This is a genomic window from Streptomyces sp. NPDC086519 (genome assembly GCF_040686075.1).
GTDB lineage: Bacteria > Actinomycetota > Actinomycetes > Streptomycetales > Streptomycetaceae > Streptomyces > Streptomyces shenzhenensis.
Map to the genome: position 1 here is coordinate 111,881 of NZ_JBFBJL010000017.1, position 56,361 is coordinate 168,241.

General features: G+C 72.0%; 48 protein-coding genes and 2 pseudogenes (2 of these 50 only partly in view). 26 read left to right on the forward strand and 24 right to left on the reverse strand.

Translation table 11 applies throughout. From position 1 onward, the window contains the following. The 4 genes from AB0P24_RS18295 to AB0P24_RS18310 all read left to right on the forward strand — a co-directional run. Positions 1-84, forward strand: the end of a protein-coding gene (locus AB0P24_RS18295) for a fumarylacetoacetate hydrolase family protein (protein WP_365795097.1). Its footprint begins 729 nt before the window's first position; the window shows 84 of its 813 coding nt (coding positions 730-813); its start codon lies off the left edge, out of view; its stop codon occupies positions 82-84. Continuing rightward, positions 81-1,025, forward strand: coding sequence for an acetaldehyde dehydrogenase (acetylating) (locus AB0P24_RS18300; RefSeq protein WP_365795099.1), 945 nt, complete (start codon positions 81-83; stop codon positions 1,023-1,025). Before AB0P24_RS18295 ends, AB0P24_RS18300 begins: the two co-directional genes overlap by 4 nt. Continuing rightward, the gene (gene dmpG / locus AB0P24_RS18305; RefSeq protein ID WP_365795102.1) at positions 1,022-2,044 is read left to right on the forward strand and encodes a 4-hydroxy-2-oxovalerate aldolase; all 1,023 of its coding nucleotides are present in this window, start codon (positions 1,022-1,024) and stop codon (positions 2,042-2,044) included. Before AB0P24_RS18300 ends, dmpG begins: the two co-directional genes overlap by 4 nt. Before the next feature lie 272 nt (positions 2,045-2,316). Beyond that, complete coding sequence (locus AB0P24_RS18310; protein ID WP_365795104.1) at positions 2,317-3,078, forward strand: IclR family transcriptional regulator; 762 nt, start codon at positions 2,317-2,319, stop codon at positions 3,076-3,078. A 13-nt stretch (positions 3,079-3,091) separates the two neighbouring features. On the opposite strand, the gene AB0P24_RS18315 is transcribed toward AB0P24_RS18310, so the two are convergent. The 4 genes and pseudogenes from AB0P24_RS18315 to AB0P24_RS18330 form a co-directional block, all read right to left on the reverse strand. Beyond that, a complete protein-coding gene (locus tag AB0P24_RS18315) occupies positions 3,092-3,685 on the reverse strand; it encodes an XRE family transcriptional regulator (protein WP_365795106.1) in 594 nt (197 codons plus the stop codon). Between the two features lie 523 nt (positions 3,686-4,208). Next, positions 4,209-5,774: a HAMP domain-containing sensor histidine kinase gene (locus AB0P24_RS18320; protein ID WP_365795108.1), complete on the reverse strand. Its 1,566-nt coding sequence runs from the start codon at positions 5,772-5,774 to the stop codon at positions 4,209-4,211. After that, positions 5,774-6,085 (reverse strand): annotated as a pseudogene (locus tag AB0P24_RS18325) (winged helix-turn-helix domain-containing protein); the annotation flags it as partial. The pseudogene AB0P24_RS18325 and the gene AB0P24_RS18320, both read right to left, overlap by 1 nt. A 156-nt stretch (positions 6,086-6,241) precedes the next feature. Next, complete coding sequence (locus tag AB0P24_RS18330) at positions 6,242-7,630, reverse strand: glycoside hydrolase family 43 protein (protein ID WP_365795110.1); 1,389 nt, start codon at positions 7,628-7,630, stop codon at positions 6,242-6,244. Between the two features lie 352 nt (positions 7,631-7,982). On the opposite strand from AB0P24_RS18330, the gene AB0P24_RS18335 reads away from it, so the two are divergent. Both AB0P24_RS18335 and AB0P24_RS18340 read left to right on the forward strand, forming a co-directional pair. After that, on the forward strand, positions 7,983-8,201 hold the full coding sequence (locus AB0P24_RS18335) for a hypothetical protein (RefSeq protein ID WP_206306337.1): 219 nt from the start codon (positions 7,983-7,985) through the stop codon (positions 8,199-8,201). Between the two features lie 134 nt (positions 8,202-8,335). Beyond that, the gene (locus AB0P24_RS18340) at positions 8,336-9,826 is read left to right on the forward strand and encodes an SPFH domain-containing protein (RefSeq protein ID WP_365795112.1); all 1,491 of its coding nucleotides are present in this window, start codon (positions 8,336-8,338) and stop codon (positions 9,824-9,826) included. A 93-nt stretch (positions 9,827-9,919) separates the two neighbouring features. Here the strand turns inward: AB0P24_RS18340 and AB0P24_RS18345 are convergent, their stop codons facing one another. Further along, a complete protein-coding gene (locus AB0P24_RS18345; protein ID WP_365795114.1) occupies positions 9,920-10,333 on the reverse strand; it encodes a MarR family winged helix-turn-helix transcriptional regulator in 414 nt (137 codons plus the stop codon). A 62-nt stretch (positions 10,334-10,395) separates the two neighbouring features. Between AB0P24_RS18345 and AB0P24_RS18350 the strand changes: the two genes are divergently transcribed. Further along, positions 10,396-11,196: an alpha/beta hydrolase gene (locus AB0P24_RS18350; RefSeq protein WP_365795116.1), complete on the forward strand. Its 801-nt coding sequence runs from the start codon at positions 10,396-10,398 to the stop codon at positions 11,194-11,196. Positions 11,197-11,215: 19 nt separating this feature from the next. Next, positions 11,216-11,665, forward strand: a complete 450-nt coding sequence (locus AB0P24_RS18355) for a type II toxin-antitoxin system PemK/MazF family toxin (RefSeq protein ID WP_365795118.1) — start codon at positions 11,216-11,218, stop codon at positions 11,663-11,665. A gap of 1 nt (position 11,666) precedes the next feature. On the opposite strand, the pseudogene AB0P24_RS18360 reads toward AB0P24_RS18355, so the two are convergent. After that, positions 11,667-12,471, reverse strand: a pseudogene (locus AB0P24_RS18360) (TIGR02452 family protein). Positions 12,472-12,749: 278 nt separating this feature from the next. Between AB0P24_RS18360 and egtA the strand changes: the two are divergent. Genes egtA through egtD form a run of 4 tightly spaced genes read left to right on the forward strand, consistent with a single transcriptional unit; the run spans position 12,750 to position 17,213 of the window. Then, positions 12,750-14,081, forward strand: a complete 1,332-nt coding sequence (gene egtA, locus AB0P24_RS18365; protein WP_365795120.1) for an ergothioneine biosynthesis glutamate--cysteine ligase EgtA — start codon at positions 12,750-12,752, stop codon at positions 14,079-14,081. Then, positions 14,078-15,403 (forward strand): ergothioneine biosynthesis protein EgtB, encoded by a 1,326-nt coding sequence (gene egtB / locus AB0P24_RS18370; protein WP_365795122.1) that lies wholly within the window; start codon positions 14,078-14,080, stop codon positions 15,401-15,403. Before egtA ends, egtB begins: the two co-directional genes overlap by 4 nt. After that, positions 15,403-16,254, forward strand: a complete 852-nt coding sequence (egtC, locus tag AB0P24_RS18375) for an ergothioneine biosynthesis protein EgtC (protein WP_365795124.1) — start codon at positions 15,403-15,405, stop codon at positions 16,252-16,254. The genes egtB and egtC overlap by 1 nt, the downstream gene beginning before the upstream one ends. Next, positions 16,251-17,213 (forward strand): L-histidine N(alpha)-methyltransferase, encoded by a 963-nt coding sequence (gene egtD, locus AB0P24_RS18380; RefSeq protein ID WP_365795126.1) that lies wholly within the window; start codon positions 16,251-16,253, stop codon positions 17,211-17,213. The genes egtC and egtD overlap by 4 nt, the downstream gene beginning before the upstream one ends. Positions 17,214-17,250: 37 nt before the next feature. Here egtD and AB0P24_RS18385 read toward each other — a convergent pair whose 3' ends face one another. Continuing rightward, positions 17,251-18,513 carry an extracellular solute-binding protein gene (locus AB0P24_RS18385; protein ID WP_365795128.1) on the reverse strand — a complete coding sequence of 421 codons (1,263 nt, stop codon included), beginning with the start codon at positions 18,511-18,513 and terminating at the stop codon, positions 17,251-17,253. 194 nt (positions 18,514-18,707) lie between these two features. On the opposite strand from AB0P24_RS18385, the gene AB0P24_RS18390 reads away from it, so the two are divergent. Continuing rightward, the gene (locus tag AB0P24_RS18390) at positions 18,708-18,923 is read left to right on the forward strand and encodes a dodecin (RefSeq protein ID WP_234532253.1); all 216 of its coding nucleotides are present in this window, start codon (positions 18,708-18,710) and stop codon (positions 18,921-18,923) included. A gap of 13 nt (positions 18,924-18,936) precedes the next feature. Here AB0P24_RS18390 and AB0P24_RS18395 read toward each other — a convergent pair whose 3' ends face one another. Beyond that, positions 18,937-19,428, reverse strand: coding sequence for a hypothetical protein (locus AB0P24_RS18395; protein ID WP_365795130.1), 492 nt, complete (start codon positions 19,426-19,428; stop codon positions 18,937-18,939). 116 nt (positions 19,429-19,544) lie between these two features. Between AB0P24_RS18395 and AB0P24_RS18400 the strand changes: the two genes are divergently transcribed. Continuing rightward, a complete protein-coding gene (locus AB0P24_RS18400; RefSeq protein ID WP_365795132.1) occupies positions 19,545-20,546 on the forward strand; it encodes an LLM class flavin-dependent oxidoreductase in 1,002 nt (333 codons plus the stop codon). Here AB0P24_RS18400 and AB0P24_RS18405 read toward each other — a convergent pair whose 3' ends face one another. Further along, complete coding sequence (locus AB0P24_RS18405) at positions 20,547-23,021, reverse strand: ATP-dependent Clp protease ATP-binding subunit (RefSeq protein WP_365795134.1); 2,475 nt, start codon at positions 23,019-23,021, stop codon at positions 20,547-20,549. 219 nt (positions 23,022-23,240) lie between these two features. On the opposite strand from AB0P24_RS18405, the gene AB0P24_RS18410 reads away from it, so the two are divergent. Continuing rightward, the gene (locus tag AB0P24_RS18410) at positions 23,241-23,432 is read left to right on the forward strand and encodes an antitoxin (protein ID WP_365795136.1); all 192 of its coding nucleotides are present in this window, start codon (positions 23,241-23,243) and stop codon (positions 23,430-23,432) included. 291 nt (positions 23,433-23,723) lie between these two features. Here the strand turns inward: AB0P24_RS18410 and AB0P24_RS18415 are convergent, their stop codons facing one another. The 5 genes from AB0P24_RS18415 to AB0P24_RS18435 all read right to left on the reverse strand — a co-directional run bounded on the left by AB0P24_RS18415 (position 23,724) and on the right by AB0P24_RS18435 (position 29,018). Further along, positions 23,724-24,587 carry a lysophospholipid acyltransferase family protein gene (locus AB0P24_RS18415; RefSeq protein WP_365795138.1) on the reverse strand — a complete coding sequence of 288 codons (864 nt, stop codon included), beginning with the start codon at positions 24,585-24,587 and terminating at the stop codon, positions 23,724-23,726. Then, positions 24,587-25,351, reverse strand: coding sequence for a GNAT family N-acyltransferase (locus AB0P24_RS18420; RefSeq protein ID WP_365795219.1), 765 nt, complete (start codon positions 25,349-25,351; stop codon positions 24,587-24,589). The genes AB0P24_RS18415 and AB0P24_RS18420 overlap by 1 nt, the downstream gene beginning before the upstream one ends. 298 nt (positions 25,352-25,649) lie before the next feature. Continuing rightward, the gene (locus tag AB0P24_RS18425) at positions 25,650-26,399 is read right to left on the reverse strand and encodes a succinate dehydrogenase/fumarate reductase iron-sulfur subunit (RefSeq protein WP_365795140.1); all 750 of its coding nucleotides are present in this window, start codon (positions 26,397-26,399) and stop codon (positions 25,650-25,652) included. After that, positions 26,396-28,345: a fumarate reductase/succinate dehydrogenase flavoprotein subunit gene (locus AB0P24_RS18430; protein WP_365795142.1), complete on the reverse strand. Its 1,950-nt coding sequence runs from the start codon at positions 28,343-28,345 to the stop codon at positions 26,396-26,398. Before AB0P24_RS18430 ends, AB0P24_RS18425 begins: the two co-directional genes overlap by 4 nt. Before the next feature lies 1 nt (position 28,346). Continuing rightward, positions 28,347-29,018 carry a succinate dehydrogenase gene (locus AB0P24_RS18435; protein ID WP_365795144.1) on the reverse strand — a complete coding sequence of 224 codons (672 nt, stop codon included), beginning with the start codon at positions 29,016-29,018 and terminating at the stop codon, positions 28,347-28,349. A gap of 119 nt (positions 29,019-29,137) precedes the next feature. Here AB0P24_RS18435 and AB0P24_RS18440 point away from each other — a divergent pair, with 119 nt between their 5' ends. Then, on the forward strand, positions 29,138-30,022 hold the full coding sequence (locus AB0P24_RS18440) for a LysR substrate-binding domain-containing protein (protein ID WP_365795146.1): 885 nt from the start codon (positions 29,138-29,140) through the stop codon (positions 30,020-30,022). Between the two features lie 384 nt (positions 30,023-30,406). On the opposite strand, the gene AB0P24_RS18445 is transcribed toward AB0P24_RS18440, so the two are convergent. The 3 genes from AB0P24_RS18445 to AB0P24_RS18455 all read right to left on the reverse strand — a co-directional run bounded on the left by AB0P24_RS18445 (position 30,407) and on the right by AB0P24_RS18455 (position 34,625). Further along, entirely contained in the window at positions 30,407-32,551 is a 2,145-nt protein-coding gene (locus AB0P24_RS18445; protein WP_365795148.1) for an EAL domain-containing protein, read from the reverse strand. Continuing rightward, positions 32,548-33,360 (reverse strand): SAM-dependent methyltransferase, encoded by an 813-nt coding sequence (locus AB0P24_RS18450; RefSeq protein ID WP_365795150.1) that lies wholly within the window; start codon positions 33,358-33,360, stop codon positions 32,548-32,550. The genes AB0P24_RS18445 and AB0P24_RS18450 overlap by 4 nt, the downstream gene beginning before the upstream one ends. A 296-nt stretch (positions 33,361-33,656) precedes the next feature. After that, positions 33,657-34,625 (reverse strand): SCO0930 family lipoprotein, encoded by a 969-nt coding sequence (locus tag AB0P24_RS18455; protein ID WP_365795152.1) that lies wholly within the window; start codon positions 34,623-34,625, stop codon positions 33,657-33,659. 268 nt (positions 34,626-34,893) lie between these two features. Between AB0P24_RS18455 and AB0P24_RS18460 the strand changes: the two genes are divergently transcribed. After that, positions 34,894-35,475, forward strand: coding sequence for a hypothetical protein (locus tag AB0P24_RS18460; protein WP_365795154.1), 582 nt, complete (start codon positions 34,894-34,896; stop codon positions 35,473-35,475). Between the two features lie 31 nt (positions 35,476-35,506). After that, positions 35,507-36,271: a DUF4239 domain-containing protein gene (locus tag AB0P24_RS18465; RefSeq protein WP_365795156.1), complete on the forward strand. Its 765-nt coding sequence runs from the start codon at positions 35,507-35,509 to the stop codon at positions 36,269-36,271. 290 nt (positions 36,272-36,561) lie between these two features. Here AB0P24_RS18465 and AB0P24_RS18470 read toward each other — a convergent pair whose 3' ends face one another. Beyond that, positions 36,562-37,440 carry a hypothetical protein gene (locus AB0P24_RS18470; protein WP_365795158.1) on the reverse strand — a complete coding sequence of 293 codons (879 nt, stop codon included), beginning with the start codon at positions 37,438-37,440 and terminating at the stop codon, positions 36,562-36,564. A gap of 335 nt (positions 37,441-37,775) precedes the next feature. On the opposite strand from AB0P24_RS18470, the gene AB0P24_RS18475 reads away from it, so the two are divergent. Next, positions 37,776-38,450, forward strand: a complete 675-nt coding sequence (locus tag AB0P24_RS18475; protein ID WP_365795160.1) for a class F sortase — start codon at positions 37,776-37,778, stop codon at positions 38,448-38,450. Positions 38,451-38,478: 28 nt separating this feature from the next. On the opposite strand, the gene AB0P24_RS18480 is transcribed toward AB0P24_RS18475, so the two are convergent. Together AB0P24_RS18480 and lysX are read right to left on the reverse strand one after the other, a co-directional pair. Continuing rightward, positions 38,479-39,312 (reverse strand): polysaccharide deacetylase family protein, encoded by an 834-nt coding sequence (locus AB0P24_RS18480; protein WP_365795162.1) that lies wholly within the window; start codon positions 39,310-39,312, stop codon positions 38,479-38,481. Between the two features lie 116 nt (positions 39,313-39,428). Further along, positions 39,429-42,701: a bifunctional lysylphosphatidylglycerol synthetase/lysine--tRNA ligase LysX gene (gene lysX / locus AB0P24_RS18485; RefSeq protein ID WP_365795164.1), complete on the reverse strand. Its 3,273-nt coding sequence runs from the start codon at positions 42,699-42,701 to the stop codon at positions 39,429-39,431. 483 nt (positions 42,702-43,184) lie between these two features. Here lysX and aceE point away from each other — a divergent pair, with 483 nt between their 5' ends. After that, positions 43,185-45,896: a pyruvate dehydrogenase (acetyl-transferring), homodimeric type gene (gene aceE / locus AB0P24_RS18490; protein WP_365795166.1), complete on the forward strand. Its 2,712-nt coding sequence runs from the start codon at positions 43,185-43,187 to the stop codon at positions 45,894-45,896. Between the two features lie 254 nt (positions 45,897-46,150). Further along, positions 46,151-46,669, forward strand: a complete 519-nt coding sequence (locus AB0P24_RS18495; protein ID WP_365795221.1) for a DUF4240 domain-containing protein — start codon at positions 46,151-46,153, stop codon at positions 46,667-46,669. Positions 46,670-46,691: 22 nt separating this feature from the next. On the opposite strand, the gene AB0P24_RS18500 is transcribed toward AB0P24_RS18495, so the two are convergent. Together AB0P24_RS18500 and AB0P24_RS18505 are read right to left on the reverse strand one after the other, a co-directional pair. Further along, the gene (locus AB0P24_RS18500; RefSeq protein WP_365795168.1) at positions 46,692-46,940 is read right to left on the reverse strand and encodes a hypothetical protein; all 249 of its coding nucleotides are present in this window, start codon (positions 46,938-46,940) and stop codon (positions 46,692-46,694) included. A gap of 72 nt (positions 46,941-47,012) precedes the next feature. Next, positions 47,013-47,936, reverse strand: coding sequence for a peptidoglycan recognition protein (locus AB0P24_RS18505; RefSeq protein WP_365795170.1), 924 nt, complete (start codon positions 47,934-47,936; stop codon positions 47,013-47,015). A gap of 189 nt (positions 47,937-48,125) precedes the next feature. Between AB0P24_RS18505 and AB0P24_RS18510 the strand changes: the two genes are divergently transcribed. Then, complete coding sequence (locus tag AB0P24_RS18510) at positions 48,126-49,310, forward strand: MarP family serine protease (RefSeq protein WP_365795172.1); 1,185 nt, start codon at positions 48,126-48,128, stop codon at positions 49,308-49,310. A gap of 3 nt (positions 49,311-49,313) precedes the next feature. Here the strand turns inward: AB0P24_RS18510 and AB0P24_RS18515 are convergent, their stop codons facing one another. Further along, positions 49,314-49,802 (reverse strand): GNAT family N-acetyltransferase, encoded by a 489-nt coding sequence (locus tag AB0P24_RS18515; RefSeq protein ID WP_365795174.1) that lies wholly within the window; start codon positions 49,800-49,802, stop codon positions 49,314-49,316. Positions 49,803-49,875: 73 nt separating this feature from the next. Between AB0P24_RS18515 and AB0P24_RS18520 the strand changes: the two genes are divergently transcribed. Further along, entirely contained in the window at positions 49,876-50,769 is an 894-nt protein-coding gene (locus tag AB0P24_RS18520) for a TIGR01777 family oxidoreductase (RefSeq protein WP_365795176.1), read from the forward strand. A gap of 160 nt (positions 50,770-50,929) precedes the next feature. Next, complete coding sequence (locus tag AB0P24_RS18525) at positions 50,930-52,288, forward strand: NAD(P)/FAD-dependent oxidoreductase (RefSeq protein WP_365795178.1); 1,359 nt, start codon at positions 50,930-50,932, stop codon at positions 52,286-52,288. A gap of 611 nt (positions 52,289-52,899) precedes the next feature. On the opposite strand, the gene AB0P24_RS18530 is transcribed toward AB0P24_RS18525, so the two are convergent. Further along, positions 52,900-54,372, reverse strand: coding sequence for a regulator (locus AB0P24_RS18530; protein ID WP_365795180.1), 1,473 nt, complete (start codon positions 54,370-54,372; stop codon positions 52,900-52,902). A 247-nt stretch (positions 54,373-54,619) separates the two neighbouring features. Between AB0P24_RS18530 and lipB the strand changes: the two genes are divergently transcribed. Both lipB and lipA read left to right on the forward strand, forming a co-directional pair. Further along, positions 54,620-55,423, forward strand: a complete 804-nt coding sequence (gene lipB, locus AB0P24_RS18535) for a lipoyl(octanoyl) transferase LipB (protein ID WP_365795182.1) — start codon at positions 54,620-54,622, stop codon at positions 55,421-55,423. A gap of 170 nt (positions 55,424-55,593) precedes the next feature. Beyond that, positions 55,594-56,361, forward strand: partial view of a lipoyl synthase gene (lipA, locus tag AB0P24_RS18540; RefSeq protein WP_365795184.1) — the 5' portion only. It continues 222 nt past the right edge of the window; 768 of the gene's 990 nt are visible here — the first part of the coding sequence; its start codon is at positions 55,594-55,596; the stop codon falls past the right edge of the window.

Here is a 56,361-nt window from a genome sequence, read left to right on the forward strand (position 1 = left end):
GTTTCCCCCGGAGAAACCGTTGTGGCGGAGATCTCCACGCTCGGCACGGTTTCCGCGACGTTCAGCGAGAAGGACGCGTCATGAAGAAGACCAAGGTCGCCGTGATCGGCTCCGGCAACATCGGCTCCGATCTGATGATCAAGGTCATCCGGCTCTCGGAGACGCTGGAGATGGCGGCGATGGTCGGCATCGACCCGGACTCCGACGGCCTCGCCCGCGCCCGCAGGCTCGGCATCCCCACCACCTCCGAGGGGGTGGCCGGCCTGGTCGCCCTGGACGGCTTCGGGGACATCGAGATCGTCTTCGACGCCACCTCGGCCAAGGCCCACATCGCCAACGCCGAGCGGCTGAAGCCGTTCGGCAAGACGCTCATCGACCTGACCCCGGCCGCGATCGGCCCGTTCGTGGTTCCACCGGTCAACCTGGACGACCACCTCGGCGCCGGCAACGTCAACATGGTCACCTGCGGCGGCCAGGCCACGATCCCGATCGTCCACGCCATAGCGCGGGTGACTCCCGTCGCGTACGGGGAGATCGTCGCGTCCATCGCCTCCAGGTCCGCGGGCCCCGGCACCCGAGCGAACATCGACGAGTTCACCGAGACCACCTCGGCCGCGATCGAGAAGGTCGGCGGTGCCGCCCGCGGCAAGGCGATCATCGTGCTCAATCCGGCCGAACCACCGCTGATCATGCGGGACACGGTGTTCTGCCTGATCGGCGACGCCGATCACGACGCCGTCCGGTCCTCCGTCGCCGGCATGGTGGCGGAGGTCGCCCAGTACGTCCCCGGCTACCGGCTCAAGCAGGACGTCCAGTTCACCCCCGTACCACCCGACGAGCCGGTGCACACCCTGCTGCCCGCCGACGCGCCCGAGGTGACCACCAGGGTGTCGGTCTTCCTGGAGGTGGAGGGCGCCGCCCACTACCTCCCGGCCTACGCCGGCAACCTCGACATCATGACCTCGGCCGCCCTTCGTACCGCCGAGCGCATCGCCGGACACGCACGACAGGGGGCCCGGGCATGACCAGAGAACTGTACGTCCAGGACGTCACGCTCCGGGACGGCATGCACGCCGTACGGCACCGCATCGAGCCCGCCGACGTCCGCCGCATCGTCGCCGCCCTCGACGCGGCCGGCGTCGACGCCATCGAGGTGGCACACGGCGACGGCCTGGCCGGCGGCTCACTGAACTACGGCCCCGGCAGCCACACCGACTGGGAGTGGATCGAGGCCGCCGCGTCGGTCCTCGAACGGGCCACGCTCACCACGCTGTTGCTGCCCGGCATCGGCACCATCGCCGAACTGAGGCACGCCTACGCGCTCGGTGTCCGGTCCATCCGCATCGCCACGCACTGCACCGAGGCCGACGTCGCCGCCCAGCACATCGGCACCGCCCGCGAACTCGGCATGGACGTCTCCGGCTTCCTGATGCTCAGTCACATGGCCCCGGCCGGGAAGCTGGCCGAGCAGGCCAAACTGATGGAGTCCTACGGCGCGCACTGCGTGTACGTCACCGACTCCGGCGGCCGCCTGACCATGGACGGCGTCCGCGAACGTGTCCGCGCCTACCGTGAGGTGCTGAACCCCGAGACGCAGATCGGCATCCACGCGCACCAGAACCTCTCGCTGGCCGTGGCGAACTCCGTCGTCGCCGTGGAGGAGGGCGTGACCCGGGTCGACGCGTCGCTGGCCGGGCACGGCGCGGGCGCGGGCAACTGCCCGATCGAGCCGTTCGTCGCGGTGGCCGATCTCCAGGGCTGGAAGCACGGCTGCGATCTGTTCGCCCTCCAGGACGCGGCGGACGATCTCGTGCGACCGCTACAGGACCGTCCCGTCCAGGTCGACCGCGAAACCCTCACCCTCGGGTACGCGGGTGTCTATTCCAGCTTCCTGCGGCACGCCGAAGCCGCGTCCCGGCAGTACGGCATCGACGTCCGCAGCATCCTGCTGGAGGTCGGCAGGCGGGGGCTGGTCGGCGGTCAGGAGGACATGATCGTGGACATCGCACTGGACCTGCTCCGGCCGGCGACCGCTGGAGCGTGACAGGCAGGGCATGGCCCTGGCCATCGGGGCGGGGAGACGAGGTCGGTCGTCTCCCCGCCCGTTTTCGTGGCCTGCGCGCGCCGAGGATCCCGTCGACTCGGGGTTTGCGTTTACATCGCCGTAGCAGTCATTTACATTGGACGTGTGTCCATCTGAATGGCCGCCTGGAATGCAACCCGGAGCCCGTTATGCCCGCGTCCTCACCACTCTCGGATCAAGCCCGCCCCCTGTCTCAGGGCGCTCCCACCGTCGCCTCCGAGCAGCAGACCGCGGTGGACAAGGCCCTCGTGCTGCTCAAGTCGCTCGCGGAACTGGACGGGGAGGTCGGCGTCAGTGAGCTGGCGCGGCGCTCCCAGCTGACCAAATCCACCGCCTTCCGGCTGCTGGGTATCCTCCACCGCAACGACCTGGTCGAACGCGTCGGCAGCAACTACCGGCTGGGCTCCCAGATCTTCGACATCGGCACCCGCGCGTACGGCCCGACTCCCCTGCTGCTGCGGGAGCTGCTGATGCCGTACCTCGCGGACCTGTACGAGCTGACCCACGAGACCGTGCACCTCGCCGTGCTGCACGGCACCGAGATCGTGTACGTCAGCAAGCTCCACGGTCACCGCGCAGCCCACTCGCCCTCCCACGTCGGCGCCCGGCTGCCCGCGTACTGCACGGGTGTGGGCAAGGCCCTGCTGGCCTTCGACCACGACGCGGCGGAGGCGGCCACCGCCCAGGGACTGCCGGCGCGCACCGAGCACACCCTCTCCGACCCCGACCGTTTCCGGGCAGCCCTGGGCCGCATCCGCCAGGACGGCATCGCCTACGACCACCAGGAGGCCGCCCCAGGCCTCACCTGCGTGGCCGTGCCGGTCATGGGCGCGACCGGCCGTCCCGTGGCCGCCCTCTCCATCGCGGGCGCCGACACCCGCTTCGATCCGGCCCGGTTCGCCCCGGCGCTGCGCCGGGTGGCCCACGAGGCCTCCCGGGCGGTCATCGCGGCCCGCACGCGGCAGCGGCGGCCCGCCGCCATGGCTCGTCCCTGACCTGTGCCGTCTCTCAGCGCCGGCCGTTGGCGTGGGTACGTGTGAGGTTCATCGCCCCGGTGCCGGGCTGCACACGCGGCACACTCACCACCACATGCAGGAGGCATTCGCCCTCAAGGGACTCGTAGACATGGGGACGGTCTCCCGGATAGCGCACGAAATCGCCGGCCGACAGCTCGACGGACGAGTCGAGCGGCCCCACCCGCACCCGGCCGCTGATCACGTACAGGTGCTCCAGCGTTCCCACCGGATGCGGCTCGGAGGGCTTCACCACGCCCTGCGGATCACGGCTGACGCGAACCAGATAGTTCTCGATGACACCTGAACCGTAGACGTGATCCAGCGAACGCGACTCATATCCCCCGTGCTCCTGCCAGACGACCTCATCCCGCCGCTGCACGGTCATGACCTGTTCCCGCTCAGCCACCAGCCTGGTGACCGGCACTCCGAGGGCGGCGGCGATGGCGAACAGGGTGTCCACGGTGGGATTGCCCGTCCCCTGTTCCAGATTGGACAGGGTCTGCTTCGACAGCCCGGCCTGCCGGGCCAGTTCGGTCAGGGACAGCCCTCGCTGGTCTCTGAGAATGCGCACGTTGCGCGCCACCACGGCATTTCCTGAGGTCACGCACCCATTTTAGGCCCCGGCAGCGGGACAGCGGCACGGCCCAAGAGCGTCCCGCCTCCCCAAGACCCGGGGCACACGAACCGGACGGCACGGCACCGCTCCCCCGTCCCGGCTCCCCTCCCCACGCGCCGGCCGCCGCTTGCCCTCGGCCCCTGGAGCCATGGGGACGCCGGACTTCCTCGTCGGCAAGGCGAACGTCGTCTTCCTGGGGCCGCCCGGCACCGGCAGGACGCACCCGGTCCTGCGGTCACTGCTTCCTCCGTCCACGGACAGCCGATGTGCCCGGCGGCGGCCAGCCCCACAGCCACGGCACGACCCGCGGCGCCTTGATCGCAGAGCGCCGTCCCTTCCGAGGTCGGTGATCTGGCCGGTGGTCAGGCCCCAGTCGGCGAGCGCGGTGTCGGTGTGCTCACCGGGCCGGGGCAAGGAGGGTGCGTCGCACAGCGTGAAGCCTCCGTGCCGCTGCCGACGTGGCCCTGCGTGGCCTCGACGCGGCACGCGACGCTCAGGAAGGCGATGTCTGGTGGTCAGGGTGGCTGGAGGTGCCGTGGTGCGATGGCGGGTTGGGAAGGATCAGACGGAAAGTGCAGCCCTCGCCTTCGGCGGCGTCGAGTTCGAGGCGGCCTCCATGGCCCTCGGCGATGGTGGCGGCGATCGCCAGGCCGAGGCCACTGCCACCGCGGCTACGGGAGCGGGCGGGATCGGCCCGATAGAAGCGGTCGAAGACGAGCGCGGCGTCGTGCGGAGCCAGCCCGGGGCCGTCGTCCTTGACCTCCAGAACGCTGATGGGGGTACCCGGAGGAAGGGCCGGTGAGGGGCTGCTACGTCCCGGGCGGTCGGTGCCGCCGGTGACGGCGTCGGCGCGTCCGCTCCCTACCCGCACGTGCACGGGAGTGCCCGGTGGCGTGTGAGTGCGGGCGTTGGAGAGGAGATTCTCCAGGATCTGCCGCAGCCGGTGTGTGTCGCCTGTCGTTTCCACGATGTCCAGGTCGGCGGTGCCGTGCGGGTCTGCCGCGGTGTGCAGGGGGCCGAGGTCGATCGGATGGGAGGGGTGGTGGAGGGCGGCGGAGCTCACCGCGTCGGCGGCCAGGGAGAGCAGGTCGACTCTCGCGCGGCGGTAGGACGGTTCCTTGTCCAGCAGGGCCAGCAGTTGCAGATCGTCGACCAGCAGGCCCATGCGCTGTGCGCTCTGCGCGATCTGCCGGTTGGCCTCGCGTTCTTGTTCCGCCGGGCGTCGTTCGGTACGCAGAGCGAGTTCGGCGTAGCCCTGAATGGTGGTCAGCGGGGTGCGCAGTTCGTGGCCGGCGTCGGCGACGAACCGCCGCAGCCGGGCCTCGGACGCCTCTCGTTCGTGCAAGGCTTGGTGCAGGCGGTCGAGCATGCTGTTGAGGACCCGGCCGAGCCGTCCGATCTCGGTGCGGGGGTCGGTGTCGGGCAGCCGCAGATCCAGCTGTCCGGCGGTGATGTGCTCTGCGGTGTGTTCGACGCGGGTCAGGGGCAGCAGGCCGAGGCGCACCACCCAGCGGCCGAGCGTGACGAGGGCGGCGATGGTGAGGGCCAGCAGCACGGCGTCGAGCCAGAGCATCTTGGTGGTGGCACCGTCCACCGTGTCCAGGGGAAGGGCGACAACGGCGTACATGCCGTTCGGGCCGGGGCTGAGCAGTACCCGCCAGTGGCCATCGCCCTGGACGGCGGGCACGGTGACGGGCCGGCCGTCCCGCAGCTCCAGGTCCTGTTCGGCGCCGGGGAGTTGTGGGCCGGCCTTGTCGCGCCCTCCGAGCCATGTGTCCATCAGGTGTCCGGAGCCGTCGTAGAAGTACAGCTGGAAGTCCGAGGGCAGAGTGCCGGAAGGCGGTGGATCGGGCAGAGTGCCGCGGAGGACGTCCGTGAACACCGGGGACGGTGGGTGGAAACCGGTGAGTTGCTCGTCCACCCGGTCCAGCAGCCATGACCTGAGCACCACGAAACCGATCAACTGGGCGACGAGGACCGCGGCGGTGGCCAGAGTCGTCACCCCGAGGACCAGGCGCAGGCGCAGAGACCGGGGAGGCCGCGGGGTGAGGTGTCCCATCACTCGCTCGGCCTTGTGTGTGCGCGGGGCAGCCGCAGGCTGTAACCGACGCCCCGCACGGTGTGGATGAGGGGTGGGTCGGTCTGGTCGATCTTCTTGCGGACGTAGCGGATGTAGGTTTCGACGATGCGGGCGTCGCCGGAGAAGTCGTAACCCCACACGTGCTCAAGGATCTGCATCCTGCTCACCACGCGGCCCGCGTTGGCCAGCAGGTAGGCAAGGAGTTTGAACTCGGTCGGGGACAGCGGTACGTACTGGCCTGCCCGGTGGACCTCGTGTGCCGCTTCGTCCAGTTCGAGGTCGGCGTAGCGCGCGGTCTCCATGGCGTACGGCTCGGCATCGGGGGCGGTGAGCAGCCGCCGAGGCGGATGAACGGCTCGCCGTTCATCCACCCGAGGTCGAGCAGGTACGTCTCCCTGACCGTGGTCCGACCGTGGTACTCGAACATCCCGTGATCGTTGTGAGAGTCAGGCCCAGGACGCCACCGGCACGAACGAACTGTCCTGCCGGAACAGGTCGGTGCCGTCCGAGATGTTCACGCGGAGTTGGTAGTTGTAGTGGCGCAGGTAGTAACCGGGGTAGTTGTACGACTCGAAGCGGACCGAGCCGGTGGCCGTGCCGGTGCGGGCGACGAAGGTGGCGTCCTCGGCGAATGCCGCCGTGCCGTCGTTCGCGTCGAAGCGGCCCCGGAAGTCGTAGTGGCGCAGGTAGTTGCCGGCGGCGTCGCGGAAGGAGTAGCCGCCCGCGTCGGCGAGGCCCGCGACCACCGTGAAGGTGGCCGCCTGCTTGTCGGCGGTGGCGCTGGAGCCGGTCACCACGGGGAGGTCGAGGAGAGAGGACGCCTCCTCCCAGTACCTCGTCGGGTAGTTGACGGACCGGAAGGAGCGGGTCGCGTTCTTCGTCAGGGACGCGCCGCCGGTCACCGTCTCCTTGATGACCGTGAAGTGGCGGGCCGTGCCGGAGAGGGTGGGCAGGGCCGTGGGGGCGGTCCAGGTGGCGAACGTGTCGTGGCTGTCGCTGTAGTAGTAGTTGCCGTCGCCGTAGCCGTCGAAGAAGATCCGCCAGCCGCCGTTGTCGAGTTGGATCACGGAGGGGCCCTCGCGGTAGCTGCCCCAGCCCGCCCAGTCGCCGGTCCTGGAGATCGTGTAGGGGCCCGTGAGGCTGGTGGCCGTGGCGTACTCGATGTACTTCGCCGTCTCGTTCTTCGTGAACGCGTGGTACGTCGAGCCGACCTTCACGATGTACGTGTCGATGTGGTTCGGGCCGATGCCGGAGAGGGCGGTCGGCGCTGTCCACGCCGTGAGGGCGGAGTCGGTCGCGGTCAGGACGTACGGGGTGAAGATCCACTCGTCGTCCGTCGTCGAGCAGGACACGATCACGTTGACGCCGGCGTCGCTGTCCACGAACCACTCCGGCGCCCAGGCGCGGGAGAGGTTGGTGATCGGGATCGTGTAGTCGTACAGGAACGTCCAGTTGACCCGGTCGGCGCTGCGGGCGAAGCCGATGGTGGTGCTCACGTCCTGCCAGGTGTGGGTGGTGTAGGTGATGTAGTAGTAGCCGTCCGTGTGCTTGAAGATGCTCGCGTCGCGGATGCGGTTGGCGGGCGGGGTGTAGGCCGAGGACTGCAGGAGCCGGAAGTCCGTGGCGTCGTCGGACTGGTAGACGTTCACCGTGCCGTCGTCGCTGTTGAGGAACGGCACGATGGTGTAGCGGGTGGCGTAGCCGCTCGCGGGGGCGGCGGCCTCGGCCGCGCCGAGCAGGCCGGGCAGTTCACCCAGGGCCAGGGCCGTCACGGGCAGGGCTGTCAGCGCGCGCAGCAGGGTGCGGCGGGACGGGGCGGGGGGACGTGTGGTCACGGCGGCTCTCCGGGGCTCGTGCAGACGCGGACACGGCAGTGCGTCCGGTATTTCGAACTGAGTTCGAGAAGTCGTGCAGAAAGTAGAAGTCGCGGCAGGTTCACGTCAATGGGTTGGGCGGGACCGGGGCCCGGCTGGACGCCCGCTGTGCGAAACCTGTCCCGCGCCGGCCCGCGGACTGCGAGCCGTTGTTCGTCTCCGTCGCCGCCCAGCCGGAGACCGAACCGCGCCGGCACGGACTGTGGCCGCCGCAGCCCGTGACCACGGACTTCGCGGCCGTACCGGGCGGAGTCCCCGGCCGCACCGGCACAGGCGGCTTTCCTCTCGCTTGACCTGCCCGTACCCTCTGGCCATGGACGATGCGTCGATGGTCGGGCTCATGGGGCGGGTCACCGGAACGGTCGGGCCCGGGCTCGTCGGCGAGGTGATCGTCCGGGTCCGCGGGGGTGCCGAGCACTTCCTCGCGTACGCCGCCGACGGCACCGGCCGGTTCGAGCGGGGCACAGTCGTGATGGTGGTCGAGTACCTGCCGCCACGGACGGTCTACGTCACGCCCGCGTACGACAGTTGAGCGAGCATAGCCCCAGGTGAGGGGGGTATGCGTCAAGATTGCAACAAGGAACCGCCTGCGTCTTCACCCGGGGCTCGCACGGGCGCACACTCCCTTCGTTCGGTGCCGAGAGGGCACCAGGCAAAGGGGGGCGTATGCCGATGATCGTCGGCGTCGTCGCGGGGGCGGCGGTTCTCGCCGTTCTCGTGTTGATCGGTGTGTTCAAGATGATGTGGCGGGTGGCCGAGCCGAACGAGGCGCTCATCATCTCCGGTTCGAAGCATCGGACCGAGGGTCTTGAGGAAGGCATGGGGTTCCGCATCGTCACGGGGCGCGGCACGCTGGTGCTGCCGGGCGTGCAGGCGGTGCGCAAGCTCTCCCTGGACCTGAACGAGACCGAGTTGTCGGTGGACTGCGTGACCCAGCAGGGCATTCCGCTGAAGGTGCGGGGCGTGGTCATCTTCAAGGTGGGCGACGACTTCGTGTCGATCGCCAACGCGGGCCGCCGTTTCCTGGACCAGCAGAAGATGATGTCCGAGCGGGTGCACAACGTGTTCGCGGGTCATCTGCGGTCCATCGTGGGCGGGTTGACGGTCGAGGACATGATCCGCGACCGGGACAAGCTCACCGGACAGACCCGGGCCGCCTGCGGCACGGAGATGGAGAAGCTGGGGCTCATCGTGGACTCCCTGCAGATCCACGAGATCGAGGACCCGACCGGGTACATCCAGAACCTGGCGATGCCGCACGCGGCCGCCGTCCAGCGGGACGCGCGGATCGCGCAGGCGGAGGCGAACCGTCTCGCCACGGAGGCGGAGCAGCAGTCGTTCGCCCGGATGGCGGAGGCCACCCGGGACAGCGAGATCCTCCAGGCCGGCTACCAGGCCGAGCGGGACAAGGCGGCGGCCCAGGCCCGTCAGGCCGGTCCGCTCGCCGACGCGGCCGCCCGGCAGGAGGTCGTGGTCCAGGAGACGCGGGTCGCCGAGCTGGAGGCGCACCGGCGCGAGCAGCAGCTCCAGGCGGACGTCCGCAAGCCGGCCGACGCCAAGGCCTACGAGAAGCGGACGCTGGCCGAGGCCGAGCGTGACGCGCGAATCTCGGCGGCCCAGGCCAAGGCGAAGGAGACGGAGCTGGCGGCCGCGGCCGAGGCGACCCGGGTCAAGGCGGCCGCGGGTGCCGACGCCGAGGCCACCAAGTCCCGGGGCGCGGCCGGCGCGGCGGCGACCCGGGCCACCGGTGAGGCCGAGGCGGCCGCCGCGCAGGCCAGGGGGCTGGCGGACGCCGAGGCGGTCAGAGCCAAGGGTCTCGCGGAGGCGGAGGCGATCAAGGCGCGCGCCGCGGCCCTCGCGGAGAACCAGGAGGCGGTGGTCGCCCAGCAACTCGCGGAGAACTGGCCGGAGATCGTCAAGGCCGGCGCCTCCGCCTTCGGCAACGTCGACAACATGGTGCTGCTCAACGGCGCCGACGGCATGGCCGAGTTGTTCGCCAAGGCGCTGACGATGGGCGGCACGGGGCTCGGTCTCGCCCGCCAGCTCCTTGCGTCGATGAATCAGAACGGGCAGACCCCGGCCGGGACTTCGCCGGTGCTCCACGGGGCGACGGGCGCGAAGTCGCAGAAGGTACCGGTGGAGCAGGACGGCGAGTAGCAGCCGAGGGCCGCCGCGGAACAACCGAGGAGACGAGCGAAGAACAAGCGAGGGACAGGGGTGCCCCCGGCCGTGCCGGGGGCATTCCCCTGGTCACTCCTGTGCGTTGAGCCGCCGAAGCAGCTCCAGCAGCGTCGCCCGTTCCGCCGCCGACAGCCCGGCGAAGCAGTCGGCGAGCACCTCGCCGGCCACGCCGTGCCCAGCCGCCAGCGTCCGCCGGCCGTCGGGGGTGAGGTGGTGCCGGATCCGTCGCCCGTGGCCCGGCTGCCGTTCCACCAGGCCCTGCGCGACCAGCCGGCCCACCAGCGTGCCGAAGGCCTGCTCGCTCTGGAAGGTGGCCGCGGCCAGCTCGCGCGCCGAGGCGCCCGGCAACCGGTCGATGGCACGCAGCGCGTCCCACTGCGCGAGGGTGGTGCCGACGGCCGCGAGCGCGCTGTCCATCGCCCGGTGCTGCCGGTACTGGGCCTGTTTCACCGCTCTTCCGAGAACTTGCAGGTCATCGTGCATGGCTCTACTGTAACCGATGACTAAGCTTGTTTATATAAACTTCCTTAGTTAGATTGGACGGCATGACGACGAACCGCATCGCTCACGTGTATCCCGACCTGCCCCTCTCCCTGACCGAGGCCGGTTCCGGCCGCCCGGTGCTCATCCTCCACGGCGGCGGTGGCCCCGCGACGGTCGCCGGACTCGCCGCCCGCCTGGCCGAGTCGGCGCACACCATCGCCCCGGTCCACCCCGGCTGGGACGGCACGCCGCGCCCCGAGTGGCTGACCAGCGTCGACGATCTCGCCGTCGCGTACCTCCACCTGCTCCAGGACAGCGAGCTGAGCGACGTCCTGGTCATCGGCTCCTCGCTCGGCGGCCAGCTCGCCGCCGAGATGGCCGTACGCGACACGGCGGGGCTGATCACCGGCCTGGTCCTGGTCAACGCGGTCGGCGCGGACATCGAGGGCGAGCCGGTCACGGACTTCTTCGCGCTGGACCCGCGCGCCGCGGCCGAGCACTCCTGGCACGACCCGGACCGCTTCTACGTCGACCCGGCCACCCTGACCGCCGCCGAACTCGCCCGCCGCCAGGCCAACATGGCGACCATGCGGCTGCTCACCGACGGCGGCCGGATGACCGACCCGAAGCTGCTGCCCCGGCTCGGGCGGGTGCGGCAGCCCGCGCTGCTGATCTGGGGCGAGAGCGACCGGATCGTCACGCCCGCGTACGGCGCGGCCTACGCGAAGGCCTTCCCGCAGGGCCGGTTCGAGCCGATACCCGAGGCCGGTCACCTTCCGCACATCGAACGCCCCGACGTCACGGCCGAGTTGATCGAGGCGGAGCTGCGCCGCACCGGCACCCCGCCTGTCCTCGCAGGCTGAGGCCCCTTAGGGTGCCCACGTGACTGCGTTTATCGACGACGAGAGCATCCCCGGCCGGTACGGCCCCACCGCGACCGCCGAGGCCGACCCGCACGAGGTCGGCAAGGTGCGCACCGAGTACTCCCCCGCCCACGACGGCGACCCCGACCCCGGTGAGATCGTCTGGACCTGGGTGCCCTTCGAGGAGAACGACGGGCGGGGCAAGGACCGGCCGGTGCTGGTCGTCGCCCGGGAGCCGGCCGGCACCCTGCTCGCCGTCCAGTTGTCCAGCAAGCGGCACGACAACGACCGTGAGTGGGTGGCGATCGGCGGCGGCCCCTGGGACCGCACCGGCCGCGACTCCTGGGTGAACGTGGACCGCGTCCTGCGCCTGCACGAGGACGGCATGCGCCGAGAGGCCTGCGCCCTCGACCGGGGCCGCTTCAACCTCGTACGCCACCGGCTGCACGAGCGTTACGGCTGGAACTGACTCACTGGACGCCCACGGTCCGGAACGCCTCGCTGAAGGCGGCCCGGACCACGGATCCCGGCGTGCGGTCGAGGACGCCGAACACCACGTGTTCGAAGGTCCGTGCGAACCGTCCGCCGGGGCCCAGGAGTTCCCGGAAGGCGCCCGCCACCTGTGCGGGGTCGTTCTGGAACACCCCGCAGCCCCAGGCGCCGAGGACCAGCCGCCGGTAGCCGTGCGCGGCGGCCACCTCCAGCACCCGTTCGGCGCGTACGGCGAGGGCGTCCGGCAGTGCACCGGCCCGCTCCGGGGTCGTACGGCGGATCACGCCCGCGTTGGGCGCGGCGGCGGTCAGGAACCCCGCCCGGTAGGGCTCGGCGAGCAGCGCGCCGCGGTCGTCGCGGAAGACCGGAACGGCCGGTGAGTGGATCACGCGGTCCGTGTAGAAGGGGTCGCGGTGGGCGCGGTGGTGGTCGTAGTACCCGGGGGCCTCGCGCAGGCACGTGTACAGCGCGGAGGCGCGGCACAAGGCCTCCTCCTGCGCCTGGGCGCCGTTCAGATAGCCGCCGCCCGGGTTGCGGGCCGAGGCGAAGTTCAGGACGGCCACCGGGGCGTCGGCGAGGCGGCGGGCCGCCTCCAGGCTGCTCTCGGCGGTGACCTCGAAGACGGCGTCCAGGTCGGGGACGGACGGGACCGGGACCGGGTCCGGGCCGTGCAGCCGCGATGCCGGCCGCCAGCAGGACCTCGCGGCCGTCGGGCGCGCGGTAGCCCCCAAAGGCCACGATCTCCTCGGTCTGCCGGGCGATACCGCGCAGGCGCGCGCTCATGGCGCCACCCCCGTGGACGCCATGACCGCGGCCCGCGCGGCCTCCTCCGTCGTGCTCACGCACGCATCCTGGGTGATGCTGGTGGTGCCGCGCAACGGAGTTTCCTTGACCTGAAACGGTCGGAAACACACAAGGAAGGAGGGGTTACCGATCCAGAACGTCCGTAGAGGTGCCCTTGTGCGAATGGACGCGACGGTCTTGGGTGGAACGGACGTTGCCGTCCCCGACGCGTCCACGGCCGGGGCGGCGGCATGGTGGAATCTCAGGAGGATCCCTGCATGTCCGACTCGATATCCGGCGGCGGCCACTGTACCGACGGCTCGGTGCAGACCGATTTCTCGGACGACCGCACCGCTGTCACCGAGGCGGAGGTGGAGGCCCTGGTCAAGGGCATCTGCTTCAAGACCGGCCCGCCCCGCACCCTCGGGGTCGAAGTGGAATGGCTGGTCCACGAGCTGCGCCGGCCGCAGCTCCCGGTGACACCCGAACGACTCGAAGCGGCCTACGCCGCACTGCGCACGGTGCCCCTCAGGTCGACGCTCACCGTCGAACCAGGCGGCCAGCTGGAGCTCAGCTCGCCGCCCGCCGCCTCCCTGACGGAGTGCACAGGCACCGTCTCCGCCGACCTGGACGCCGTCCGCAAGGTCCTCGCCGATCAGGACCTCGGACTCGTGGGCGTCGGTCACGATCCCTGGCACGCACCCCGCCGCTTCCTGCGCGAGCCGCGCTATGACGCGATGGAGACGTGCCTGGACCGCACCGGCACGGCCGGGCGCCACATGATGTGCGCCTCGGCGTCCGTCCAGGTCTGCCTGGACGCCGGCCACGAGGAGCCCGGCCCGCTCGGCTACACCCGGCGCTGGTGGCTGGCCCATCAGCTGGGCCCGGTGCTGGTGGCGGCGTTCGCCAACTCCCCGCTGGTCGGGCACCGGCCCACCGGCTGGGTCTCCACGCGGCAGCTGCTGTGGATGGAGATCGGCGCCGGCCGGGCGGGCGCGCCCCCGCTGGACGGCGACCCGCGCACCGCCTGGGCCCGGCACGTCCTGGACGCACCGGTGATGTGCGTACGGCGGGACGGCGGCCCCTGGGAGGTTCCCGAGGGCCTGACCTTCCGGGCCTGGACCCGGTCGGCGGCGCCGCCCACCGGCACGGACCTGGCGTACCACCTCACCACGCTGTTCCCGCCGGTCAGGCCGCGCGGTCACCTGGAGCTGCGGATGATCGACGCGCAGCCCGGCGACGACGGGTGGATCGTGCCGCTGGCGGTGACGGCGGCGCTGTTCGACGACCCGGAGGCCGCGGAGACCGCGTACCGGACGGTGAAACCGCTGGCCGAGCGGGCGGGGCCGCGGCCCGCCCCGAACAACCCGCTGTGGCTCGACGCGGCCCGTTCCGGGCTCGGCGACCCGGAGCTGCACGAGGCCGCCGTCGCCTGTTTCACGGCGGCGCTGGAGGCCCTGCCGAGGCTCGGCGCGACCCCCGAGGTCATGGACGCCGTGGCGACGTACCGGGAGCGGTACGTGCTGCGGGGCCGCTGCCCGGCCGACGACCTGCTGGACCGCCTGCGCGGCACGGCCCCTCGCGACCATGGGAAGGACATCAGCGCATGACCGAGACCGACGTCGACATCGATATCGAGACCCTGCGGGACCGGGCACTGAAGTCCCTGACCACGGCCCGCGACCGCACCACGCTGCTGACCAGCTGCGTGGCGGAGCCCGACCTCACCGCCCAGCACTCCCCGCTGATGTCCCCGCTGGTCTGGGACCTCGCGCACATCGGCAACCAGGAGGAGCTCTGGCTGCTGCGCAACGTCGGCGGCCGGGAGGCGATGCGCCCCGAGATCGACAGCCTCTACGACGCCTTCGAGCATCCGCGCTCCGAGCGGCCCTCGCTGCCGCTGCTGCCGCCCGCCGAGGCCCGGCGGTACGCGGCCGAGGTGCGCGGCCGGGCGTTCGACCTGCTGGAGAGCACAGCGTTCAGCGGCAGCCGGCTGACCGAGGCGGGCTTCGCCTTCGGGATGATCGCGCAGCACGAACAGCAGCACGACGAGACGATGCTGATCACCCATCAGCTCCGCAAGGGCCCCCAGGCCCTGACCGCCCCGGACCCGGCCCCGGCCCCGCCGTTCACCGGCCCCGCCGAGGTCCTCGTGCCCGGCGGCCCGTTCACCATGGGCACCTCCACCGAGCCCTGGGCGCTGGACAACGAACGCCCCGCGCACCGGCGGGAGGTGGCGTCCTACTGGATCGACACCACCCCGGTGACGAACGGCCGGTACCTGGAGTTCATGGCGGACGGCGGCTACGAGAACGAGCGCTGGTGGACGCCGGAGGGCTGGGCGCACATCCGGCAGCACTCCATCCGCTCGCCGCAGTTCTGGCACCGGGAGGGCGGCCAGTGGCTGCGCCGCCGGTTCGGGGGCACCGAGGTCGTGCCGCCCGAGGAGCCCGTCCTGCACGTGTGCTGGTACGAGGCGGACGCCTACGCCCGCTGGGCCGGGCGCCGGCTGCCCACCGAGGCCGAGTGGGAGAAGGCCGCCCGGCACCACCCCGGCGAGAACCGGTCCCGGCGCTACCCGTGGGGCGACGCCGACCCGGCGCCCCACCACGCCAACCTGGGCCAGCGGCATCTGCGCCCGGCCCCGGCGGGCAGCTATCCGGAGGGCGAGTCCCCGCTGGGCGTGCGGCAGTTGATCGGTGACGTGTGGGAGTGGACGTCCAGCGACTTCCTGCCCTACCCCGGCTTCGCCGCCTTCCCGTACAAGGAGTACTCGGAGGTGTTCTTCGGCTCCGAGTACAAGGTGCTGCGCGGCGGTTCGTTCGCCGTGGACCAGGTGGCCTGCCGGGGGACGTTCCGCAACTGGGACTACCCGATCCGGCGGCAGATCTTCTCCGGCTTCCGCACCGCCCGCTCGGCTGAGGCAGCCTGATGTGCCGTCATCTGGCCTGCCTGGGACCCGAGGAGCCGCTCGGCCGGCTCCTCGTGGAGCCCGAGCACTCCCTCTACCGGCAGTCGTGGGCACCCAGGCGGCAGCGGTACGGGACGGTCAACGCGGACGGTTTCGGGGTGGGCTGGTACGCCCCGGCGGATCCGCAGCCGGCCCGGTACCGGCGGGCGGGGCCGATCTGGGCCGACCAGTCCTTCGCCGACCTGGCCCGGGTGGTGCGCACCGGGGCGCTCATGGCCGCCGTACGGGACGCGACCCTGGCGGGCGCGGACGCGGAGGCCGCGGCGGCGCCGTTCGCGGCGGGCCGCTGGCTGTTCAGCCACAACGGGGCCGTCCCCGGCTGGCCGCAGAGCCTGGCGGCACTGGTCCCGCTGCTGCCCCCGGCCGACCTGCTCGCGATGGAGGCACGCACCGACTCGGCGTTCGTCTGGGCGCTGGCCCTTCACCGGCTGCGGTCCGGCACGGCACCGGGCCCTGCCCTCGCCGAAACGGTTCAGCAGGTGGCCGGGGCGGCTCCCTCCGCCCGGCTGAACCTGCTTCTCACCGACGGCGAGACCATCGCCGCCACCGTCTGGGGCGACAGCCTCTTCTACCTCTCGGAACCCGGTCGGCGCATCGTCGTCGCCTCCGAGCCGTACGACGACGACCCGCGCTGGCGGGAGGTCCCCGACCGCACACTGCTCACCGCGAGCCGCGCGGGCGTCGCACTCGCCCCGGTGGAGAACCCGGTCGACCGGCCCGTCGCGAACCCGGTCGAGGACCCGGCACGGTCCCCCGCCCCCGGCTGCGTCCGGGCGGGGGCGCCCACATTCCCGAAGGAGCCCTGTACGTGAGTCCCTTCCGTGTCACCCGCACCCTTCCCGAGGACGCCACGGACGCCGCGCTGCGCGCCGATGTCCTGACCGGCCTCACCGCCGCCCCGAAGACGCTGCCGCCGAAGTGGTTCTACGACGCGCGGGGCAGCGAGCTGTTCGAGCAGATCACCGAGCTGCCCGAGTACTACCCGACCCGGGCCGAGCGGGAGATCCTGCGCGCCCGGTCCGGCGAGATCGCGGCCGCGAGCGGCGCCCGCACCCTGGTGGAGCTGGGCTCGGGTTCCTCCGAGAAGACCCGTCTGCTCATCGACGCGCTCACCGCACTCGAGGTGTACGTCCCGGTCGACGTCAGCGAGAGCGCGCTGACGCAGGCCGGCCAGGCGCTCATCGCGGAGCGGCCGGGGCTGTCCGTGCACGCCCTGATCGCCGACTTCACCGGCCGGCTCGAACTGCCGAGAACGCCGGGGCCCCGGCTGCTGGCGTTCCTCGGCGGCACGATCGGGAACCTGCTGCCCGCCGAGCGGGCCGCGTTCCTCGCGTCGGTGCGCGGGCTGCTCGCGCCCGGCGACGCGCTGCTGCTCGGCACCGACCTGGTCAAGGACGAGGGGGTGCTGGTCCGGGCGTACGACGACGCGGCCGGGGTGACGGCCGAGTTCAACAAGAACGTCCTCGCCGTCGTCGACCGGGAGCTGGGCGCCGACTTCGACCCCGGCGCCTTCGACCATGTCGCCCTGTGGGACGCGGAGAACGAGTGGATCGAGATGCGGCTGCGCTCCCGGGTGGCGCAGACCGTGAAGGTGCCCGCGCTCGATCTGGCGGTGGACTTCGCGGTGGGCGAGGAACTGCGCACCGAGGTGTCGGCGAAGTTCCGGCGGGACGGCGTGACCGCCGAACTGGCCACCGCGCGACTTGAGCTGACCAACTGGTGGACCGACTCGCAGGGCCGCTTCGCGCTCTCCCTGAGCGTCGCCCGCTGAGTCACCCGCCGAACCGGCCGCCGAGTCGCCCGCCGGGTCACCCGAAGTCCGGCGCGAGCAGTTCGGTGATCCGCCGGGAGGCGCGGCGGGCCTCGGTCGCGGGGTCCGCTCCGCCGAGCACCTTGGTCATGTAGCCCTTGATCGGGTTGTCGGCCTCCACCGCCGGCCAGTCCGGGGTGTGGGGGGTCGCGCGCCCTCGCGCGGCACCCGCCGCCATCGCGGCGACCCCCTCCTCCCCGGCCACCGCGCCGGCCAGTGCGGTCTTGTTGGGCACGTAGTTCATGGTGCGGGCCAGTTCGGTGTCCCACTTGGCGCCGGTCAGCGCGCCGACGACGGCGGTCGCGTCGTAGGGCCGGTCGGTGTTCTGCGGTACGACGAGGTCGGAACCGCCGGTGAAGACGGCGCCGGGGCGGTCCGCGGTGAGCCCCGGCACCGGGAAGTACCCGATCTCCTCCTTCAGCCGGGGATTCTCCTGCACGACGGACTGGGCGAGGCCGGGCACCGCGACGATCTGCGCCACCTGGCCGCCCGCGAACACCTGCGCCTGGGGCGGGTGTTCCTCGTCGGCGTCGGCGGGACCCTTGCCGAGGGCCTGCAGCCGCCGGTAGAAGTCCATCCCGCGCAGTGCGGCCGGGCTGTCCAGGGTGCCCTGCCAGCCGGCGTCCGTCTCCTCGGCGAGGTCGCCGCCCTCGTCCCAGATGAACCCGGAGAGCGTGTACCAGTCCTGTCCGGCGAGGTAGATCCCCTGCCTGCCACCGGAGTTGAGCTTCCCGGTGTCGGCCAGCCACTGGGCGCGGGTCTTCGGCGGGGTGCTGATCCCGGCCTTCCTGAACAGATCCTTGCGGTAGATGACGACCCGGTTGGCGGCGTACCAGGGGATGCCGTACTGGCGGGAGTCGTCCCGGCCGGGCTCGGCGAGGCCGGGCAGCCAGTGCTCCTTGCCCCAGTCGCGCATCGACTCCAGGGTGAGGTCGGTGAGCCGGCCGTCCTCGACGTACTGCGGGACCTGGGTGTTGCCGACCTCGATGACGTCGGGCGCGTCGTCGGCGTCGCTCTTCAGCGCCGCCTGCACCTTGTCCACGATGCCGGTCCAGTCCTGGATGCGGATGTCCAGGCGGACGTCCTCGTGGGTGCGCTCGAAGTCCGCGGTGAACCGGCGCAGGAAGTCCGCCGAGGCGCTGTTCCGCATCAGCCACACCGTGACCGTGTGCCGCCCGCCGCCCTGGCCCGGCAGCACTCCACAGGCGCTCAGCAGGGCGGCGGACACACAGACGAGAGCGAGCGGTCGGCGAAGTCTCACGGCGGTTCCTGTTCTGTCTGGCGGACAGGCGAAGGGGCCCGGCGTGGGGGAACGAGCACGGGGCTCGTACGGGTGTACGGGATTTTGGTATGGACCAATACGGGGGGTCAAGGGCTGCGGGCGGTTGGGAACCGACGCCTCGCGCTCCGCCTGAGGATGCGGCACGGTGGGGTGACGACGAAAGGAGCTTCCCGATGACGAACCACACCTACCGGGTCACCGAGATCGTCGGCACCTCGCACGAGGGCATCGACCAGGCCATCCGCAACGGTGTCGCACGCGCCGCCCAGACCCTGCGCAACCTCGACTGGTTCGAGGTGACGCAGGTCAGGGGGCAGATCGAGAACGGGCAGATCGAGCACTACCAGGTAGGCCTGAAGGTGGGCTTCCGCATCGAAGACGAGGGCTGACAGCGCTCTCCCGTCAGGTCCGCCCCTCCCCCTCCTGGGCCTGCTCCAGCACCGCCGAGCGGTCGGCCCAGCGGGCCCGTACGACGGTGAATCCGGCCCGTTCGGCGGCGGCGCACACCATTTCGTCGTCATCGACCAGGACACGGACCTCGCGCCGCTCGGCGAGCCGGCCGAGGATCTCCAGCTTGGTGTGCCGGGCGGGCCTGCGGTCGGCGTTGCGCCGCATGTGCACGCGTCCCTCGGGCAGCCCATGGGCGGCGAGCCAGTCCAGGGTGTCGCGCCGGCAGCGCTCGGGCCGCCCGGTGAGGTAGACGACCTCGCACTCCTCGGCGGCCGCGACGGCCAGCGCGATCCCCTCGGCGATCGGCGGATCGTGCGGCGCGGCCGCGAAGAACGCGTCCCAGTCCCTCGGACCGCGCTCCAGGAACCGCTGCCGGTGCGCGGTGTCGGCGAGGGTGTTGTCGATGTCGAACACGGCGATCGGCCGCCTGCTGCGCTCTGTCACCCCGACACCCTAGAACGGGGACCCCGGACCGGCGGTGCGGGCGGCGGCGGCTTCGCGACGCGTACGGCGTACCGCCCCGGCGGGAATCCTGTGGCCGCGGGGCTGTTGAAGTCTCTGTGAACGCACTTGCCGCCCGGACCCGGTTCTCCGTCCTCGACCGCTCCCGCACCCGGGAGGGGCACGCGCCCGGTGAGGCGCTGCGGGACACCGTGGCGCTGGCGCGGGAGGTGGAGGCGCTCGGCTACCACCGCTTCTGGGTGTCGGAGCACCACGGGGTGCCGGGGGTGGCCGGTTCGGCACCGACCGTGCTGGCCGCCGCCGTGGCCGGCGCGACCCGGACCATCCGGGTCGGCACCGGCGGCGTGATGCTGCCGAACCACCGACCCCTGGTCGTGGCCGAACAGTTCGGTGTGCTGGAGTCGCTGTACCCGGGGCGGATCGACATGGGCCTGGGCCGGTCGGTGGGCTTCACCGACGGCGTGCGCCGGGCGCTGGGCCGCGACAAGGGCGACGCCGACGACTTCGCGGCGCAGCTCGGCGAGCTGCTCGGCTGGTTCGAGGGGACCTCTCCGACCGGGGTGCGGGCCCGCCCCGCGGACGGCCTGCGGGTGCCGCCGTTCGTGCTGGCCATGGGTGAGGGCGCGGACATCGCGGCCCGGGCCGGGCTGCCCATGGTCATCGGCGATCTGCGCGGCCGCGAGAAGATGCGGCGCGGGATCGAGCGCTACCGCGACCGCTTCCGCCCCTCCCCCTGGGCCGCCGAGCCCTACGTCGTGATCTCCGGGACGATCGCCGTCGCCGGCACCCCCGAGGCGGCGCGCCGGCTGCTCGTCCCGGAGGCCTGGTCGATGGCGTACTCCCGCACCCACGGCACGTTCCCGCCGCTGCCCCCGGCCGAGGCCGTCGAGGCCCGGACGATGGCCGCGAAGGAGCGCGGCTTCTACGAGTCCGGGCTCACCGGGCACATCGCGGGCACCGAGGACCAGGTCGCGCACGAACTGGAGACGGTCCTCAAGGAGACCGGCGCCGACGAGGTGCTGGTCACCACGAGCACGTACGACCGTACGGCGCTGCTGGAGTCGTACCGGCGGCTGGCCGCCCTCGTGAACGCCCTCTGATCAGCTCACCTCGGCCGGCTTGTCCGACCTGATCACGATCTCGCCGTTCGCCGCGTCCGCCACCGCGCGGTCGCCGGCCACGAGCTGGCCGGACAGCAGCAGGTCGGCGAGGCGGTCGTCGACCTCGCGCTGGATGGTGCGGCGCAGCGGCCGGGCGCCGAAGTCGGGCTCGTGGCCGAGGTTGGCGAGCAGTTCGGCGGCCGCGTCGGTGACGTCGAGAGTGACCTCCTGGGCGTGCAGCCGGCGCCGGGTGTGTTCCAGCAACAGGTCGACGATCTGGCGCAGTTGGGACCGGTCCAGGCCGCGGAAGACGATGATCTCGTCGATGCGGTTGAGGAACTCGGGCCGGAAGTGCTGCCGGAGGGCCGACATGACCGCCTCGCGGACCTTGGCGTAGTCCTCGGTGCCGGCGGCCAGGATGCGGTCGGCGCCGATGTTCGACGTCATGATGACGACGGTGTTCTTGAAGTCGACGGTACGGCCCTGGGAGTCGGTGAGGCGGCCGTCGTCCAGCAACTGGAGCAGGGTGTTGAAGACGTCCGGGTGCGCCTTCTCCACCTCGTCCAGGAGCAGCACGGCGTACGGCTGCCTGCGCACCGCCTCGGTGAGCTGCCCGGCCTCCTCGTGGCCGACGTATCCGGGCGGGGCGCCGACCAGCCGGGAGACCGTGTGGCGTTCCTGGAACTCGCTCATGTCGAGGCGGATCATGCGGGCCTCGTCGCCGAACAGGGCGGCGGCCAGGGCGCGGGCCAGTTCGGTCTTGCCGACGCCGGTCGGGCCGAGGAAGAGGAAGCTGCCGACCGGCCGGTTCGGGTCGCTCATGCCGGCACGGGCACGGCGGACCGCGCGGGCGACGGCGGTGATCGCCTCGTCCTGGCCGACGACCCGCTCGTGCAGGTGCTCCTCCAGCTTCATCAGCCGTTCCCGTTCCTCCTCGGTGAGCTGGGCGACCGGGATGCCGGTGGTGCGGGAGACGACCTCGGCGATGTCCTCGGCGGTGACCCTGGGCGCGTGCTCCTCGGCGGTGCCGGCCTGCTCCAGCTCGGCCTCGGCCGCCTTGATCCGGTCGCGGAGTTCCTTGGCGCGCTCGTACTCCTCGTCGGCGACCGCCTGGTCCTTCTCCCGGTTCAGGGCGGCGATCCGGTCCTCGATGTCCCGGGTGTCGGTGGGCGGGGTCTTCGAACGCAGCCGGACGCGGGCCGCCGCCTGGTCCATCAGGTCGATCGCCTTGTCGGGCAGGAACCGGGAGGTGATGTACCGGTCGGACAGCTCGGCCGCGGCGACCACCGCCTCGTCGGTGATGCGGACCTGGTGGTGGGCCTCGTAGCGGTCACGCAGGCCGCGCAGGATCTCGATGGTGTCGTCGACGGTCGGCTCGCCGACCAGGATGGGCGCGAACCGGCGCTCCAGGGCCGCGTCCTTCTCGACGTGCCTGCGGTACTCGTCCACCGTGGTCGCGCCGATCAGGTGCAACTCGCCGCGGGCCAGGGCGGGTTTGAGGATGTTGCCCGCGTCGAGGGCGCCGTCGCCGCCGCCCCCGGCGCCCACCACGGTGTGCAACTCGTCGAGGAACAGGACGAGTTCGTCGCCATGCTCGCGGACCTCGTCGAGGAGCTTCTTCAGCCGTTCCTCGAACTCGCCCCGGTACTTGGTGCCGGCCACCATCGCGGCCAGGTCGAGGGAGACCAGCCGCTTGCCTTCGAGGGTCTTGGGCACGTCGCCGGCGACGATCCGCTGCGCGATGCCCTCCACGATGGCGGTCTTGCCGACACCGGGGTCACCGATCAGCACCGGGTTGTTCTTGCTGCGCCGGGAGAGCACCTCGATGGTCTGCTCGACCTCGTCGTCCCGACCGATCACCGGGTCCAGGCGCCCGGCCCGGGCGTCCTCGGTGAGATCACGGCCGTACTCGTCGATGGTCGGCGTGGTGCTGGGCTTCCTGCGCTCCGCCGGGCCCTCGGCCGGCATCCGGGTCGGCTCCCAGCCGCTGTCGCCGAGCGCCCGCCCCGCCATGGACTCCGGGTTCGCGGCGAGCGCCCGCACCAGGTGCTGGGGGCCGATGTAGGAGGCGCCCTCGGCGCGCGAGATCTGGTAGGCGTCGAGCAGGGCGCGTTTGGCGGCCGGGGTGAGGGTGGTGGGCTCGGTCTTCTGACCGCCGCCGTGCCCGGCGGTGAGCCGCTCGTGGAGGCGGTCGGGGTCGGCGCCCGCCTCGGTGAGCAGCCGCCGGGTGGAGTCGTGGGTGGTGGCGGCGGCCAGCAGATGCCGGGCGTCCAGTTCCTCGCTGCCCTCGACCGCGGCGAGGTCACGGGCCTCGGCGACCAGCTCCCGGGCCCGCTCGGACAGCAGACTGCCGATGTCGACGCGCTGCGGACGGCGGGTCGGTGCGCCCGGTCCGGATCCGCCGAAGAAGCGGGACATCAGCTCGTCGAACTCCTCGAAGGGACTGCGTCCGAATCCGAAACCGGAAGTGCTCATGGGGCCGGGCCTTTCTGCGGACGGCTGCGCGGGGGCTGGAGGCGGCTGCGCGGGAACCTGTGCGGGGGACTGCGGGCGGCCTCCGCGGACGGCGGAAATCCGCGTCTTCCAAGCTTGCACAGGCGCGCCGGGCCCGCACGGGGACGCCCGCCGAGATGCGGACGGCGCCGCGGCCGGTAAGGCTGGGGGTGGAAGCCGCAACCGTCGAGGAGGGCTGCCATGTCCATGCTGGACAAGCTCAAGGGGATGCTCAAGGGCCACGAGGACCAGGCCAAACAGGGCGTCCAAAAGGGCGGCGACATGATCGACCAGCGGACCGGGAACAAGTACCGGTCCCAGGTCGACATGGGCCAGAAGCAGGCCGACGACTACATCGAGCGGGAGCGGAGGCAGGGCAACCCTCCGCAGTAGAGAGGCGCCCGGGGCAGGAGCCTGCCGTTCGGATCAGGCCGGCCTGGCTCACGGCGCCCTGCCGGCCGACCCGAGCAGGGCGACGGGGATGCCGCCACGCGAGCTTGGACGAGCGTGCGTGAGCATGCGGCCGCAGGGCGGAAGAGGACGGCGACGCGGTGGAGCGCCCGGAGGAAACGACGGGCCCAGGCCCTGGCCTTGGGCTCGCGGGGTTTGTCCCTGCCCCGCGAGCCGCCCGTCACGGAGTGTCCGTCCGACGCAGCCGTCATCGCGCACGCCCGACGGCGGCGACTACGGAGCGGACTTGCTCAGGTTCCACTGGGAGGCCGGCCACTGAGTCGCCCGCCCGGGGCTCACCAGGGCCGCGTGCGTCCAGGCCGGCTCATGGGTCACCGGCTGCGCGGCGCGGGCGAGGGTACGACGGTCCGGGTGGCTGTCGGCCGGTATCAGCGGACGTATGTCCACCTCGGCCACCAGGCCGCGGGTCGTCACCACGCGCCAGAGGGAAGCCAGCAGCGTGTCCTCGCCGACATAGGCGGGCACGGTGCTGGCCGCTCCCGCTGCCAGCCGGTAGCGCAGCCGCACCGGCTGCACGGGCGCACCGGCGTCCAGCGCGGCCTGGAACACGGCCCGCCGGAACCGCCCCTGGGCCCGGCCGCACCAGGTGCTGCCCTCCGGGAAGGCGACCACCGCGGCCCCCTCCCGAAGCGCCCCGGCGATCCGGCCGACCGTGTCCGGCAGTGCGCGCAGCCGGTCCCGGTCGATGAACAGCGCCCCGGCCCCGGCCACCAGCGCGCCGGCCACCGGCCACTCGCGGATCTCCTTCTTGGCGAGCATCCGCGCCGGCCGTACGGCGGCCAGCAGCGGGATGTCCATCCAGGAGATGTGGTTGGCGACCAGCAGCACCCCGCCGCTGCTCGGGGCACTGCCGGTGATCCGGATTCGGACGCCGGCGGCCCGGACGAGCGTGCGGGAGAACCGCCGCACCCATTCGGCGGGGACCCTGCCGCCGAGCGGCAGCAGCGCGACGGCGACGAGCATCAGGGCCACGACCGCGGTGAACCGCAGTACGGCCCGGGGCAGGGCCGTCAGCGACCCCGCGCGCTCCACACACGCGCCCGGAGTGCAGGGCGCGCTGGGCAGCCAGACGCTCATCAGGCCGGGACGAGCGAGAGGAAGTGCCGCAGATAGCGCGCGTTGACCCGGCGCATCGACAGCAGCACGTACATGTCGGCGACCCCGAAGTCCGGGTCGTGCGCGGGCTCCCCGCACACCCAGGCGCCGAGGCGGAGGTAGCCGCGCAGCAGGGCGGGCAGCTCGGTGCGTCCCTCGGGGGCCGGACCGGTGGGCACCCAGGGGCGCAGCGGCCGTACCCGGAACTCCTCCGGTGCGAGGTGCTTGGCCTGGACCCGGTCCCAGGTGGCGGCGGCGAGGGCGCCGCCGTCGGCGAGCGGGACGGAGCAGCAGCCGGCCAGCCACTCGTGGCCGCGGTCCACCATGTACCGGGCTATGCCGGCCCAGATCAGGCCGATGACGGCGCCGTCGCGGTGGGCGGGGTGCACACACGAGCGGCCGACCTCGACGAGGCCGGAACGGAGGCCGGCCAGCGGGCCCAGGTCGAACTCGCCCTCGGAGTAGAGGCGGCCGGCGACCGCGGCGCGCTCCGGCGGCAGCAGCCGGTAGGTGCCGACGACCTCGCCGGTGAGGGCCTCGCGGATGAGGAGGTGGTCGCAGTACGCGTCGAAGGCGTCCACGTCCAGACCCGGCTCCGGCCCGTCGAGCCGGGCGCCCATCTCTCCGGCGAACACCTGGTGGCGCAGCCGCTGCGCGGCCCGGACGTCGTCCTCGTCACGGGCGAGCTGCACCAGGTAGGCGGAGCCCCCGGGCGGGGCGGCGAGGGCGGGGGGTGAGGCGGGCATGGCGGTCATAGGGAGGTCTCCTGCGCCGAGCGGAAGCTGAGGAAAACTGCACCTGCTTTCTTCCGTGGCAGGCTGGACTCGGCGTGACGTACGCGGGACCCGTGGATGTGGGACTGCTGAATGCCGGGGGTCGGGGGCCGTCCGGTCACTCACGGAGGCGCCGGGGTAACGCTACCGTGATCCAGCGGCCCCCCGGAAACGCGAGACGGGGCCGGAGAGCACCAACCCCGGCCCCGCCCGTCCGCACCATTCGGCGAACGTCATTTCACGGTTCAGCGCCCCGCGCCTCGCAACGGCGCTACCGCTTCCCCGTCTTCCGCGTAGCGCGCAGCCACTCCCTGTTCATGCTCGTGATGGACATCAGGGGAATCCCCTTCGGGCAGGCCGTCGCGCACTCACCCGTCAGCGTGCACCCCCCGAATCCCTCCTCGTCCATCTGCGCCACCATGTCCAGCACCCGCGTCTCCCGCTCGGGCGCCCCCTGCGGCAGCACGTTCAGGTGATTCACCTTGGCGGACGTGAACAGCATCGCCGCCCCGTTCGGGCAGGCGGCGACACACGCCCCGCACCCGATGCACTCGGCGTGCTCGAACGCGAAGTCGGCGTCGGCCTTCGGCACCGCCGTGGCATGGGCCTCCGGCGCGGCCCCGGTCGGCGCGGTGATGTACCCGCCGGCCTGGATGATCCGGTCGAACGCCGACCGGTCCACCACCAGGTCCTTGATCACCGGGAACGCGGACGCCCGCCACGGCTCGATGTCGATCGTGTCGCCGTCCTTGAAGGACCGCATGTGCAGCTGGCAGGTGGTGGTGCGCTCCGGCCCGTGCGCGTCCCCGTTGATCACCAGGGAGCACGCGCCGCAGATCCCCTCGCGGCAGTCGTGATCGAAGGCGACCGGGTCCTCGCCGCGCAGGATGAGCTCCTCGTTGAGGGTGTCGAGCATTTCGAGGAACGACATGTCCGACGAGATGCCGTCCACCTCGTACGTGGACATCGCGCCGTCGGCGTCGGCGTTGCGCTGCCGCCAGACGCGCAGGGTGAGCTTCATGCGTAGCTCCGCTGGGTGGGGTGGACGTACTCGAAGACCAGGTCTTCCTTGTGCAGGACCGGGGCGTCCCCGGTGCCGGTGAACTCCCAGGCGGCCGCGTACGCGAACTCGTCGTCCCTGCGGGCGGCCTCGCCGTCCGGCGTCTGGGACTCCTCCCGGAAGTGGCCGCCGCAGGACTCGGCGCGGTGCAGCGCGTCGAGGCACATCAGCTCGGCGAGCTCCAGGTAGTCGACGACGCGGTTGGCCTTCTCCAGGGACTGGTTGAACTCCTCGCCGGTCCCCGGCACCTTGATCCGCCGCCAGAACTCCTCGCGGATCTGGGGGATGCGCTCAAGTGCCTTGCGCAGCCCGGCGTCCGTGCGGGCCATGCCGCAGAACTCCCACATCAGTTCGCCGAGTTCCCGGTGGAAGGAGTCGGGGGTGCGGTCGCCGTCGACGGACAGCAGCAGGTTCAGCCGGTCCTCCGTCTCGGCCAGCACCTCCTGGACCGCGGGGTGTCCGGCCGTCACCGCCTCCTGGTGGGGGTTGCGGGCCAGGTAGTCGTTGATGGTGGCCGGGAGCACGAAGTACCCGTCGGCCAGGCCCTGCATCAGCGCCGAGGCGCCGAGCCGGTTCGCCCCGTGGTCGGAGAAGTTGGCCTCGCCGACCGCGAACAGGCCGGGGACGGTGGTCTGGAGGTCGTAGTCGACCCACAGGCCGCCCATCGTGTAGTGCACGGCGGGATAGATCCGCATCGGCACCTCGTACGGATCCTCGTCCGTGATCCGCTGGTACATGTCGAAGAGGTTGCCGTACTTGGCCTCGACGGCTTTGCGTCCCATCCGCCTGATGGCGTCGGCGAAGTCCAGATAGACGCCCTGCCCGCCGGGGCCGACACCCCGCCCCTCGTCGCAGACGTTCTTCGCGGCGCGGGAGGCGATGTCGCGCGGGACCAGGTTGCCGAAGGACGGGTAGATGCGCTCCAGGTAGTAGTCGCGCTCGTCCTCGGGGATCCGGTTCGCGGGCCGGGTGTCGCCCTTGGCCTTGGGCACCCAGATCCGGCCGTCGTTGCGCAGCGACTCGCTCATCAGCGTGAGCTTGGACTGGTGGTCGCCGGTGCGCGGGATGCACGTGGGGTGGATCTGCGTGAAGCAGGGGTTGGCGAAGTAGGCACCGCGCCGGTGCGCCCGCCACACGGCGGTGGCGTTGGAGTTCATGGCGTTCGTCGACAGGTAGAAGACGTTGCCGTAGCCGCCGCTCGCGAGGACGACGGCGTCCGCGAAGTACGTGTCGATGCGACCGGTGATCAGGTCCCGGGCGACGATCCCCCGCGCCCGTCCGTCGACCACGATCAGGTCGAGCATCTCGGTGCGCGGATGCATTTCCACGTTCCCGGCGGCGATCTGCCGGCTCAGTGCCTGGTACGCGCCGAGCAGCAGCTGCTGGCCCGTCTGCCCGCGGGCGTAGAAGGTCCGGGACACCTGCACGCCGCCGAACGACCGGGTGTCGAGCAGACCGCCGTACTCCCGGGCGAACGGCACGCCCTGTGCCACGCACTGGTCGATGATCTCGACGGAGATCTGGGCGAGGCGGTGGACGTTGGACTCGCGGGCCCGGAAGTCGCCGCCCTTGACGGTGTCGTAGAAGAGCCGGTGGACGGAGTCGCCGTCGTTGCGGTAGTTCTTCGCCGCGTTGATACCGCCCTGCGCGGCGATCGAGTGGGCGCGGCGCGGGGAGTCCTGGTAGCAGAACTGGACGACGTGGTAGCCCTGTTCGGCGAGGGTGGCCCCGGCGGAGCCGCCGGCGAGGCCGGTGCCGACGACGATCACGGTGTGCTTGCGCCGGTTGGCCGGGTTGACCAGCTTGGCCTCGAAGCGGCGCTTGTCCCAGCGCTCGTTGATCGGGCCGTCGGGGGCCTTGCCGTCGGTGACCGGCGCGCCGGTCGAGTAGTTCACGTAGTCGGTCATGTCAGCTCACCACTCCGGTCATGACGCCCACGGGTACGGCGATGAAACCGGCCGTGAGCAGCAGCGCGAGAACGTTGGCGACGATCTTGAGAGCGCGGTCGCGGGTGCGGCTGCCGGCGCCGAGGGTCTGGGCGGCGCTCCAGAAGCCGTGTCGGATGTGCAGGCCGAGCGCGAGCATCGCGACGATGTAGATCACGTCGCCGTACCAGGTGGAGAAGGTGTCCACGACGTTCTGGTACGGGTGGCCCTCCTGGAAGCCGCCGGAGTGCACGGTGCCGGTGGTCAGGTCGAGGATGTGCCAGACGATGAACAGGCCGAGGATGATCCCGCCCCAGCGCATGGTGCGGGTCGCGTAGCTGGCCCGGGGCCTGCCGTGCACGTACTTGGTGGGGCGCGCCCTGATGTCGCGGCGGCTGAGCTGGTAGGCGGACGTGGCGTGGGCGACCACGGCGACGACCAGGACGATCCTGATGAGCCAGAGCGTCCACTCGTAGTGCATGAACGGTTCGCCCACGGTGCGCAGCCAGTGGGCGTAGCCGTTGAACTCACCCGCCCCGAAGTAGATCTTCAGGTTCCCGATCATGTGCGCGACCAGGTAGAGCAGCATGATCAGGCCGCTGACGGCCATCACGGTCTTCTTGCCGACGGAGCTGTCCCACATCGTGCGTGTCATGGACGGCCGTCGATCCGTCCGCGTTGCCAGAGCCATGTCCAGGACGGTAGGGCCGAACGGCCCCATCGGTCCAAGACATGGTCCACCTTGATTCGATAGCCAGGAACTATCGTGTAACCATGCAGTTCCAGCAGCTTCAGTACTTCGTCGCCGTGGCCGAGACCCGGCACTTCACCCGGGCCGCCGAGCTGGTCCATGTCGCCCAGCCGTCGCTGTCCCAGCAGATCAAGGCGCTGGAGCGGGAGCTGGGGGCGGATCTGTTCCTGCGGGCCCGGGGCAACATCACACTCACCGACGCGGGCGAGGCGCTGCTGCCGCTGGCCCGGCGGATCCTCGCGGACGCGGACACCGCGCGGCACGAGGTGCAGGAGCTGGTGCAGCTGCGCAGCGGGCGGGTGCGGCTGGGGGCGACGCCGAGCCTGTGCACCGGGCTGCTGCCGGACGTGCTGCGGGCGTTCCACGACCGGTATCCGGGGATCCAGCTGCTGATCGAGGAGAGCGGGTCCCATGACCTGGTACGGGAGCTGGCGCGCGGGGCGCTGGACCTGGCGCTGATCGTGCTGCCCCTGCCGCCGGGGTCGCCCGCGCTGACCACCGTGGAGCTGCTGCGGGAGGACCTGGTGGTGGTGTCCTCGCCCGAGGCGACGGCGCCCGGGCGGGGACGGGGCGGGGTGCGGATCGCGGATCTGGAAGGGGAGCGGCTGGTCATGTTCCGGCACGGGTACGACCTGCGGGAGCTGACGGTCGCCGCGTGCCGCTCCGCGGGGTTCGAGCCGGGGTTCGCCGTCGAGGGGGGTGAGATGGACGCGGTGCTGGGGTTCGTACGGGCGGGGCTCGGGGTGGCGGTGGTTCCCCGGATGGTCGCCGCCCGTTCGGGGCGGGGGCTGCGGGTCACTCCGTTGGCTCCGCCGGGGTTGCACCGGACGATCGCGCTGGCGCACCGCAGCGATGTGGCGCCGCCTCGGGCCGCGCGGGAGCTGCACAGGATGCTGCTGGAGCGATGAGCATGGCCGGCCTCCGGTACCGGCGGAGGCGACTCATGAGCGCGACCGACGGGCCCGGGGCCGAACCCGACGAGAACCTCCGGGGACTCCGAGGCGTCGCACGGTGCGGTCTCCGTCTCACGTCTCCGTCTCACGTCTCCGTCTCACGTCTCCGGAATCAACGGGGCAACACCACCGTCCGGTACCGGACAGTCATGCGGGGTCACCACCGCGACGGCGCACCGCGCAATCCGGAGAACCGGCCGGAACGGCGTGAAGTGGTGAACACCACGTTCGTCGCCTGGCGCGACCCGCTCGGACAGCGCGTCGCGAGGAGGGGGACGCCCGCCTCGGCATCCGCCCCGGCTGAGCGCCCCGGCCTGCCCGCGGCGACGCGCCGGGCGCTCAGCCCGTCGCGTCCACCAGCGCCAGTTCATGGAGACGCTCGGGTGGGCCCGGGCGGGCGTAGTACCAGCCCTGGGCGGTGTCGCAGCCGAGTATGCGCAGTTGTTCGGCCTGAGCTCCGGTCTCCACCCCCTCCACCGTGACGGCGAGGTCCAGGCCGTGGGCCAGGGTGACGATGCCCTCCACGATCTTGAGGTCGACCGGGTCCGCCGGGAACTGCTGCATGCTCTGGGTGAAGGAGCGGTCCAGTTTGAGGATGCTCACCGGGAGACGGCGGAGGTTGGCGAGGTTCGAGTAGCCGGTGCCGAAGTCGTCCAGGGCGATGTCCACACCCATCTCGGCGAGGCGCCGCAGGGGTTTGAGGAGGTCGTCGTCGGCGCCGATGAGCGCGGACTCGGTGACCTCCAGGCAGAGGGCGTCCGGGGCCACTCCGGTCCGCTCCAGGATGTCCACCGTGTCCTGGACCAGGCCGGGGTGGCTGAGCTGGCACGGGGAGAGGTTGACGTTGATCCGCAGCGGGCCCGCGCCGTCGTGCTCGCCGTAGCGCTCCCGCCATTCGCGGGCCTGGCGGATCGACTCCTCCAGCACCCAGCGGCCCAACGGCACGATGAGACCCGTGTGTTCGGCGAGCGGGATGAACCGGTCGGGGCCGAGGACGCCGTGCTGCGGATGCAGCCAGCGGACCAGGGCCTCGGCGCCGCGCACACTGCCGTCGCCGAGGTGGACCAGCGGCTGGTACTCGATGAAGAACTCGCCCCGGTCCAGGGCGGCGGGCAGCGCCGTGGTCAGGCCGTGCCGGGTGATCGCGCGGGCGTCCGCCTCCGGGTCGGCCAGCTCGAAGCGGTTGCCGCCCGCCGACTTGGCCCGGTACATCGTGATGTCGGCGCTGCGCAGCACCTCGGCCGGGGTGCGCTCGCCCGCCGGGCCCTCGACGACGCCGATGGAACCGCGGACCATGAGTTCGCGGCCGTCGATGCTGATCGGGGTGACCAGGGCGTTCATGATGCGGTCGGCCAGGTCGTCGACCTCGCGCTGGGTGGCCGGGCCGGTGGTCAGCGCCACGAACTCGTCGCCGCCGAGCCGGGCGACCATCTCGCCGGGCGCGGTCGCGCAGGACTGCAGCCGGTCGGCGACCTCCACGAGGAGCCGGTCGCCGGCCGAGTGGCCGAGGCTGTCGTTGATGGTCTTGAAACCGTCCAGGTCGAGATAGCACAGGCCGAAGCGCTGGCCCTCGCCGGCCGACAGGGCCTTCTCCAGGCGCTCGAAGAACAGCGTGCGGTTGGGCAGGCCGGTGAGCGCGTCGTGGGTGGCCTCGTAGCGCAGCCGGAGGTTGAGCAGGCGGCGCTCGGTGGTGTCCTCCATGAGGGCCAGCTGGTACTGCGGCTCCCCGTCCGCGTCCCGGAGCAGGGAGACGGTCAGGTTGGTCCACAGGACCGTCCCGTCCGAGCGGTTGAACGCCTTCTCGACGTGGTAGTGCTCGCGTTCGCCGCGCACCAGCTCCTCGTAGAGCCGCCAGGTCTGCGGCGCGTCCTCGGGATGCGCCCACTCCATGACCTTGCGGCCGCGCACGGTCTGCTCGGAGCCGCCGAACATGCGCAGCAGGGCGCCGTTGACCTGGAGGACGTTGCCTTCGAGGTCGGCGATGCCGATTCCTATCGCCGCGCCCTCGAAGACGGCGCGGAAGCGTGCCTCGCTCGCGTGCAGCGCCTGGGCGACCACGCCCTGGGCACGCAACGCGGCCTGGGCGATGGCCTCCTGTTCGGCCAGCGTGCGCTCACGCAGTGCCTGGGCGAACCCGGCCGCCATCGCGTGCTGGATCCGCGAGGAACGCATCCGCAGCTCGTCCTGGGGGCCGTCCTCGCCGCAGTACAGGACCAGGTACGCGTCGACGCAGTCGAGGGAGCGGGTCAGCGCCTCGGGGTCGGTGCAGTGCGCGTCGATCAGCGCGGCGCCCACCTGCCGGGCCTCGTCGGCGTCGAAGCCGTGCGCCAGCAGGATCTCGCTCAGCCTGCGGGCCAGCGGCAGCAGTTGTTCCTCGAACTCGGGGCGGGTCAGGGACGTGGAGGTGACCGGGAACACCGCCCGGCTCCAGATCGTCGCGTACCTGCGCAGTCTGTCCTCCGGGCCGCCCGGCTCCGCGGTCACGCCGCGATCCCCACGCCGGCGAATCCGGCGAAGGCATAAGGATCCTCGTCCTCCGACGCCGACTCCGGCCGCCAGTGCGGCATCGGCACCAGTCCGGGTTCCACCATGTCGTACCCCTCGAAGAACCGCGCGATCTCGTCGCGCGAGCGCATGATCAGCGGGTTGCGAATGTCCTTGTATACGTCCACCGCCCCCTCGGCCCGCTCGGGCGGCAACGGGATTCCCTCGTACGAGGCATGCGTGAGAACAAGCAGGCTGCCGGGCGCGAGTGCGTCGCGCAGCTGTGCCACTGCCCCGTACGGGTCGTCCGTGTCTTCCACGAAGTGCAGTATGGCAACGAGGAGCAGGGCCACTGGCCGATTCAGGTCGATGAGGCGCTCCACCTGGGGGCTCGACAGGATCTCCTGGGGCTTGCGGAGGTCCGCGGCGACCACGTCCGCGTCCTCGTCGCCCTCGAGGACCGCGACGCTGTGCGCCACGGCCACCGGGTCGTGGTCGACGTACACCACGCGGGCGCCGGGGTGCGCCGCCTGCGCGACCTCGTGGACGTTTCCGAAGGTGGGGATGCCGGAGCCGATGTCCAGGAACTGGTCGATGCCGGTGCCCACGGCGTAGCGGACGGCGCGGCGCATGAAGGCGCGGTTGGCCTGCATGATCTTCGGCAGGCCGGGCAGGTGCGTCATCGCCTTGCGGGCCGCTTCCCGGTCGACCTCGAAATTGTGCGAACCGCCCAGGTAGTAGTCGTAGATACGCGAAACGCTCGGCACCGAGATGTCGATGCTCCGTGGGGCCCAGGCGGGACGCTCCATGTATCTCTCCAAGGCTGAGGCGATCCGGTGTTCGAGCTGAGGCTACTGATCGCCTGCGAACAGGGGTAGCCGAAACGGAAATTGACCATCCGTTCCTGGTCACTGCCTGGGAATTCGGTGAGCGCTTTGGGGGTGTTCGGGTACTCCGTCGGGCGCGGGTGCGTCAAGGGGCGCTCCGGTCGGGGCACGTCGACAGGCACCGCCGGGACGCCAAGAAGCCCGCCCCCTCCGTGCGGTGCGGAGGGGGCGGGCCGTCGTGCGCCGTTGTGTCGTCGTCCGGGACTCTCGCTGGATCCCTACTTGCCCGGCGCGCCGACCAGTTTTCCTTCGGGCGAGACGGCGTACCACGTGCCGCCGACGCCCTGGCCGTTGGTGTCCCCGGCCTTCGCGTCACCGGAGAAGGTGTAGATCGGCCAGCAGTTGACCGTCTGCTGCTTCTGGCCGTTGTCGGGCCGGGTGAAGCCCATCAGGCCCTTCTTCACGATGCCCTTGGTGTCGCTGGACGCGATCTCCGCGACGGCCGGCCACTTGGCCAGGCAGTCACCGGTGCAGTTCGAGACGACCTTGGGCCACGCCTTGTCCTTGATGAAGCGGTAGACCGTCATGCCGTTCTTGTCGACGATGATGTCGCCGAGCTTGGCGTCCTTGCGGACGGACAGGCCGGGCAGGTCGGCCAGTGTCGCCTTCTTTCCGTCGGGGGCGGCCGCGAACCACTTGCCGCCCACGCCCTGGCCGTTGACGTCACCGGCGTTGACGTCCTTGGCGTAGCGGTACACCGGCCAGCCGCCGACGGTCAGCTGCTTGGTGCCGTCGGAGCGGGTGACCTCGCCGAGCAGCGACTTGTCGATGCCCGCACCGGCGGTGGCGTCGTCGGCGGGCACCGGCGGCCAGGTGGTGGCGCAGGCGCCGTCGCAGGTCGACTTGGGGGGATTGGCGGTGTCGGCGTCGAAACGGTAGAGGGTGAGGCCGCTGCCGTCGGTCAGCACCTTGCCCAGATCCGGGTTGCTGGCAACGCTCAGCTGGCCGGCGGGCGCGACCGCGGCCGGGGAGCTGGAGGCCTGGTTGCCGTCGGCACCGTAGCCGTTGCCCGCGCCGGTGGAGGCGGAGGGGTTGGTGATGCTGCCGATGCCGGCCGGCGCCGTGGCACCGACGTTCTGGGCCGCCGAGGACGGAGTGGTCGTGTTGTCCTGACCGCACGCCGTCGCGAACACCATCACCCCCGCGGCCGTGGCCACCAGCGAGGCACTCCTCCACGAGGTCTTCATCGTCAACTCCCCATAATCGCCTGGTTATTGCAGCGCCTCTGCGCCGCCGCACGACATCAGGTACGGATGCCGGGGGTCGAAGTGTTCAACGGGCGCACGAATTTCTTTCCGGACGCTGTGGCCGCGGACCGCGTTCCGTACGGCCGTACACTTCGAGCCATTCGCGAGGCGGTCTGATTCAAACCGGTTTACGCCGCATGTCCCCCGTTCGGATCAATCACCCGGTACTCCGGCATGCGACGGCCCCCGACGCCTCATGATCTCCGTCGTGCATGCACCCGAAGCGACCAGACGCGCGCTCGTCCCAAGGGCGTTGGCCCTGCTGACGCTGACGTGGACCCTGGTGGGCTGCCCGGTCGGCGCGGCGTCGGCCGACGCCTGCGCCTACGCCTCGACGGGCCCCGACGGCAGCTACGCGGTGGCCGCCGCCGGCGACTCCTGGCCCACTCCCCCGCTGTGTCCGCCCCCCACCCCGCCCCCCTGCCCCACGCCCACCCCGACGCCCACGCCCACTCCGACGCCCACCCCGACCCCGCCCCCGAAGCCCAGGCCCACCCCGACGCCCGAACCGCCCCGCACCACCCCGCCGGCGCCGCGCCCGGCCCCACCGCCGCCACCCCGGCCGGTCCGCAGGCCCACGCCGGCCCCGACCCCGCCACCGGCTCCCCGGCCCAGGCCGAAGCCCACCCCGACGCCCAGCCCGACCCCGAAGCCCGCCCCGGTGACCTACCCGCCGTACCGCGTCCAGTCGACCGGCGCGCCGGCCCCGAACCGTACCTCCCCGGTCACCTACGTCCTGCTCATCGCCGTACCCGCGATCATCGCCGTCGCCGCGTTCCGCGCGCGCTGACGGCCGTCCCACCGATTCCTGGAGGCTTCCGTTGCCGGATTGGCTTGTTCTCGTCCTCGCGATGTTCGCGGTCGTTGCCGTGGTCGTCATCATCACCCTCGTCCGCGACAAGAGGGCGGCGGAGGACGAGGATCCCTCCGAGACGCCGGACGTCATCGAGTACATGACCATGTGGATCGGCGTCATCTACGCCATCGTCCTCGGCCTTGCGGTGGCCGGCGTGTGGGAGGCCCGCAGCGCCGCCCAGGACCATGTGCAGGCGGAGGCGCAGGCGCTGCACGAGATCCACGAACGGGTGCGGGTGTATCCACCCGACACCCGTGACCGGATCCGGGCGGACGTCGACGCCTACGTCACCCAGGTCGTCGACAAGGAGTGGAAGGAGATGGCCGACCACGGCCGGCTCTCCCCGCACGGTGCCGAGCTGCTCGCGCGGATCCGTCAGGACGTCACCGACTACGTACCGAAGACCGACTTCCAGGCGCAGGCCTACCAGCCGCTGGTGGACCAGGTGGCCGCTCTCGACCAGGCGCGCAGCGCCAGGGCCGACTCGACGGGGGCGACCATGCCGAGCGTGGTGTGGATCGGGTTGCTGACCGGAGCCGCGATCACCGTCGGCATGGTCTTCGCGCTGCAGATCAGGCGCACCCGGCGCGAGCTGATCCTGGCCGCCCTGTTCTCCGCGACCATCGCCTTCATGCTGTTCCTGATCTGGGACTTCGACGAACCGTACAGCCGGGGCATCACGGCGACGGCACAGCCGTTCCTGAACCTCTTCCCGCACATCAGGGGTTAGGGGGCGCTGCGGGGGACACCGCAGCGCGCCACGCCGCCGGTGCCCCCCGGACGGCCCACGCATCTCATCTCCCCCGTTTGGGCTACTGCGTTCGCGCGCGTGTGCGGAGGTGGCGTCCCGGCGGGTTCGATCCCCGGGAGATCGGCCCGGCGGGGCGCTGGTGGCGGGCTCGGCCGGTACGGCGTACCTGCGCCCGCGCGGGCAGGCCGGCGGGGACGGCGCCTGATCCCGGCGCGGCCTGCGGATCTGTGCCCCGGTCCGACGAGGGACGGGGGCACAGGCCCGCTGCATCAGATCCGGTTCTCGTGCCGGCGGCGCAGCCAGAACCCGCAGCCGGCGAGCACGGCCGCGCCCACCATGCCGCCGCCGATCGCCATGTCGGTCGGCGTGGCCCCGCTGGAGATGCTGCCGCCGAGCCCGGCCTGTACTCCGCCGAGCTTGGAGGTGGACTGCCACCCGTCGGACCCGGGGTCCTGCTCCCACCCGTCGGACGCGTGTTCCGGCCCGTTGAGCTCGGGCCCCCGGTCGAGCACGGTGAAGGCGGACTGCCGGGTCATGAAGTGGTCGTCGCAGCTGACGGTGATGTCGTACGGTCCCGTGTGGGCGTTCTGGCGGATGGTGGCGACCCCGCGCGCCATGTCCCCGCCGAACGGGGACAGCCGCTGCGTCCCGAAGGCGGCGGACCTCATGTCGCCGCGGTGGCAGCCGTTGACGGTGACGGTGAGCTGCTCTCCTCTGCGGACCGTGCGGGGCTGGACGGAGATGTTGCGCCCGCCGTCGCCCCGGCCGCCGAGTTCGTCGAACCCCTCACGGCCGCGTCCGCGCTGGCCTTCGCCGCCCCGCTCGCCGAAACCGTTGTCGAAACGCCCTTCACCGCCGACTCCGCCCACACCGAACCCGGGGACCACCACTCCGGGGACGGCGACGCCGGGAGCCACCCCCACCCCGCCGACACCGGGAGCCACCCCCACCCCGCCGACACCGGGAGCCACTCCCACGCCGGGAGCGACCCCGGTGCCGGGGGCGACGCCCGTCCCCCCGACGACCGGGGCCTGGGTATTGGCCGGGCCGCCGCCGTTTCCCATGCCGTCCGCGACGGCCGTGGGGGCGGCGGCTCCGAGAACGGCGACCACTGTGCACGCGGCCGCCAGGGCACGTGAGTTTCGCATCTCTTCCTCCGCGGAAGGCGCCCCGGGAACCGTCCCCGGTGGATCGGCGAGAAAGCACCTCCCGAAAAGACCCTCAGACGCCCTGAACACGCCCGCATTTCGAGAATGGTCCGTCCTGGTGAGGGGACACGCCGCACGGAAAGCACACAATCGGATATTGCCGCAGGTCACGGACCGTCAGAAAAATCCTGAGAACTGCAACTCGGATGGCGCACCGGAATACCCGCGGGCCACCCGTTCGCCCGTCCCCCCGTCGCCGCACGCGAGCGGGGGACTTAGCTTTTTCCCATGCGCGATACGGACATGAAGGCGGCCGCGTCGAGAGGGGATGGCGAATGTCTGCGTCCGAACTTTCCGAGGTGGCAGAAGAGGAGGAGCGGCGGCGGAAGCGTGCCCCCTGGGGCGTGATAGCGCTCGTCCTGCTGACCGGTCTGGCACTCATTCGGAACGGTTCGGGAGAGTTCGACGTCGGTCCGCCGCAGCCGGCCTCGGCCGCCGCCCCGGACACCCGTACCACGGTCCCGGGCGTCTTCACCACGGCGCCCGCCCCGCTGCCGTTCGCCGCGGCGGACCGGATCCGGATCCCGGCGATCCGGGTCGACGCGCCGGTGATGCCGGTGGGGCTGGACACGGCCGGCTGGATCGCGGCGCCGCCGCCGGACGACCCGAATCTCGCGGGTTGGTTCACCGGCGGTGTCTCACCCGGGGAAAAGGGCACCTCCGTCGTCGTCGGTCACGTGGACAACACGAAGGGGCCGGCGGTTTTCTACGGGCTCGGTTCCCTGAAGAAGGGAAACCGGATCGAGGTCGACCGCCAGGACGGCCGGACGGCCGTCTTCGAGATCTACGGAATCGAGGTCTTCGCGAAGGCCGGCTTCCCGGGCGACCGGGTCTACGGTTCCAAGGGCACCCCGGAGTTGCGGGTCATCACGTGCGGCGGCGGTTTCTCGAAGCAGAACGGCTACGACGGGAACGTCGTGGTCTTCGCCCGCCTGGTCGAGGCCCGCTGAGGCCGCCACCCGACGGGCGCGGGCCCGTTCACATGCGGCGGCGCGGCACGGTCAGGTGGTAGCCGTTGTCCAGCAGATAGGGCAGGTACTCGCGCAGGGCCTGGACGCTCTGCGAGCGGTCGCCCCCGGCGTCGTGGGAGAGGACCACGACACCGGGGGCGGCGCCGTTCTCGATCGTGTCGACGATGGTGCGGGTGCCCGGGACGGTCCAGTCGGTGCTGTCCACGGTCCAGGCCATCGGCTCCATGTCCATCTCGGCGCCGAGTTGGAAGGCCGCGCGGTTCCAGGCGCCGTAGGGGGCGCGGAACCACTGCGGGCGCTCGCCGTAGGTGTCCTCGATGGCGTCGCTGGTGCTCGTCATCTCGTCGCGGATCTCCCGGCGGTTCAGGGTGGTCAGCAGCGGATGCGTCCAGGTGTGGTTGCCCACGACATGGCCCGCGTCGGCCATCCGCGCGACCAGTTCCCGGTTCTCGACGATGCACTCCCCGCACAGGAAGAACATCGCCCGCACGTCGTACTTCGCGAGGGTGTCCAGGATGTGCGGGGTGTAGTCCGGGTTGGGGCCGTCGTCGAAGGTGAGCATCATGCGCCTGCCGCTGCGGGAGATCTCCGTGATGGGCTCCTTGCGCACCTTGAGCTTGCGCGGCGCGGTGGGCGGCGGGCCGTATCCGGTGAGCGGCTGGAGCCGGAAGGCGGAGGGCTTGAGCGCCGGGCGGGCCTGCGCTCCGGCGGCCGGGACGACCCCGCCGGCCGCCTCCTCGGCGCTGCTCGCCAGCACGATGCCCGCGGTACCGGCGGCTCCCAGAGCGGCGCCGCCGGCGAGCAGCAGCCGGCGTCGGGTGAACAACTGATCCTTCTGCATGACTCATCAGTCGCCCGGCAGGGCACCGCCGCACCACTTCGACACCGGTGCGGCGGTGGGAAAGCACCCGCACGGACCAGCAGGAGGAGGTTTCGGTAAGAAAAGACCAAAAAACATCAGCGGCGGCGGACCAACGGGAAGGGCAGCGTCTCGCGGATGGTCAGGCCGGTGAGGAACATGACCAGCCGGTCGACGCCGATACCGAGGCCGCCGGTGGGCGGCATCGCGTATTCGAGGGCGTCGAGGAAGTCCTCGTCGAGCTCCATCGCCTCGGGGTCGCCGCCGGCGGCGAGCAGCGACTGGGCGGTGAGCCGGCGGCGCTGTTCCAGGGGGTCGGTCAGTTCGGAGTAGGCGGTGCCGAGTTCGATGCCGAAGGCGACCAGGTCCCAGCGCTCGGCGAGCCTGGGGTCGGTGCGGTGCTGCCGGGCGAGCGGCGAGACGTCGGTCGGGAAGTCCTTGTAGAAGGTGGGCAGCCGGGTCCGCTCCTCCACCAGGCGTTCGTACATCTCCAGCACCACGTCACCGGGCCCGTCGTCGGCGGTGTACGGCACCCCGGTCCGGTCGCAGTGCCGGTGCAGCCGCAGCAGCTCGGTGCCGGGGCCGATCTCCTCCCCGAGCGCCTCGGAGATCGCCCCGTACACGGTCTTCACCGGCCAGGTGCCCGAGAGGTCGTACTCGTGTCCGTCCCTGCGGGCCACCGGTGCGCCGAGGGCGGCGGTCGCGGCGTCCTGGATCAGTTCGCGGGCGAGGTCCAGCATCACCTCGTAGTCGGCGTACGCCTGGTAGGCCTCCAGCATGGTGAACTCGGGGTTGTGACTGGGGGAGACGCCCTCGTTGCGAAAGGTCCGGCCGAGTTCGAAGACTTTCTCCAGACCGCCGACGCAGAGCCGCTTGAGGTACAGCTCGGGGGCGATGCGCAGGTGGAGGTCGAGGTCGTAGGCGTTGCTGTGGGTGGTGAAGGGGCGGGCGTTGGCGCCGCCGTGGATCTGCTGGAGCACCGGGGTCTCGACCTCCAGGTAGCCACGGTCCAGGAGGCCCTGGCGCAGCGCCTGTACGGCGGTGCAACGGGCGCGGAGCACGGCGCGGGCGGCGGGGCTGGTGACGAGGTCGAGGTAGCGGCGGCGGACCCTGGCCTCGGGGTCGGCGAGACCGTGGTGCTTGTCGGGCAGCGGGCGCAGGCACTTGGCGGTGAGCTGCCAGTCGGTGACGAAGAGGGTCGGTTCGCCCTGGTCGCTGACGCCCATGCGGCCGGTGGCGGCGATCTGGTCGCCGATGTCGGTGTCGGCGGTGAACCGGTGGAGGGCGGTTGCCGACCTGTCGCGGGTGAGGGCGAGTTGGCGGTCGCCGGACCAGTCGCGCAGCGTCACGAAGACGATGCTGCCGAAGTCGCGGACCAGCATGATCCGCCCGGCGACGGTGGCCGTCTCGCCGTCGCGCACGTCGGCGAGGGCACGGGTGGGCCGTACGGTCGCCACCGGGTAGGGGTCGACGCCCGCCGCCCGCAGCCGGTCCAGCCTGTGGCGCCGGACCCGGAACTGGTCCGGCAGGCCGGCGTCCGGGGCGCCGGTCCCGGTTCCGTCGCCTCCGTCGAGACCGGGCACCGGCGCGGACGGCGGCGCCCCGACGGGCCGCGGTCCGGTCCGCGAGTGTCCCTTTCCCCAGAGTTTGCGCAGGGACGGTACGGAGACGAACCCTTCGGCGATTCCGGAGGCGAGGCCGATCCGGGCGAGGGAGCCGGCGTCGCCGTAGCAGAGGAAGCGCGGGTACCACTCGGGGCGGTACTTGGCGTTGGAGCGGTACAGGGCCTCCAGCTGCCACCAGCGGGAGAGGAAGAGCAGCAGCCGGCGCCACAGCCGCAGTACCGGTCCGGCACCGATGCGGGCGCCCTCCTCGAAGACCGAGCGGAAGGCGGCGAAGTTCATGGAGATCCGGTGCACACCGAGTTTGGGGGCGGCCGCGCACAGGTCGGCGACCATGAACTCCACGACCCCGTTCGGGGCGGTGCGGTCACGGCGCATCAGGTCGAGGGAGATGCCGTCGTCGCCCCAGGGCACGAAGGAGAGCAGGGCGAGCAGCCGGCCGTCCTCGGCCATGGCCTCGACGAGCAGGCAGTCGCCGTCGGCGGGGTCGCCGAGCCGGTCCAGGGCCATGGAGAAGCCGCGCTCGGTCTCGGTGTCGCGCCAGGCGTCGGCCCGGTCGACGATCTCCTCCATCTCCGTCTCGGTGAGGGTGGCGTGGCGGCGGATCCGGCAGCCGGCGCCGGTGCGCCGCACCCGGTTGACGGCCTGCCGGGTGACCCGCATCTCGCGGCCGCCCAGGTCGAAGTCGGCGACGTGCAGGATCGCCTCGTCGCCGAGTTGCAGGGCGCCGAGCCCGGCACGGACGTAGGTTCTGGCGCCGTCCTCGGAGGCGCCCATCACGGCGGGCGCCCAGGCGTGCCGGCGCGCCGCGTCCAGCCAGGCGGCGACGGCGTGCGGCCAGGCCTCCGGGTCGCCGACGGGGTCGCCGCTGGCCAGGCAGACGCCGGCCTCGACGCGGTAGGTGACGGCGGCCTTGCCGCTGGGCGAGAAGATGACGGCCTTGTCGCGGCGGGTGGCGAAGTAGCCGAGGGAGTCCCGGTCGCCGTAGGCCTTGAGGAGGGCGCGGATGCGGGCCTCCTCGTCGCCGTGCAGGGCGGCTTCCAGGCGCTGTGAACGAAAGAGGGTGGCGGCGGCGTTGAGCAGGGCGAGGGCGCCGAACAGACCGAGGAGGAAGGAGACGAAGCGGGGCGGCCGGCCGGCGTAGGTGTGGACGGAGACCAGGCCGCCGCAGACCCGGTCGGCCGCCCAGGCGAGGTGCTGGCCGTGCGGGAGCGAGCCGGGGAAGAGGGAGACCAGGCCCCAGCCGGCCAGGATCGCCACCACCAGGCCGGTCAGCAGGACGGCGATGGCCTGGCGTACGGCGGCCCGGCGGGAGGCCGCGTAGAACTCCCGGCGGGCCACGATCAGCAGGGCCAGGGCGAGTCCGCAGACCACCAGTGAGCTGAACGAGTACCAGTCGAAGCCGAGGGCGACGGCCAGGACGTCGGCCAGCACCAGCAGGCCCAGGTAGATCACCACCAGCCACCAGGCGACCTTCTTGCGGGCGGCGGTGGCACCGGCGAGCAGGAACAGGAAGACCGCGTAGGCCAGGTTGGGGCTGACGGGCACCACGACGGCGTCGAGGAAGTGCACGACCGGGCGGAGCAGCACGCGCAGCGGGGCGATGAAGGAGAGCAGGGCGCACAGCAGGGCGAGGGCGCCGAAGAACGTCCCGAAGGCCTCCGGCACCCAGGTCGGCCGCCCGCCGCCGGGCGGCCGTGTCCGGCCCGCCGTCTCCCTGCCGGTGGCGGGCTCCACGGCGGCACTCATGTTCTGACTGTAGGAAGCGCCGGCCCGGCCCGCCCGTCGAGCAGCCCGAGCCCGACGGGCGGCTGCGTGCCGTGGGTGGTTGCTCGCGCAGTTCCCCGCGCCCCTGAAGGGGCGCCAGGTGCACGCCCCCTGAAAGGGGCGCGGGGAACTGCGCGGCCGGCCACGACGACGCGGCACCCGACCGACCGCCCCTCGCCCCCGACGGCGCCCCCGCACACGAGCGGAGGCCCGCTCAAACACCGCCTCACCTGCGTAAACACCGCCCGGATCACGTCACCCGGTGCCACTGCCGAAGGCACCCCGTGCCGACTTTCTCGGAATCGAGAGGTTTTGCCCCGCAACCCTTTGATCGATCATCGATCAGGGAGTTAGAGTCGCCGACGGGCTCGCACCCGAGCCCTCTGCCCTGTCCTGCCAAAGACAAAGGGCACCCCCGAACCCTTACCGATGAGGGAACCCCCTTCGACTGAGGAAGGCGGCGACATGACCGACCCCAACGCCATCCAGCCGAGCGCGCTCGACCAGCTCCCGGACCGGGATCCGGAGGAGACCGCCGAATGGCAGGCCTCCCTGGACGCGGTGGCCAGGGAGGCCGGGCCGCACCGTGCCGCGTACCTGATGCGGCGCACGCTGGAGCGCGCCGAGGCGGGCGGCATCGCGCTGCCGAAACTGCTGGAGACCGACTACCTCAACACCATCCCCACCGCCGCCGAGCCGGCCGTCCCCGGCGACGAGGAGATGGAGCGGAAGATCACCGCGTGGAACCGCTGGAACGCGGCCGCGATGGTCACCCGGGGCAGCAAACACGGCGTCGGCGGCCACATCGCCACCTTCGCGTCGGCCGCCTGGCTCTACGAGACCGGCTTCAACCACTTCTTCAAGGGCAAGGACTCCCAGGACTCGCCCGGCAGCGGTGACCAGCTCTACATCCAGGGCCACGCCTCCCCCGGCATCTACGCCCGCGCCTTCCTCGACGGCCGCCTGACCGAGGCGCACCTCGACAACTTCCGCCAGGAGGCCGGCGGCAACGGCCTCCCGTCGTACCCGCACCCCCGCCGCCTGCCCTGGCTGTGGGAGTTCCCGACCGTGAGCATGGGCCTCGGCCCGCTCTCGGCCATCTACCAGGCCCGCTTCAACCGGTACCTCACCAACCGCGCCATCAAGGACGTCTCCGCGTCCCACGTCTGGGCCTTCCTCGGCGACGGCGAGATGGACGAGCCGGAGTCGACCGCGGCCCTCGCGCTCGCCGCCCGTGAGGAGCTGGACAACCTCACCTTCGTCATCAACTGCAACCTGCAGCGTCTCGACGGCCCGGTGCGCGCCAACTTCAAGATCGTGCAGGAGCTGGAGGCCCAGTTCCGCGGCGCCGGCTGGAACGTGATCAAGACGCTGTGGGGCACGGCGTGGGACGAGCTGTTCGCGCTGGACAGCACCGGGGCGCTGGTACGCCGGCTGCGCCAGGTACCGGACGCGCAGATCCAGACGTACCAGACCCGGGACGCGGCCTACATCCGCCAGGACTTCTTCGGTGCGGACCCCGCGCTCGTCGAGATGGCGAAGCTGCTGAGCGACGACAGGATCCTGGAGTGCTTCCACCTCTCGCGCGGCGGTCACGAGGCGCGCAAGGTGTACGCCGCGTACAAGGCCGCCGTCGAGCACAAGGGCGCGCCGACCGTCATCCTCGCCCAGACCGTCAAGGGCCACACCCTCGGTGACGGCTTCGCGTCGAAGAACGCCAACCACCAGATGAAGAAGCTGACGGTGGACGAGTTCAGGACGATGCGCGACCTGCTGGACCTGCCGATCGCGGACAGCGCCTTCACCGACGGTGTCGTGCCCTACGGCCACCCCGGCGCCGACTCCCCCGAGGTCCGCTACCTCCAGGAGCGCCGCGCCGCCCTCGGCGGCCCGGCCCCGGCCCGCCGTACGCACGCCCTGGCCCCGCTGCCCGCCCCCGCCGACAAGGCCTTCGCCTCCTTCGACAAGGGCTCGGGCTCGCAGAACGTGGCCACCACCATGGCCTTCGTCCGCCTCGTCAAGGACCTGGTCCGCGACAAGGAGACCGGCAGGCGCTGGGTGCCGATCGTCCCCGACGAGGCGCGCACCTTCGGTATGGAGTCGCTGTTCCCGTCGCTCGGGATCTACTCCCCCAAGGGCCAGACGTACGAGCCGGTCGACCGTGACCAGCTGATGTACTACAAGGAGGCCGAGAACGGCCAGATCCTCAACGAGGGGATCACCGAGGCCGGTTCGATGGCCGACTTCATCGCCGCGTCCACCGCGTACGCGACGCACGGCGAGGCGATGATCCCGTTCTACATCTTCTACTCGATGTTCGGCTGGCAGCGCACGGCCGACCAGATGTGGCAGCTCGGCGACCAGCTCGGCCGCGGCTTCCTGGTCGGCGCGACCGCCGGCCGTACCACCCTGACCGGTGAGGGCCTCCAGCACGCCGACGGGCACTCCCCGGTGATCGCCGCGACCAACCCGGCCGCGCTGACGTACGACCCGGCCTTCGCCTACGAGATCGCGACGATCGTCAAGGACGGTCTGCGCCGGATGTACGGCGAGTCGGCGCCGGGCGAGGACCCGAACGTCTTCTACTACCTGACCGTCTACAACGAGCCGCTCCCGCAGCCCGCCAAGCCGGCCGGGCCCGGCGTCGACGAGGGCATCGTCAAGGGCCTGTACCGCTTCAACACGGCGGAGTCGGCCGGGCTGTCCACGGTGGCGAACGCCCCGCGCATCCAGCTGCTCGGCTCCGGCACCGCGATCCACTGGGCGCTCAAGGCGCAGCGGCTGCTCGCCGAGGAGTGGGGCGTGGCCGCCGACGTCTGGTCCGCGACCTCCTGGTCCGAGCTGCGCCGGGACGCCATGGAGGCGGACGCGGCCCTGCTGCGCGGCGAGGAGCGGGTGCCGTACGTCCGCCAGGCGCTGCACGGCGCGCAGGGCCCGGTTCTCGCGGTCTCCGACTACATGCGCCAGGTCCCCGACCAGATCGCGCAGTGGGTCGAGCAGGACTGGTCCTCCCTCGGCGCCGACGGCTTCGGGCTCTCCGACACCCGTGACGCGGCCCGCCGTCACTTCGGCGTCGACGCGGAGTCGATCGTCGTGGCGGCCCTGGCCCAGCTGGCCGGGCGGAGCGAGGTCAAGGCGACCGCGGTGAAGGAAGCGCGGGAGAAGTACGGGCTGTGAGCCCGCGCGCCCCTGAGCGCGCCCGGACGGCCCCGGCGGATCCCTCCGCCGGGGCCGTCCGGGCTGTGCGGACCGCCCCGCCGGTGCCGTGAGCCCGCCGCGCGGCCACGCCCGCCGCGCGCGGGCCGAGCTCCGCGAACGGCCGCGGTGGCACAGCACGCGAGGCGAGGGGGTGAGGGGTCGAAGGACGCCGGATAACAATCCGCACCACTCCGCGTGCGCCCCCGTCGCCCAGGCACGATGCTGGACCCGTGATGGACGAGACGGAGTTCTGGGAGCTGGTCGACGCCACCCGCGAGGCCGCCGAGGGCGACCCGGAGGAGCAGGCCGACCTGCTGGTGGAGCGGCTGCTCCAGCTGGAGCCGGACCTGGTCCTGGACTTCGCCCGTCACTTCGAGGCCCGCTACAACCGCGCCTACCGCTGGGACCTGTGGGGCGCCGCCTGGGTGCTGCTGGACGGGGCCAGCGACGACGCGTTCGACTTCTTCCGGTGCTGGCTCATCGGCCAGGGCCGGGAGGTCTTCGAGGGCGCCCTGCACGACCCGGACGCGCTGGCGGAGTTGCTGGACGACTTCGACGAGGAGGTCGACGGCGACGGCGAGGAACTGGGGTACGCGGCGGACGAGGCGTACGAGCAGCTCACCGGGACCGTGGCGCCGGACCTGGGGATCGCCCCCGCGCCCTCCGAACCGGAGGGCACCCCGATCGACTTCGAGGACACGCGGGTGCTCGCCGAGCGGTTTCCCCAGCTGTGGGACCGCTTCAAGGAGTAGAGAAGCAGCGGTCACGGAGGGGTCAGGCGGCGCGGCGCCGGGTCAGGTCGGACGGGATGTACGCCTGCGTCTGCTCGGCCTTGACCGCGTGGTGCATCGGCGCCGCGTTGGCCTGGTCGAGGGCGGACGCGGTGACCGCGGCCGGGCCGAGCACGACCGTCGCGACCGCGCAGAGCACGGCCCAGGGCCCCCGGGACGACCTGACCCGCCCGGCCTTCTCGGTGGCCTCGGCACGGGCTTCGGTACGGCCTTCGGTACGACTGCTGTTCATGATCCCCGCCTCCGGTCGGCTGCTGATGTCCCTGACCGTAGGGCGCGGGGATCTGAACGGCCTGCGTGCCGCCTATGGCGTTCCTGTGGACGCCTTCGCGGGTGGTCCGAGGGAGATCCTCAGGGGTGTTTCCCGGAAGGTGCGCAGCGGGGTTCCGGCCGGGGGCGCCGACCGTCCGGGGGTCCTCGAAGGCGACGGTGCCGCCGCCCGCGCCCTGCCCTGCAGCCGGGCCGCCGTCTCCCTGATCTCCGGGAGGCGCTCGATGAGGGCGGCGCCGGGGCAGTTGGTCATGTAGCCGTCCTTGTGGCCGGCCACGGCCGGGAGGGCGACGACCGCGCCCGCCCGGTAGCGGCTGCGGCCGTTGCTGGAGACCAGCCGGGCGCTGCCGCGCGGGTCGATGTCGGCCAGGCCGAGTTTCCAGGCGGCGACGGCGGCGATCGAGTCGGCCATGGCGCGCGGCACGGGCACCCCGGCGGTGAAGGTGCCGAGGGCGGCGATGCCGGCGGTGCGGTGGTTGAAGCCCTGGGTGTGGGCGCCGGTGACGGCCCGGTCGGCGCCGCCCGCGCGGCCCTCGTAGACGGTGCCGCACCGGTCGACCAGGAAGTTGTAGCCGATGTCGTCCCAGGCGCGGTCGCCGGTCTGGCCGGCGTACAGGCGGCGGATGATCTCGGGCGTCTGGGCGCAGGAGTAGCCGTTGGGCGAGTCGGTGTGGTGCACGAAGACGGCGACGACCTTGTCGTCGTAGCGCGGCGGCGGCTGGGTGCGGCGGACGGTGTCGTTCAGCCAGGCCGAGCGCGGCACGATGCGCGGCCGGGGTGCCCGGTGGCGGGCGGCGGGGCTGGCGGGCGCGGGCGCGGCAAGGTGGATGACGGCGGGGCGGTCGACGCCCTGGGCGCTCTGCAGCAGCACGAGCACGGCGGCGAGGCCCGGCAGGCAGCCGAGCAGCGTCAGGGCGGTGATCACGGTGCGCCGCCCCGCTCTTGGGAAGACACGCATGGCACTCACTCTCGGGTTGATCGACCGTGCCCGCGATGTGTGCTGTGCCACCTGGTGGAACCATCGTCCTGGTCCGGGACGTTTCAGGGGGTACACGCGTGCGTGGCCGGTTCCCGGGCCCCCGCGCGCGTGAACTGATCACTGGACCTGTCCCGACCGTATTAAGGGCACCGAGAGAAAGGCGGCTCCGTGGACCTGCTCGACCTGGTGCTCGTACTGGTGGTCCTCGTCTACGCGGCGTCCGGTTACCGGCGCGGGCTGGTGGCCGGCTGTGTCTCGCTGGCCGGGTTCGTGGGCGGCGCGGTGATCGGCGTGTGGGTGCTGCCGTGGGTGATGGAGCTGGTCACCCGCGGGACGGCGACGGCGACGGTGGTCGCGGTGCTGACGGTGCTGGTGCCGGCGGTGGTGGGGCACGAGCTGGCGGGGCGGCTGGCGCTGCGGCTGCGCCGTGAGCTGGACAGGGGTCCGCTCCGGGTGGCCGACGGGATGGGCGGGGCGGCCGCCAACTCGGTGGCGGTGCTGATCGTGGCCTGGGTGGCGGCGAGCGTGCTGGGCGCGTCCTCGTCGCCCGCGGTGACGACGGCGATCCGGGACTCGAAGCTGCTCGGCGCCGTGCAGAACACCATGCCGGACACCACGCCGGCCTGGTTCTCGCGGGCCACCTCGGCGCTGACCGAGGCGGGTTTCCCGCAGGTCTTCAACCCGTTCGAGAACGAGTCGACGGCCCGGGTGGCCAAGCCGTCCGGCGACAACGTCACCGCGGCCGCCACGAACGCGGCCAGGCGCAGCACGGTCAAGATCGAGGGTGCCTCCGGCAACCAGGGCCGCGAGGGCAGCGGGTTCATGTTCGCGCCGGAGCATGTGATGACCAACGCCCACGTGGTGGCCGGCATCGACAACCCGAGCGTGCGGATCGGCGGGGTCGGGCCGTCGTACGACGCGGAGGTCGTCCTCTTCGACCCGGACCGGGACGTGGCGGTGCTGTACGTGCCGCGGCTGCGGGCGCCCGTGCTGCGGTTCGACACGACGGCGGCGCGCGGAAACTCCGCGGTGGTGGCCGGCTATCCGCAGGACGGCAACCTGAACCTCCAGGCGGCCACGGTGGCGAACAAGGTGCAGGCCACCGGCCAGAACATCTACAACGACGCCACCGTGACCCGGGAGATCTACTCGATCCGCTCCACGGTCCGCCCCGGCAACTCCGGCGGCCCGCTGCTGACCACCGGCGGCAAGGTGTACGGCGTGGTGTTCGCCCGCTCCACGTCGGACAACGAGACGGGGTACGTGCTGACCGCCGGCGAGGTGGCCAAGGACGCGGCGCGCGCGGCGCACGCCACCTCGCCGGTGGACACGGGCGAACTGATCACGTCCTGACCGTCACAGCGGCCGGCCCATGACCACGTCGTCGACGTACTCGCCGTCCAGGAAGAACTCCCCCGGCAGCACGCCCTCGACGGCGAAGCCCTCCGACTCGTAGAGCCGGCGCGCCGCGGTGTTGTGTCCGAGCACGCCGAGCCGGATCCGGCGGGCGCCACGGCGGCTGGCCTCCTCCATCGCCGCCCGCAGCAGTGCCCGGGCCACGCCCCGGCCGCGGGCCTCCTCGGCGACCGCGAGGCCCTGGATCTGCCGGACGTGCGCGTTGGAGGCGATCTTGTAGGCGAGGCCGAGCCGGACATAGCCGACGATGCGCCGGTCGAGCTCGGCGACCAGGGTGTCCTCGGGGGCGTGGCGCTCGCTGAAGAAGGGGTCGTACGGCGGCTGCGGGCGCGGCAGGACCGCGTGCACGGGTGACCAGGTGGCGCGGTCGAGGGCGGAGAGCTCGTCGTCGTCGTCGGGCAGGGCGGTGCGTATGTACGGCACTGGCATGCGCTCACCCTAGGACGGCCGCTTGCCGGGGCCCATCGGGTTTTCCGCGGCCCTTACCGGCATGCTGGGACACATGGAACGTTCTCGTATCGCGGTGGCCGGCGCGTCCGGCCTCATCGGCAGCGCCCTGGTGCGGTCCCTCCAGGCGGACGGACACGAGGTGGTGCGCCTGGTGCGGCGCGCGGCCCACGGCACCGCGGAGGTCTGCTGGGACCCGGAGGGGCAGTACGTCGACACCGCAGGGCTGGCCGGCTGTGCCGCGGTGGTGAACCTGGCCGGGGCCGGGATCGGCGACCAGCGCTGGACGCCCGCCTACAAGCGCCGGATCCGGGACAGCCGGGTGCTCGGCACGGCCGCGCTCGCCGAGGCCGTGGCGGCCCTGCCGGACCCGCCGCGGGTGTTCGTGAGCGGCAGCGCGATGGGCATCTACGGCGACACCGGCGACCGGGTCGTGGACGAGGACGCCCCGCCCGGCGACGGCTTCCTCCCGTCGCTGTGCGTGGAGTGGGAGGCGGCGGCGGCCCCGGCGCGGGAGGCCGGCGTGCGGACGGTGTTCACGCGCACCGGCCTGGTGGTGGCCCGGGGCGGCGGGGCCTGGGGCCGGCTGTTCCCGCTCTTCAAGGCCGGGCTCGGCGGCCGGCTGGGCGACGGCCGCCAGTACTGGTCGTTCATCGCGCTGCACGACGAGGTGGCCGCGATCCGGTTCCTGATGGACACTGAGGGTCTGTCGGGTCCGTTCAACCTCACCGCGCCCGAGCCGCTGACCAACGCCGAGATCACCACGGCGATGGCCCGGGTGCTGCACCGTCCGGCTCTCTTCCCGGTGCCCTCCCCGGTGCTGCGGGCGGCGCTCGGCGAGATGGCCGGGGACGTGCTCGGCAGCCAGCGCGTGGTGCCGAAGCGGCTGCTGGAATCAGGGTTCACGTTCGCGTTCCCGGGCATCGAGGACGCGATCCGCGCGGCCTGACGACCCCTGTGACCGTATGCGACCGGCGTGCGACCGTGCCCTGTTCATGCGCGACTGTCCCCGACCGGTCACCGCCCTAACCTCGACCCGAACTCGGGTATCCCCGCAGCGGGTTGGGGGCATCACGTCTCCACCGGACGCGCAATCGAGGAGGGGCCTCGTGCATGAGCCCGCGTACCAGGCGGACGTCGTCATCGTGGGAGCCGGCATCGCCGGCCTCTCCGCGGCTCATCGGCTGAACAGCGCAGGAGTAACGACCGCGGTCCTGGAGGCCGCCCCTTACGTCGGCGGCCGTATGTCGACCGAGAAGGTCGACGGCTTCCGGCTCGACCGGATCGGACAGTTCCTGTCCACGTCCTATCCGGAGCTACGCCTCGCCCCGGGACTGGACGCCCTGGTTCTGCGCCGGTACGCGCCTGGCGTGCTGCTCCATCGCGACGGGCGCAGGCACCGGGCCGGCGCTCCGGCGGGCGGCGGAAGCGCGAGGGGCGCACTGTATGCCGTGCGCGCCCTGGCAAGCGCCCCCAGGGGCGGCTCGGCGGTGGCCCCGGCGCGGGCGACCACGCCGATGGGCGGCGCGGTCGACCAGGCCCGGCTGGGCGCCGCGCTGGGCCGCCTCGCCGTGACTCCCGTCGAGCGGATCCTGGCCCGTCCGGAGCTGCCCGCCGCCCGCGCCCTCGCGGAGCGCGGGGTGCCCGCCCGCACGGTCGACGGCTTCCTGCGCCCGCTGCTCGCGGCCCTCCTCTGCGACCCGGACCTGACGACGTCCAGCCGCTGCGCGGACCTCGCCCTGCGCTCCTTCGCGAGCGGGCGGCTGTGCGTGCCGGAGGGGGGCGCCGAGGTCCTCCCGGACCTCCTCGCCCGCGCCCTGCCGCCCGGCACGGTGCACACCGGGGTCCGGGTCACGTCGGTCTCCACCACCTCGGTGACGACGGCCGAACACGGCGAGATCCGCTGCCGGGCGGTACTGCTGGCGACGGACGCGAGGGCCGCCGCCGAGCTCCTGCCGGGCCTGCGCGTCCCGGACTTCCACCGGGTCACGGTGGTCCACCACACCACGGACGAGCCGGCGACGCTCACCACCGGGACGTCCCTCCTCCTGGACGCCGACCGGGGCGGCCCCGTCTCCCACACCTCCGTCGTCAGCAACATCGATCCGAGCCGGGCCCCGCAGGGCCGCGCCCTGATCTCCTCGACGCTTCTCGGCAAGCCCCCCTCGGACATCGACACCGCGGTCCGCATGCACCTGGCCCGCCTCTACGGCACGTCGACGCGCCGCTGGGAGACCCTCGCGGTCCACCACACCCCCGAGGCCATCCCCGCCATGCGCCCCCCGCACGACCTCCGCCGCCCCGTCCGCCTCCTCGCCGGCCTCTACGTCTGCGGCGACCACCGCGACACCAGCACAGTCCAGGGAGCCCTGCACTCGGCCCACCGCGCCACGGCGGCGATCCTGGCGGACATCGGCGCATCAGGCTCCCTGCACAGCGCGGAGACCCCACAACGCCGCGCCGCGTAAGCACCCCGTACGGCGGAAAAGGAAGATGAACCGCGGTCCGGCACCGCCGGCCCACGCCGTCGTGGCTGATCACCGCTGCGGCGGAAAAGGAAGATGAACCGCACAACGCCCCACAGGGGCGCGGGGAACTGCGCGACCAGCCACCACGGCGCCGCACCACGCGAACGGCCGGAACCGGCAACGGCGAGTGGCAATGGCCAGTCCGGCACCGCCGCACAACGCCGTCGTGGCTGCCCGCCGTTGCGGCGGAAGAGGAAGGTGAGCCGCACCGCGCCCCACAGGGGCGCGGGGAACTGCGCGACCAGCCACCACGGCGCCGCACCACACCAACAACCGAACCCCGCAACGGCGACCAGCACCGCCGGCCCACGCCGTCGTGGCTGATCACCGCTGCGGCGGAAAAGGAAGATGAACCGCACAGCGCCCCACAGGGGCGCGGGGAACTGCGCGAGCAGCCACCACGGCGCCGCACCACGCGAACGGCCGGAACCGGCAACGGCGAGTGGCAACGGCCAGTCCGGCACCGCCGCACAACGCCGTCGTGGCTGCCCGCCGTTGCGGCGGAGGGGAAGGGCAGCACCTCCTCGGCCGCAGCCCCGCGCAGCGGACCGTCAGCCCAGCGCGGCCACCCTCTCCCGGTAGCCCTTCACCGGCGCCGCGTCCTTGTACGGCTCCAGGCGGCGTTCGAAGTCCTTGACGTATTCGATCGCGCGGACCGAGCGCATCTCGGCCGCCGCCCCCGCCGCCTCCACGCCGAGCGCGCACGCCTGGTCGAGCTCGCCGAGGCCCAGCCGGGCCGTGGCGAGGACGACGCGGCAGAAGAGGCGGCTGCGGGCGTAGCAGGGCGCCCGGAGCTGGAGGGAGCGTTCCGCGTGCTGGGCGGAGGCCCGGAACTGCTGGAGGTCGCGGTGGCAGTGGCCGAACTCGTCGGCCAGTTGCGCCTCGTCGAAGAAGCGTGCCCAGTGCGGGACCTCGTCGCCGGGGCGCGCCGCCTCCAGGGCGCGTTCGGCCCGGACGAGCGCCCCCGTGCAGGCGCGCACCTCGCCGAGCACGCCGTGCGCGCGGGCCTCGGCCGCGTGGAGCAGGGCCTGGACGACCGGTGGGGCGCTCGTGCCGACCCCCTGCTGGGCCACCCGGGCCAGTTGCACCGCCTCCCGGCCGTGCCCCAGGTAGACCGCCTGCCGGCTCATGGTGACGAGGACGTAGGAGCCGTAGGACCGGTCCCCCGCCGCCTGGGCGAGGCGCAGCGACTGGACGAAGTAGCGCTGGGCGAGGCCGTGCGCGGCGATGTCGTACGACGTCCAGCCCGCCAGCCGGGTCAGGTCGGCCGCCGCGCCGAACAGCTTGCGGCCGGTCTGCTCGCCGTACGTGCCGCGCAGCATCGGTTCGCACTCGTGCTCCAGGTAGCGGACCAGGGCCTGCCGGGCGTGGCCGCCGCCGTACTGGTCGTCGAGGGAGCGGAACAGTTCGCCGACCGAGCGGAGCGCGGCGATGTCGCCGCCGGTCACCCGCTGACCGGGCCCGCGCTCGGCCTGCCCGCGCGGCCGCACCGGTGCGAGCGGCGCCTGCCTGGGCGCGGCGGGCCGGGTCTGCGCCGGCACCCGGACGACCGCCGGCGCCGCCGGTTCGCCGCGGGCCACCTTGTCGTCGGCGCGGCCGATCAGCCAGTCCCGGCTGGGCACCACGAGCCCGGCCGGGGTGAACGCGATCCTGCGGAGCTCGGCGTGGCTGCCGGAGTCCTTGCGCCACAGCCCGCTGACGATGTCGACGGCCTCCTCGGGGGTGGCCGCGAACTCCAGCCCGGCGTACACCGGGGCACACGCGTCGAGGCCCAGGTCCTGGGCGGTGAGCCGGCGGCCCAGGCGCCGGGTGAAGACCTCGGCGATCAGGGCGGGGGTGGTGCCCCTGGGCTGCTGGCCGCGCAGCCACCGGGTGACCGAGGTCTTGTCGTATCTGAGATCCAGCCCGTGTTCGAGTCCGAGTTGGTCGACGCGACGGGCCAGACCCGCGTTGGAGAACCCCGCTTCTGCGATGAGCGCGGCGAGCTGGCGGTTGGGGGTGCGCTGCGCGGGTCGATCCGTCATCTGGGGTGCGGTCTCCTGCCTTCTGGGTCAGCTCGGCGGCTTGTCCCGGATTGCCGGTGAGCAGCCCTTTTGACGCTCACGGACGGCGCGAATGTAGCGGAGAGTGAGCAGCCCATCGCACATCTCGACGTTCATTCATCCGATCGTGTGAGAATTAACCCCCGGGCTGACGCGTGACGGACGGACGTACAGTTGCTTGGGCGCGTTATGTGCCTGACACACCCATCGCCCGAGGGAGGCGCTTGCCGTGAGTGAGTTGCGGTTCGTCCGCATGGGGTTCGGCGCGGATGCCGTCGAGTACCAGGAGGCATGGGACGAGCAGCGCCGGGTGCACGCGGCGCGGTTCGCCGACGAGGTGCCCGACACGGTCCTGCTGCTCGAACACCCCCCGGTGTACACGGCGGGCCGCCGCACCGCGGACAACGAGCGACCGCTCGACGGCACCCCGGTCATCGACGTGGACCGCGGGGGCAAGATCACCTGGCACGGCCCCGGCCAGCTGGTGGGCTACCCGATCCAGAAGCTCCCGCGCCCGGTGGACGTGGTCGCGCACGTACGGCGCCTGGAAGAGGCGCTGATCCGCGTCTGCGCCGAGTTCGGCCTGGAGACCACCCGGGTCGAGGGGCGCAGTGGCGTGTGGGTGCTCGGCGACCCGGTCGAGCAGCGTCCGCACGCCCTCGGCGGGCTCGCCCTGGACTTCGACCCCCGCCTGACGGACGAGGAGTTCGACCCCCGCCTCAACGGCCCGGAGTACGCCCCCTCCAACGCCGGCCAGCGCCGCGAGGACCGCAAGATCGCCCAGATCGGGATCCGCGTCGCCAAGGGCGTCACCATGCACGGCTTCTCGTTCAACGTGAACCCGGACATGAAGTGGTTCGACCGGATCATCCCGTGCGGCATCCGGGACGCGGGGGTCGCCTCCCTCGCGGCCGAGCTGGGCCGGGAGGTGACGATCGAGGAGGTGCTGCCGGTGGCGGAGCGGCACCTGAAGGACGTCCTGGAGAACGCGGAACTCAAGCCGAGGGTGATCGAGAGAACACCGGCGGCATGACCATCGGCCCGTCCGGGAGCACCCCCTCCGGAGAAGTCCGAGGACCAGGCCGAAGGCCGGCAGCGGGGGTCGGGAGCGGCAGCCACCAGGGGCCAGCACCGACGCCGGTCCGTCAAATCAACGGGCGTACCCTGAAGAACGCCGAAGAATCAATCGCTAGGGAGCCGGTCGTGTCCGCAGTCTCACCCGACGGACGCAAGATGCTGCGCCTGGAGGTCCGCAACAGCCAGACCCCCATCGAGCGCAAGCCCGAGTGGATCAAGACCCGGGCGAAAATGGGCCCCGAGTACACGAAGATGCAGAACCTCGTGAAGAGCGAGGGCCTGCACACGGTCTGCCAGGAAGCCGGCTGCCCGAACATCTACGAGTGCTGGGAGGACCGCGAGGCGACCTTCCTCATCGGCGGCGACCAGTGCACCCGGCGCTGCGACTTCTGCCAGATCGACACCGGCAGGCCCGAGGCGCTGGACCGCGACGAGCCGCGCCGCGTCGGCGAGTCCGTGGTCACCATGGACCTGAACTACGCGACCATCACCGGTGTCGCCCGCGACGACCTGGAGGACGGCGGCGCCTGGCTGTACGCGGAGACGGTCCGGCAGATCCACCAGCAGACGGCGCAGCGCGAGGCCGGCCGCACCAAGGTCGAGCTCCTCGCCCCCGACTTCAACGCGGTCCCCGAGCAGCTCGCGGAGGTCTTCTCGGCCCGCCCCGAGGTGTTCGCGCACAACGTCGAGACCGTGCCCCGGATCTTCAAGCGCATCCGCCCCGGCTTCCGCTACGACCGTTCGCTCAGGGTCATCACGGCCGCCCGCGACTTCGGCCTGGTCACCAAGTCCAACCTCATCCTCGGCATGGGCGAGACCCGCGAGGAGGTCAGCGACGCGCTGCGCCAGCTACACGAGGCCGGCTGCGAACTGGTCACCATCACGCAGTACCTG

What these genes read in the sequence shown, in the direction of transcription:
- AB0P24_RS18300 (WP_365795099.1), top strand. Translation starts at nt 81, where the DNA reads ATGAAGAAGACCAAGGTCGCCGTGATCGGCTCCGGCAACATCGGCTCC.
- dmpG (WP_365795102.1), top strand. Translation starts at nt 1,022, where the DNA reads ATGACCAGAGAACTGTACGTCCAGGACGTCACGCTCCGGGACGGCATG.
- AB0P24_RS18320 (WP_365795108.1), bottom strand. Translation starts at nt 5,774, where the DNA reads ATGGGACACCTCACCCCGCGGCCTCCCCGGTCTCTGCGCCTGCGCCTG.
- AB0P24_RS18335 (WP_206306337.1), top strand. Translation starts at nt 7,983, where the DNA reads ATGGACGATGCGTCGATGGTCGGGCTCATGGGGCGGGTCACCGGAACG.
- AB0P24_RS18340 (WP_365795112.1), top strand. Translation starts at nt 8,336, where the DNA reads ATGCCGATGATCGTCGGCGTCGTCGCGGGGGCGGCGGTTCTCGCCGTT.
- AB0P24_RS18345 (WP_365795114.1), bottom strand. Translation starts at nt 10,333, where the DNA reads ATGCACGATGACCTGCAAGTTCTCGGAAGAGCGGTGAAACAGGCCCAG.
- AB0P24_RS18350 (WP_365795116.1), top strand. Translation starts at nt 10,396, where the DNA reads ATGACGACGAACCGCATCGCTCACGTGTATCCCGACCTGCCCCTCTCC.
- egtA (WP_365795120.1), top strand. Translation starts at nt 12,750, where the DNA reads ATGTCCGACTCGATATCCGGCGGCGGCCACTGTACCGACGGCTCGGTG.
- egtB (WP_365795122.1), top strand. Translation starts at nt 14,078, where the DNA reads ATGACCGAGACCGACGTCGACATCGATATCGAGACCCTGCGGGACCGG.
- egtC (WP_365795124.1), top strand. Translation starts at nt 15,403, where the DNA reads ATGTGCCGTCATCTGGCCTGCCTGGGACCCGAGGAGCCGCTCGGCCGG.
- AB0P24_RS18390 (WP_234532253.1), top strand. Translation starts at nt 18,708, where the DNA reads ATGACGAACCACACCTACCGGGTCACCGAGATCGTCGGCACCTCGCAC.
- AB0P24_RS18405 (WP_365795134.1), bottom strand. Translation starts at nt 23,021, where the DNA reads ATGAGCACTTCCGGTTTCGGATTCGGACGCAGTCCCTTCGAGGAGTTC.
- AB0P24_RS18410 (WP_365795136.1), top strand. Translation starts at nt 23,241, where the DNA reads ATGTCCATGCTGGACAAGCTCAAGGGGATGCTCAAGGGCCACGAGGAC.
- AB0P24_RS18415 (WP_365795138.1), bottom strand. Translation starts at nt 24,587, where the DNA reads ATGAGCGTCTGGCTGCCCAGCGCGCCCTGCACTCCGGGCGCGTGTGTG.
- AB0P24_RS18420 (WP_365795219.1), bottom strand. Translation starts at nt 25,351, where the DNA reads ATGCCCGCCTCACCCCCCGCCCTCGCCGCCCCGCCCGGGGGCTCCGCC.
- AB0P24_RS18425 (WP_365795140.1), bottom strand. Translation starts at nt 26,399, where the DNA reads ATGAAGCTCACCCTGCGCGTCTGGCGGCAGCGCAACGCCGACGCCGAC.
- AB0P24_RS18430 (WP_365795142.1), bottom strand. Translation starts at nt 28,345, where the DNA reads ATGACCGACTACGTGAACTACTCGACCGGCGCGCCGGTCACCGACGGC.
- AB0P24_RS18435 (WP_365795144.1), bottom strand. Translation starts at nt 29,018, where the DNA reads ATGACACGCACGATGTGGGACAGCTCCGTCGGCAAGAAGACCGTGATG.
- AB0P24_RS18440 (WP_365795146.1), top strand. Translation starts at nt 29,138, where the DNA reads ATGCAGTTCCAGCAGCTTCAGTACTTCGTCGCCGTGGCCGAGACCCGG.
- AB0P24_RS18450 (WP_365795150.1), bottom strand. Translation starts at nt 33,360, where the DNA reads ATGGAGCGTCCCGCCTGGGCCCCACGGAGCATCGACATCTCGGTGCCG.
- AB0P24_RS18455 (WP_365795152.1), bottom strand. Translation starts at nt 34,625, where the DNA reads ATGAAGACCTCGTGGAGGAGTGCCTCGCTGGTGGCCACGGCCGCGGGG.
- AB0P24_RS18470 (WP_365795158.1), bottom strand. Translation starts at nt 37,440, where the DNA reads ATGCGAAACTCACGTGCCCTGGCGGCCGCGTGCACAGTGGTCGCCGTT.
- AB0P24_RS18475 (WP_365795160.1), top strand. Translation starts at nt 37,776, where the DNA reads ATGTCTGCGTCCGAACTTTCCGAGGTGGCAGAAGAGGAGGAGCGGCGG.
- AB0P24_RS18480 (WP_365795162.1), bottom strand. Translation starts at nt 39,312, where the DNA reads ATGCAGAAGGATCAGTTGTTCACCCGACGCCGGCTGCTGCTCGCCGGC.
- lysX (WP_365795164.1), bottom strand. Translation starts at nt 42,701, where the DNA reads ATGAGTGCCGCCGTGGAGCCCGCCACCGGCAGGGAGACGGCGGGCCGG.
- aceE (WP_365795166.1), top strand. Translation starts at nt 43,185, where the DNA reads ATGACCGACCCCAACGCCATCCAGCCGAGCGCGCTCGACCAGCTCCCG.
- AB0P24_RS18495 (WP_365795221.1), top strand. Translation starts at nt 46,151, where the DNA reads ATGGACGAGACGGAGTTCTGGGAGCTGGTCGACGCCACCCGCGAGGCC.
- AB0P24_RS18500 (WP_365795168.1), bottom strand. Translation starts at nt 46,940, where the DNA reads ATGAACAGCAGTCGTACCGAAGGCCGTACCGAAGCCCGTGCCGAGGCC.
- AB0P24_RS18505 (WP_365795170.1), bottom strand. Translation starts at nt 47,936, where the DNA reads ATGCGTGTCTTCCCAAGAGCGGGGCGGCGCACCGTGATCACCGCCCTG.
- AB0P24_RS18515 (WP_365795174.1), bottom strand. Translation starts at nt 49,802, where the DNA reads ATGCCAGTGCCGTACATACGCACCGCCCTGCCCGACGACGACGACGAG.
- AB0P24_RS18520 (WP_365795176.1), top strand. Translation starts at nt 49,876, where the DNA reads ATGGAACGTTCTCGTATCGCGGTGGCCGGCGCGTCCGGCCTCATCGGC.
- AB0P24_RS18530 (WP_365795180.1), bottom strand. Translation starts at nt 54,372, where the DNA reads ATGACGGATCGACCCGCGCAGCGCACCCCCAACCGCCAGCTCGCCGCG.